44 protein-coding genes, 2 tRNA genes, 2 pseudogenes, 1 riboswitch and 1 other annotated feature (1 of these 50 running past the window's edge) are annotated in these 57,671 nt (G+C 33.2%); of the genes and pseudogenes, 15 read left to right on the top strand and 33 right to left on the bottom strand.

Features of this window, described 5'->3' with window-relative positions; translation table 11 throughout:
* Positions 1-1,133 carry the 3' portion of an amidase domain-containing protein gene (locus NST87_RS00235; RefSeq protein WP_119537747.1) on the top strand. The gene continues 961 nt to the left of window position 1, outside the view, so only the last 1,133 of its 2,094 coding nucleotides appear in the window; its start codon lies off the left edge, out of view; the stop codon is at positions 1,131-1,133.
* Positions 1,134-1,316: 183 nt separating this feature from the next.
* On the opposite strand, the gene NST87_RS00230 is transcribed toward NST87_RS00235, so the two are convergent.
* The 5 genes from NST87_RS00230 to NST87_RS00210 form a co-directional block, all read right to left on the bottom strand.
* Positions 1,317-3,293 (bottom strand): GA module-containing protein, encoded by a 1,977-nt coding sequence (locus tag NST87_RS00230; protein WP_145379972.1) that lies wholly within the window; start codon positions 3,291-3,293, stop codon positions 1,317-1,319.
* Between the two features lie 313 nt (positions 3,294-3,606).
* The gene (locus NST87_RS00225) at positions 3,607-4,041 is read right to left on the bottom strand and encodes a GNAT family N-acetyltransferase (RefSeq protein ID WP_119521840.1); all 435 of its coding nucleotides are present in this window, start codon (positions 4,039-4,041) and stop codon (positions 3,607-3,609) included.
* A 245-nt stretch (positions 4,042-4,286) separates the two neighbouring features.
* Positions 4,287-5,258 carry a hypothetical protein gene (locus tag NST87_RS00220; RefSeq protein ID WP_340721137.1) on the bottom strand — a complete coding sequence of 324 codons (972 nt, stop codon included), beginning with the start codon at positions 5,256-5,258 and terminating at the stop codon, positions 4,287-4,289.
* Between the two features lie 20 nt (positions 5,259-5,278).
* The gene (locus NST87_RS00215) at positions 5,279-5,596 is read right to left on the bottom strand and encodes a hypothetical protein (protein ID WP_340721782.1); all 318 of its coding nucleotides are present in this window, start codon (positions 5,594-5,596) and stop codon (positions 5,279-5,281) included.
* Positions 5,514-5,873: an FRG domain-containing protein gene (locus tag NST87_RS00210; protein WP_227967760.1), complete on the bottom strand. Its 360-nt coding sequence runs from the start codon at positions 5,871-5,873 to the stop codon at positions 5,514-5,516. The genes NST87_RS00215 and NST87_RS00210 overlap by 83 nt, the downstream gene beginning before the upstream one ends.
* 207 nt (positions 5,874-6,080) lie before the next feature.
* Between NST87_RS00210 and NST87_RS00205 the strand changes: the two genes are divergently transcribed.
* The 12 genes and pseudogenes from NST87_RS00205 to NST87_RS00155 all read left to right on the top strand — a co-directional run bounded on the left by NST87_RS00205 (position 6,081) and on the right by NST87_RS00155 (position 20,206).
* On the top strand, positions 6,081-7,640 hold the full coding sequence (locus NST87_RS00205) for a hypothetical protein (protein WP_340721134.1): 1,560 nt from the start codon (positions 6,081-6,083) through the stop codon (positions 7,638-7,640).
* A 154-nt stretch (positions 7,641-7,794) separates the two neighbouring features.
* Complete coding sequence (locus NST87_RS00200) at positions 7,795-8,064, top strand: hypothetical protein (RefSeq protein ID WP_031838353.1); 270 nt, start codon at positions 7,795-7,797, stop codon at positions 8,062-8,064.
* Positions 8,064-9,854, top strand: a complete 1,791-nt coding sequence (gene cch1, locus NST87_RS00195; RefSeq protein WP_107523153.1) for a cassette chromosome replicative helicase — start codon at positions 8,064-8,066, stop codon at positions 9,852-9,854. Before NST87_RS00200 ends, cch1 begins: the two co-directional genes overlap by 1 nt.
* Before the next feature lie 64 nt (positions 9,855-9,918).
* The gene (locus NST87_RS00190) at positions 9,919-10,176 is read left to right on the top strand and encodes a hypothetical protein (RefSeq protein WP_340721133.1); all 258 of its coding nucleotides are present in this window, start codon (positions 9,919-9,921) and stop codon (positions 10,174-10,176) included.
* 176 nt (positions 10,177-10,352) lie between these two features.
* A complete protein-coding gene (ccrA, locus tag NST87_RS00185; RefSeq protein WP_340721132.1) occupies positions 10,353-11,702 on the top strand; it encodes a cassette chromosome recombinase CcrA in 1,350 nt (449 codons plus the stop codon).
* A 19-nt stretch (positions 11,703-11,721) separates the two neighbouring features.
* Positions 11,722-13,350 carry a cassette chromosome recombinase CcrB gene (gene ccrB, locus NST87_RS00180; protein ID WP_340721131.1) on the top strand — a complete coding sequence of 543 codons (1,629 nt, stop codon included), beginning with the start codon at positions 11,722-11,724 and terminating at the stop codon, positions 13,348-13,350.
* 474 nt (positions 13,351-13,824) lie between these two features.
* Positions 13,825-14,163, top strand: coding sequence for an SAUGI family uracil-DNA glycosylase inhibitor (locus tag NST87_RS00175; RefSeq protein WP_340721130.1), 339 nt, complete (start codon positions 13,825-13,827; stop codon positions 14,161-14,163).
* A gap of 95 nt (positions 14,164-14,258) precedes the next feature.
* Entirely contained in the window at positions 14,259-14,570 is a 312-nt protein-coding gene (locus tag NST87_RS00170; protein ID WP_340721128.1) for a DUF960 family protein, read from the top strand.
* 15 nt (positions 14,571-14,585) lie between these two features.
* Positions 14,586-14,666 (top strand): annotated as a pseudogene (locus tag NST87_RS13760) (DUF1643 domain-containing protein); the annotation flags it as partial.
* Positions 14,667-14,776: 110 nt separating this feature from the next.
* On the top strand, positions 14,777-15,160 hold the full coding sequence (locus NST87_RS00165) for a hypothetical protein (protein WP_325980818.1): 384 nt from the start codon (positions 14,777-14,779) through the stop codon (positions 15,158-15,160).
* A 356-nt stretch (positions 15,161-15,516) separates the two neighbouring features.
* Positions 15,517-18,027 carry an Eco57I restriction-modification methylase domain-containing protein gene (locus NST87_RS00160; RefSeq protein WP_340721126.1) on the top strand — a complete coding sequence of 837 codons (2,511 nt, stop codon included), beginning with the start codon at positions 15,517-15,519 and terminating at the stop codon, positions 18,025-18,027.
* A complete protein-coding gene (locus NST87_RS00155; RefSeq protein WP_340721125.1) occupies positions 18,011-20,206 on the top strand; it encodes an Eco57I restriction-modification methylase domain-containing protein in 2,196 nt (731 codons plus the stop codon). The genes NST87_RS00160 and NST87_RS00155 overlap by 17 nt, the downstream gene beginning before the upstream one ends.
* 21 nt (positions 20,207-20,227) lie before the next feature.
* Here the strand turns inward: NST87_RS00155 and NST87_RS00150 are convergent, their stop codons facing one another.
* From NST87_RS00150 to NST87_RS00100, 11 genes are all read right to left on the bottom strand, one after another.
* Positions 20,228-21,448 (bottom strand): phospholipase D family protein, encoded by a 1,221-nt coding sequence (locus NST87_RS00150; protein ID WP_325980813.1) that lies wholly within the window; start codon positions 21,446-21,448, stop codon positions 20,228-20,230.
* Between the two features lie 138 nt (positions 21,449-21,586).
* Positions 21,587-22,066, bottom strand: a complete 480-nt coding sequence (gene rlmH / locus NST87_RS00145) for a 23S rRNA (pseudouridine(1915)-N(3))-methyltransferase RlmH (protein ID WP_019468536.1) — start codon at positions 22,064-22,066, stop codon at positions 21,587-21,589.
* A gap of 737 nt (positions 22,067-22,803) precedes the next feature.
* Positions 22,804-23,604 (bottom strand): MBL fold metallo-hydrolase, encoded by an 801-nt coding sequence (locus tag NST87_RS00140; RefSeq protein ID WP_103211427.1) that lies wholly within the window; start codon positions 23,602-23,604, stop codon positions 22,804-22,806.
* 439 nt (positions 23,605-24,043) lie between these two features.
* Positions 24,044-24,829, bottom strand: coding sequence for a two-component system regulatory protein YycI (locus NST87_RS00135; protein WP_064264390.1), 786 nt, complete (start codon positions 24,827-24,829; stop codon positions 24,044-24,046).
* Entirely contained in the window at positions 24,830-26,170 is a 1,341-nt protein-coding gene (locus NST87_RS00130; protein ID WP_340721123.1) for a YycH family regulatory protein, read from the bottom strand.
* Positions 26,160-27,992 carry a cell wall metabolism sensor histidine kinase WalK gene (gene walK, locus NST87_RS00125; protein ID WP_040030063.1) on the bottom strand — a complete coding sequence of 611 codons (1,833 nt, stop codon included), beginning with the start codon at positions 27,990-27,992 and terminating at the stop codon, positions 26,160-26,162. Before walK ends, NST87_RS00130 begins: the two co-directional genes overlap by 11 nt.
* 13 nt (positions 27,993-28,005) lie before the next feature.
* Positions 28,006-28,707, bottom strand: coding sequence for a response regulator YycF (gene yycF / locus NST87_RS00120; RefSeq protein WP_040030062.1), 702 nt, complete (start codon positions 28,705-28,707; stop codon positions 28,006-28,008).
* Positions 28,708-29,049: 342 nt separating this feature from the next.
* Complete coding sequence (locus NST87_RS00115) at positions 29,050-30,456, bottom strand: DHA2 family efflux MFS transporter permease subunit (protein ID WP_103211426.1); 1,407 nt, start codon at positions 30,454-30,456, stop codon at positions 29,050-29,052.
* 384 nt (positions 30,457-30,840) lie between these two features.
* Complete coding sequence (locus NST87_RS00110) at positions 30,841-31,290, bottom strand: MarR family winged helix-turn-helix transcriptional regulator (protein WP_019468529.1); 450 nt, start codon at positions 31,288-31,290, stop codon at positions 30,841-30,843.
* A 304-nt stretch (positions 31,291-31,594) separates the two neighbouring features.
* Positions 31,595-31,667 (bottom strand) — tRNA-Asp (locus NST87_RS00105).
* A gap of 6 nt (positions 31,668-31,673) precedes the next feature.
* Positions 31,674-31,748, bottom strand: a tRNA-Glu gene (locus NST87_RS00100).
* 300 nt (positions 31,749-32,048) lie between these two features.
* Here NST87_RS00100 and NST87_RS00095 point away from each other — a divergent pair.
* On the top strand, positions 32,049-33,269 hold the full coding sequence (locus tag NST87_RS00095) for a macrolide family glycosyltransferase (protein ID WP_145353455.1): 1,221 nt from the start codon (positions 32,049-32,051) through the stop codon (positions 33,267-33,269).
* Positions 33,270-33,379: 110 nt separating this feature from the next.
* On the opposite strand, the gene NST87_RS00090 is transcribed toward NST87_RS00095, so the two are convergent.
* The 10 genes from NST87_RS00090 to hutH form a co-directional block, all read right to left on the bottom strand.
* The gene (locus NST87_RS00090; RefSeq protein ID WP_064264657.1) at positions 33,380-34,663 is read right to left on the bottom strand and encodes an adenylosuccinate synthase; all 1,284 of its coding nucleotides are present in this window, start codon (positions 34,661-34,663) and stop codon (positions 33,380-33,382) included.
* Between the two features lie 289 nt (positions 34,664-34,952).
* Positions 34,953-36,356, bottom strand: a complete 1,404-nt coding sequence (dnaB, locus tag NST87_RS00085) for a replicative DNA helicase (RefSeq protein ID WP_040030058.1) — start codon at positions 36,354-36,356, stop codon at positions 34,953-34,955.
* A gap of 30 nt (positions 36,357-36,386) precedes the next feature.
* Positions 36,387-36,833 carry a 50S ribosomal protein L9 gene (rplI, locus tag NST87_RS00080; RefSeq protein WP_019468525.1) on the bottom strand — a complete coding sequence of 149 codons (447 nt, stop codon included), beginning with the start codon at positions 36,831-36,833 and terminating at the stop codon, positions 36,387-36,389.
* On the bottom strand, positions 36,830-38,797 hold the full coding sequence (locus tag NST87_RS00075; RefSeq protein ID WP_040030057.1) for a DHH family phosphoesterase: 1,968 nt from the start codon (positions 38,795-38,797) through the stop codon (positions 36,830-36,832). The genes rplI and NST87_RS00075 overlap by 4 nt, the downstream gene beginning before the upstream one ends.
* Positions 38,798-38,811: 14 nt before the next feature.
* On the bottom strand, positions 38,812-39,738 hold the full coding sequence (locus NST87_RS00070; RefSeq protein WP_171027037.1) for a DUF2232 domain-containing protein: 927 nt from the start codon (positions 39,736-39,738) through the stop codon (positions 38,812-38,814).
* Positions 39,739-40,014: 276 nt separating this feature from the next.
* Positions 40,015-40,983 carry a homoserine O-acetyltransferase MetX gene (metX, locus tag NST87_RS00065; RefSeq protein ID WP_340721120.1) on the bottom strand — a complete coding sequence of 323 codons (969 nt, stop codon included), beginning with the start codon at positions 40,981-40,983 and terminating at the stop codon, positions 40,015-40,017.
* A gap of 61 nt (positions 40,984-41,044) precedes the next feature.
* Positions 41,045-41,144: riboswitch (SAM riboswitch) on the bottom strand.
* A gap of 127 nt (positions 41,145-41,271) precedes the next feature.
* Positions 41,272-41,601: an AzlD domain-containing protein gene (locus tag NST87_RS00060; protein WP_019468521.1), complete on the bottom strand. Its 330-nt coding sequence runs from the start codon at positions 41,599-41,601 to the stop codon at positions 41,272-41,274.
* Positions 41,598-42,293: an AzlC family ABC transporter permease gene (locus NST87_RS00055; protein ID WP_019468520.1), complete on the bottom strand. Its 696-nt coding sequence runs from the start codon at positions 42,291-42,293 to the stop codon at positions 41,598-41,600. Before NST87_RS00055 ends, NST87_RS00060 begins: the two co-directional genes overlap by 4 nt.
* Before the next feature lie 443 nt (positions 42,294-42,736).
* Entirely contained in the window at positions 42,737-44,026 is a 1,290-nt protein-coding gene (serS, locus tag NST87_RS00050) for a serine--tRNA ligase (protein WP_040030054.1), read from the bottom strand.
* Positions 44,027-44,092: 66 nt separating this feature from the next.
* Positions 44,093-44,289: a binding site (T-box leader), on the bottom strand.
* Positions 44,290-44,380: 91 nt separating this feature from the next.
* A complete protein-coding gene (hutH, locus tag NST87_RS00045) occupies positions 44,381-45,883 on the bottom strand; it encodes a histidine ammonia-lyase (RefSeq protein ID WP_071562290.1) in 1,503 nt (500 codons plus the stop codon).
* A 376-nt stretch (positions 45,884-46,259) separates the two neighbouring features.
* On the opposite strand from hutH, the gene NST87_RS00040 reads away from it, so the two are divergent.
* Positions 46,260-47,075, top strand: a complete 816-nt coding sequence (locus tag NST87_RS00040) for an NAD(P)H-hydrate dehydratase (RefSeq protein ID WP_406928398.1) — start codon at positions 46,260-46,262, stop codon at positions 47,073-47,075.
* 180 nt (positions 47,076-47,255) lie between these two features.
* Here the strand turns inward: NST87_RS00040 and NST87_RS00035 are convergent.
* The 7 genes and pseudogenes from NST87_RS00035 to dnaA all read right to left on the bottom strand — a co-directional run.
* Positions 47,256-47,610, bottom strand: a pseudogene (locus NST87_RS00035) (transposase); the annotation flags it as partial.
* Between the two features lie 565 nt (positions 47,611-48,175).
* Positions 48,176-50,863, bottom strand: a complete 2,688-nt coding sequence (gyrA, locus tag NST87_RS00030; protein WP_040030052.1) for a DNA gyrase subunit A — start codon at positions 50,861-50,863, stop codon at positions 48,176-48,178.
* 35 nt (positions 50,864-50,898) lie between these two features.
* A complete protein-coding gene (gene gyrB, locus NST87_RS00025) occupies positions 50,899-52,839 on the bottom strand; it encodes a DNA topoisomerase (ATP-hydrolyzing) subunit B (protein ID WP_172459305.1) in 1,941 nt (646 codons plus the stop codon).
* 12 nt (positions 52,840-52,851) lie between these two features.
* The gene (gene recF / locus NST87_RS00020) at positions 52,852-53,967 is read right to left on the bottom strand and encodes a DNA replication/repair protein RecF (RefSeq protein ID WP_040030050.1); all 1,116 of its coding nucleotides are present in this window, start codon (positions 53,965-53,967) and stop codon (positions 52,852-52,854) included.
* Positions 53,964-54,197, bottom strand: a complete 234-nt coding sequence (yaaA, locus tag NST87_RS00015; protein WP_171027031.1) for a S4 domain-containing protein YaaA — start codon at positions 54,195-54,197, stop codon at positions 53,964-53,966. The genes recF and yaaA overlap by 4 nt, the downstream gene beginning before the upstream one ends.
* A 735-nt stretch (positions 54,198-54,932) precedes the next feature.
* The gene (gene dnaN / locus NST87_RS00010; protein ID WP_340721118.1) at positions 54,933-56,063 is read right to left on the bottom strand and encodes a DNA polymerase III subunit beta; all 1,131 of its coding nucleotides are present in this window, start codon (positions 56,061-56,063) and stop codon (positions 54,933-54,935) included.
* A gap of 240 nt (positions 56,064-56,303) precedes the next feature.
* The gene (gene dnaA / locus NST87_RS00005; protein ID WP_040030048.1) at positions 56,304-57,671 is read right to left on the bottom strand and encodes a chromosomal replication initiator protein DnaA; all 1,368 of its coding nucleotides are present in this window, start codon (positions 57,669-57,671) and stop codon (positions 56,304-56,306) included.

Here is a 57,671-nt window from a genome sequence, read left to right as displayed (position 1 = left end):
CAAATGGAAATAGTAAAAGTAAGGAAAATAATTCTGAGAAACAGGCATCTAATACAAATGCTAACCCTCAATTACCTTCTGAATCACAATTAGCTAAAAAAGAAAAGCCAGCTCAATCATTTGAAAACGACATAAACCAATCAAACATCAGATCTACTGCAATTTTCCAACAATTGCCAAATTTATCGGATGATAGTAAAAATTCTAACGATATAACAATTACTGAAAATAAAAACACACGAGGTTTTATTAAATCAATTGCACAAGACGCTCACGACATAGGTCAAGATGAAGATATTTATGCATCTGTTATGATTGCACAAGCCATATTAGAATCTGACTCAGGAACTAGCAATCTTGCTAGTTCACCACATTTCAATTTATTTGGAATAAAAGGAGCTTATGAAGGTCAGTCGGCTACATTTAATACACTTGAAGATAATGGCAGCCATACGTTTCAAATTTCAGCAAACTTCCGTAGCTATCCAAGCAAAAAAGAATCATTGGAAGATTATGCCAATTTAATCAAACACGGCATCGATGGTAATCAGGACATTTATAAACCAACATGGAAAAGTGAAGCTTATAGTTACCGTTCAGCAACAATGCATTTGGCTACCACATACGCGACTGATTCACAATACGCGGACAAATTAAATAGTATTATCAACCACTATGACTTAACACAATTTGATAATAAAAATATGCCTGATTTAGATAAATACAAAGCGAACAACGATGATTATGATTCAGCTTTCAAACCATTTTCAGAAACAACAAATGACTCTCCTTATCCTCATGGGCAATGTACATGGTATGTTTATAATCGCATGGCACAGTTCGAGAAATATGTGAGTGGTGATTTAGGCGACGCACGAAACTGGAATAATCGAGCAGAAAGAAAAGATTATGCTGTTTCTTCAACACCAAAAGCACACACTGCCGTTGTATTTGAGGCAGGTCAACAAGGAGCAGACCAGATCTACGGTCATGTAGCTTTTGTAGAAAAAGTTAACGATGATGGTTCTATCGTTATATCAGAATCAAACATTAAAGGACTTGGTATCGTCTCTTATAGAACAATTGATGCAGATGCTGCAACTGAATTGAGTTACATTACAGGTAATAACTAGTATGTTTAAATATTCCCTTTATTTTATTTATTAAAGTGTTTAATTTAGCTTTTATTCATTCAAAATACAAATGCTCCATTCAAAGTCCCACTTACTAGTGTTCACTTTGAATGGAGCATTTTAAATATACTATATGAATTAACTCATACTAAAATACAGTATGAGTTAATATTTACAATTTTTCTATTTATTTCGTTTGGTGAACCATATTAATCCACCACCTATAATGAAAAGTAGAATCCCTAATGGAATTGTTGATTTTTTTACTACTGTTCCTGTATCAGGTAAAGAAAAATCACCATTATTGTCAAATAAACCACTTAAAAAGCTACCCGAGGAATCACCTAGAGATAAAGCACGACCAGGCGAAGGATTAGATATATCCTTAATTCCATCTAATATACTGTTTCTATTGAATAAATCGTCAAATAGACTTGGTGTACCAAGTAATTTTGAATTTCCACTTAATTTTCGCATCTGTTCAGCTCTGTCTAACAAACTCCCATCAAATTTATTAGATAAACTTGGCGTATATTTTAATGGTTCAAACAAACCATGCATATCATCTTTAAATTTACTTATGTCTTTATCAGCCTTTAATAGATCATTCAACTCATTATTAATTCCCGATTTCATTAGATTTAATAAGTTATGCTTAGAATCTTCTTTTTTGGCAATAACGTCAGCAAGCGCTTTAGCTTTAGCATCATTTAATTTCGTAGCTAGCATTGTTTCTAAAGCTTTACGTTTATCATGAGATTGGTCCAATATATTTTCTAAAATATCATCACTTGTAACATTGTCCCCAAAATGATGTTTGATTAAAGCTACAATTTGTTCGTTACTAGGATTTTTATGCATTATTTCATCAACGATTTTTGATGTATCTATATGATCAAATTTAGTTAATAGAATTGTTTTAATAAGTTCTTGCTTATCAGTTGTTTTATCAAACATAGATTTTAAAATATCATCACTCGTAGTAGTAGATAAGTTATCTAACTCACTAACAACTTGACTCGCGATTTGTTGATCTGTTTTACCTTTTGTATCTATACGTTCTAAAATAGATTGTGCACTCTTTTCATCAAAAGTACCACTAACAATATCTTTTACAGCTTGTTCTTTATTATTTACAGATTGTAAATGATTTAATACAACGTCATTTTGTTTTTTTAGACTTTGTTGCGTTTTTTCTATTTCCTTTTTCAATTTTTCTTTGTTTTCAGCAGATATTGAGTCTCGTTCAGAAAGCTTTGAATCCAATATCTTTAAATTATTTTCTTTATTTTCGACATAATAATCTAAATTATCTTTTACTTTTGAATGGTTTGTCGTAACTTTATCGATGTCTTTTTTAATTTCGTCTGATTGTTGCATTTGATTACTCTTAGTATTAGATGTATCTTTAAATGCTAAACCGTCTTGGTTGTTTTCTTTAACAGCGCCTTCGTCTTTTTCTGAAGCCGTATTTTTATTATCTTCACTATCATTCATATCTGCTATATCTTTACTTTCTTCATTTAGTTTACCCATATCAACTAAATTGGAAAAATTAACACTATCATCAAACAAATGAGCTGTATCTTGCTTTGTATCTCTTTGATTTAAATTAGCATCAAACGTATTATCTTGCAGACCTTCTTGATCGAACAATTCATTACTATCTTGTTCTTCAATATGGTTAGACTTTTCTTTGACAGAAGAGGCTATATTTTTTTGACCATCTAACTCACTTTTTACACTTTCCTTATCTTCAGATACTTCCTTTTTGTCATTTTCAATTAAATGACTCTGCACTTTATTCTGTTCAATGATTTTATTATCAACCTTTTTTGCTTTCTTCAATATTGCTTCAACTTCTTCTGTACTTTTAGCTTTTATAATTTCATTAATAGAAGCATCTTTCTGACTATCTTTAATGTTTTTTAGTTTATCAATTTTCTCTTTACCTTCTTGAATGCGTTTTTCTAGCGTATTTTCACTATTCGAATGTGTCTCAATATTTAAATCAGCCTTATCTTTTGCTTCTACTGATGGTGTTGAAGTCACACTATATCCCATTAAAGAAGTGCTAATAATGAGGGCCACACTAGAAAATTTAAATTGATGATTTAATCTAGTTTTATTATTTAAATTATTATACCTTAACTTTTTCATTAAATTCACCTTTCTTCTAATTATTCATCTTCATTATATAGGTTATATAAATTTATTCAAATAGCAATATTGAAATACTATCTCATTTAAAGTAATAAATATTGTACAACTCAACTTTTAGCTTTATTTATTATAGGGCTCTGCTTATCAGATAATGATGCGGTTTTTCGTATAGCTAGATAAAACGATATATTACTACTATAAATACTTTACGTCTAATATCAACTAGTATCATAAAAGCTTATAATATATACAAAAAGCTCTATCAAGTTGTGGAGCTTGATAGAGTTTATTATTTGTTGCTTTTGTAATTTCAATCACTACTCCATTCCATAAGATACTCATATTCTTGAGTATCTTCTTCAAACTCCTTAGATCTTATTTCAAAATGGTGTTTGGTATAAAAACGGATAGCTCCTTCATTTTTCTCATATACATGTAAATTAAGTACACTATAATCGGTTTTTAATCTTTCTAGTATTAACCTTCCTATTCCTTTATTACGATAATTATCTGTAATAAAAATACCTGCTATATATTGCTCATATAAGCCAGCAAATCCAACGATTTGATTATCAGCATAATACACGTAAATTGTTGAATCTGGTAGCATTTTTTTCACTTTACCTAGGTTGTCAATCCAATAATCATGTTTTATAAAGTCATGCGCATCTAAATTAGAATTAAGCCATATATTTGATATCTTTTCTATTGACTCAGAATCTATATTATCTAATTTTTTTATCATTAAATTACTCCTTTATATTACTATTTTCAAATATAATTAAATTTAATCTACCCACTACATGAACAGAAGGACATATAATACTTTTTAAATCCCATGTAATCATCAAATCCTTATTTTCATTGAGTGAGATGCCTTTGATAAAATAAAAATTAAACGCTCGTGATGAAAAATAATCCATATAGTAGGAAAGAACACAGTATTGAATAAATTCTAAACTACCCTTCTTATTACTTATAATTATTGCACTAATAAGGTAATTTGCTCATATTGACCGAAGTTTTTGTAAACCCTTTCCTAATAAGCATGGATTTTACTTCTTTTATATTTTTATCACTGTTGGGATTAATAATTATTTCCTTTAGTATTTCATAAGTGAATTTACAAGTTGTGAATGGTTTACTATTCATATACAATTCAGGTTTTAATAAATTATCCTCATTGATATTAAAAATAATATATCTAATTTCTTCTTCTTGTCTTAAATGAGGATTTTTAAAAAATAATGAAAAGAAATGAAGCGCTTGTACTATACTCTTTATTATTTCATCCATATCATAAGGATCTTTTTCAAAATTATCATGTGCAACATACCAAGCATGAGCTAATGTAGTAATATATTTAGACTGTACTTCATAATCATATTCCACTTTTAAGGGAAATACATACGCATTACCAACTGTATACTCATCGAGTGTTTTTTTACCTTTTGAGTAATAGCTTGCAAGATGCTCCATTATTTCCTGACTATCAAAACCTAACGCTACATCACCATAATTTGATAATGCTTGCGAATAATCATTTTCACTAAAGGACCATACGTATACATCATCTGGCAAAATAGTATTTAATTTTTCTAATTTGAGGATTATATCATTAGGTGCCCCAAGTAATTTTAATTCTTTTTTCATTAACTCATATACATATTTAATTTCTTTATTATCGTTCATATAATGTATTGATCCGATTAAAAAAGTAGATGATGACAGAATTTTTTCAAATGCTTCATAGGTAGTGTAATGATATAATTTTTTTAATTTATTTGGGTCTGCATAGAATTCATTTGCAATGAGCTCCGGTTTAGCTCGTTGATAAAAATTAGATTTTTCATCATAGTAATCATTTAATAATTGCAAACCATCCTTATTCATTGATTGCACTATTCTCTTTACATCTTCTGACACCTTTGGATCTTTAAGTATTTTTTCTAATTCTTTCATATTATTCTCCCCCATTCCATTTATTCATTAATCGAATTTAACTCATTTGTTATATTATTTAATCCATATGGTTGTGCTTCCATAATCCAATTCACATGGCTTGCTAATCCATCTAAATCAGGAAATAACGATAATTCATTTATTCCATAATATGATAATTCTTCTCTTAATCTTGTTTTATACCGCTTATCAATTATAATTTTAGTTAATTCTTCTTTTTTCCATAAGTTATCTTCAATAGAAGCAGTTGGTTGTTCATGAATTGTGAAAATACCACTTTGTCTTACTACTCTTGTTGCTAACCCATTTGGTTTCACTTTCTTTATTCCCTCTCTCAAACGGATGTACTTCCTTTACATTAATATCTGATTTTTTTAAATAAGCATAAATAACAGCATCACAATCCTCAAAGTCTTTCACAGCAAAATATGCTGCTACTAAAGGGTTGAAACTCCAATCTAACAATCTTGTAGCTAAACCATGATGCTGAGCAATAGTTAACATATCCCAATCGTTATAAGACTCCTTAAGAAATATCATAGCTTGACGTTTCCATGCATAAAAAGTTTCCTCATCATTGTATTTGTCATATGGTGAACGCCCTGCTTTTGGCACCAAATCTCATTTTTCGCTACTATGACCTCTAAATAACCATAAACTATTACCTCTGTATCCATCGAGAACTTCGTGTAATTCTTTAAATGATTTAATTTTTCCTTTCATAAATACCCCAAAAACAGAACGTACGTTCCCTTTATTTATATAACTATCTTAGCTTATATTTAAATAGAAGTAAATGATAATAAAGGAATGACTATATACATGACACTAAAACTAATTTCAAAGTATAACTCTGAATTCATGCAGGATATAATCAATCAAATAAACATATCGTTAGAAGATATTGAAGGTTCATCAACAATTGAAGTCGAATTCGATAATGAAGGCAATTATACACGTTATCAATTTCAAAATAATAAACTTTATATAAAAAATATTTTACCAAATTTAATTTATTTGTTAGGTATTGATGATGGTGTAGATACTTTTATGCGTGGATTCAACGAAGGATTTTATGAAGTCTTAACAAGGTTTATGTATGCCTCAAACTTAGATGATCAATTTGAAGAGTATAAAAATGCAATTTTCACTTATTTGTTCACACCTAAAGGTAAACTAAAGGAACATGTACTATTAAAATTACATAATGATGGATCTATAGCTCTTGACGACACTACTTTTAAAAGAGCTACTGTAAATGCTACTTTTGGTTATAAAAATAATATACCTTTTAGATTTTACGATGAAAATAATCCGAATATCACATCACTGGATAATATGCTAAACACTGCTTTTACAATTAAAAATGGTCTCGAACGTAAAAACTATAATTATTCAAATAACTATTCCTCATCATATTCACATGAAGAATGGGAAAACTTAAATATGATTGCTGATATAAGTACACAAATCAATATAGATTTAAATGACAAAAATAATGAGATATTTCAAAGATATTTCACAAAAGAACAACTTATTTCATCTATAATACAGACACTATTAAATAGGTTCCCTGATATCAACACAGATGAAGAAAAACAGATAACTGCAAATCTAAATTCATTAATTGGTAAATTATCAAAAGACAACATTCGTGGAAGGTTCCCTTTTAGTGATGTACTAACAATTTTGTCTGTTTTTTATTTTAGATATTTGTACATAGACAGTAATACACATGCTAAACACAAAAATGCATCTGGCAACAATAGCTATTTTGCTTTACTATTTAACAAGCAAGAATTAAATATATTAAAAAAGCAAAAAGTTAATTATTCAGAACTCCAAGATTTTGAGGAACAAAAATTAAAATTCAACGCTGATTTTCAACAACTACATAACGACATAGATGAATTAACTGAAAATCACTTACACATTGTCTTCACAGATGACAAATTAGGAAATAAAGATGATGAAGGTGATTTTTCATCTTTTCATATCATCGATAATGAACTTATAAATGCATCAAATTTGTTTATACATAAATTATTTTATATGGATCAGCTACCATTTATGGAAACTTTGCTTAGTACTTTATCAGGTGTTTACACTCATATTTGCGAGAACATGAATTTCTTTCATACAAATGCGCCTATAGAAGTTCTTAATTTGAGTAATCAAATTATAAAAACGACAAAAAAATGGAGTAATACAATAACACCTCTCCATGCTAAAAATGACCTAACTCATAGTAAATCAAATAAGTACGACCTAAACTTATTCATTTATGACTTTAAAATTTCTAGTGAAACTCATCTATCTCTAATTAATTCTATGAATGTAATTGATAATCTAAACTTGAGACAAAAATATTTTAAAAAATAATTACTACAACTCAATCTCTTTAGTACCAATCTTTATTCAACCTAACTGTCTAACCAATCATTCTTGGTTAGACAGTTAGGTTTATTTTTGTGTGATGTAATACACGTAATGAATCTTTATGATTCAGAAAAAATTATAAAGGCGGTAATTACTTATGAAGTATAAACCTATTCGAGTAATACAATTGTATGGAGCATCAAAGAAAGCTGCGAAACAAAAATACAGCGGAGAGACGTTCATCTTTAATGACTTAGTAAATCAGGTTGGCACTTTCAACTGTACTACTAATGAAATTAGAGAAGTAGGTCGCATGTTTGGGGCGTGGGAAAGAAAAGGATGCGACGCTCCTATCAAAAGAATTTCTAACAAATCTCCTATCCTGTATCAAAAAATTCGACTTTTTAATACAGGAGGTAAACGCTAATGGCTAACAACATCTTCGAGCAATATCCATACTGGTTAGATTCAACTGCATGGTATGAACTTATTCGAGCAAAAAACAAAAATGACGAAGATAAGATAATTCGTTTATCTAGTCCAATCATCATAGAAAACAAATTTCTCGACCCTACTACAGGGGTTGAGAAATTGACTATCACGGATGGCAAAAATATTGAACGTATTGAAACGTCAGATATTCTAACGACACAAAAGTTACCTAGACTGGTTATGTTTGGGTTCAGCATCAATGAAAAGTACATTAAATCGCTAGGTAATGCACTACAATTAATGCGTCAATCACTGCCCATTTCTACATTGTATACAGGTGTAGGTGTCTTAAGTACTGATGAAGGTACTGTCATTTCATTAGATGAACCATATCTTTCAAAAGACATCGAGCAGTCTCAGGCTGATGAAATCATTTGTGAAACAAAGTATGACTTACAACCTAAAGGTACATTTGAAGGCTGGTGGCAAATGTATCTTGATGAAGTAAAAGGAAACTTGTTACTGGAGCTTGCTGTGATATTTGGTGTTTCTTCATTAGTGACTGCGTTCTTAAAAACAAAGCATGAAGTCGAATATTTTGGCACGATATTTTCATTTATGGGGAACTCTAGTACGGGTAAATCGACTGCAGCGGCATTAGCAGTTTCAATAGCAGGGAATCCATCTAAAGGTGACCAAACATTATTCAGAGGTTGGAACGGCACCCGTAATGCAATTGAAGGATACTTAAGTAACAACTTTGGTGTTCCTATTGCCTTAGATGAATTATCAGCAGCTACCTTTAAAGATACAAATGGTTTACTTTATTCCCTAGCAGAGGGGCAAGGTCGTCTACGTGCTAATCGAGAAGGAAATGTAAAAAATCCTCACCACTTTGGATCTAGTGTGATTAGTACAGCAGAACACACAATATTCAAAGATGCTAGTGCAAATGATGGTTTGAGAGCAAGATGCATAGAAATTTCTGATGTCTTTACAACAAGCGCTGACAATGCAGACGCCATTAAAAAAGGAACATCAAAAAACTATGGACACGTAATGCCGTTAGTAGCTGAATACCTTCTAAATCGTGAATCTGAAGTAATCAAGTGGTTTTATAAAGAACACGATTGGTTCAAAGCACAGCTTAACAATGAAACAAACAATGTAGGTATACGTATGTTCAAGCGCTATGCCACCATTACGACTTCAGCACGAATATTAGAACGTGTAATCGCAACTCCTATCGATTTGGATGCAGTTAGAGAATATCTAGTTAGTTATCATGTAGATTCCGTAAGTGAGCGCAGTTTGGGAGCCAAGGCGATTGATAGTGTAGTTCAGTTCGTGGCACGCAATCGTAGTAAGTTTGCGGAAAATGAAAAACTCTCCATAATGACTGAAAATTATGGCCTTATTGAGCTGAAAGACGATCACATTCAAGTCAAGATGCTTAAAGATGTTTTTAAACATATGTTAGAAGAAAACCAATACCAAGATGTAAAAAATGTAATAGATAGTTTAAGAGCAGAAGGATATATCCAGATGGATTCCGATCGGATAGCTATCAAACGTAATGTCAAAGATACTCAAGGCAAAACAAAAACGATCTTGTTCTACCATCTTGTATTGCCTAGTGAGTTTGCAGCTGTTCTCGGTTTAAGCTCAAATTCTGAACCATACACACCACCGCAATTTGATAATAATACAACAAATAAGGAATTACTCAACAAATTTGTTAAAGACGGTAGAGAATGGGAAGAAAAGGGCGACTTAGAACTCTAAATATGAATATCGCTACAACGCGCTATGTGCGTTGTAGCTCATTAAATCAATCGGAGGCATAAAAATGAAAACAAACGTCAACTTATTAAATTACACAATTGATTCGGTAGAAGTCGATGATCATCAAAAATCTATTATCGTTAATTATATCGACAGATACTACCATATGCAACAATATGTATTAACTGAAACGGGACAGAAGCTACTAAAATTTTATCACTTGTACCCTGAATTCATAAATGAAAAAGAGATAACTGAACATTTTGTCCCAAGTACACGGTTAGAACGAATAACAATGCAACATGTTATCAATTCAATATAATTTGATATTTGGAGGATGCCCATATGAACGAATTAATCACATTACTTGCTGATTTAGTGATTGAAGAAATTAATCAAGCTGATGACTAATAATAACGCCCAACACCTCACTGGTGTTGGGCGCATCTATAAATTTGTTCATAAATATATATTATCTCTTTGGAAGGAGGAAACAAGATGAAACAAGCAATGGGTTACTTACGTCAAAGTACAACAAAACAACAATCACTCTCAGCTCAGAAACAAGCCATCAAGACATTAGCTGAAAAACACAATATTCAACACATCACATTTTATAGCGATAAACAATCAGGACGTACTGATAAGCGGAATCGTTACCAACAAATTACTGAACTGATTCAACAAGGACAATATGATGTATTATGTTGCTATCGTCTGAATCGACTTCATCGTAATCTAAAAAATGCATTAAAACTCATGAAATTGTGTCAAAAATACCATGTTCATATCTTAAGCGTTCATGATGGCTACTTCGACATGAATAAATCATTCGATCGGCTCAAACTCAATATTTTCATCAGCTTGGCCGAACTAGAATCTGATAATATCAGTGAACAGGTCAAAAATGGACTACGCGAAAAAGCACGCCAAGGTAAACTCATTACAACTCACGCCCCTTTTGGCTATCACTATCACGATGGGACATTTACTATAAATAAGGATGAAGCACCTACTGTAAAAGCCATATTCGACGACTACGTGGAAGGTTACGGATACAAGAAAATTTCTCAACGCTTAGAAAAATCCAATCACCTCATCAACCGAAAACCTTTCCAAGTGCGTTGTATTATCCTAAATCCTAATTACTGTGGCCGAGTGCTAAATCAATATGGACAATACGATAATATGTTCCCCCCTATTGTTTCAGTCAGCTTGTATGAATACGCTCAAAAGGTTAGAAACCAAAGACAAGTTAATCGTAGATCTTCAGACAACCGACTCAAACAAAAAATCAAATGCCCTTGTTGTGGTTCAACCCTTACCAACATGACCATTAGAAAAACCAATCATTCATTACGTTATTATGTCTGTCCTAAAAACATGAATGCATCACGTTTCATATGTGACTTTAAAGGCATAAACGCTGAAAACCTGGAAAAACAGGTCTTAGAATCTTGCCAAAAATTCTTTCGAAACCAACAGCTCTATTCGAAAATCAAACATGCTATTGAGAAACAGCTCAAAAAACAAAGGATGCATGATACTAGTAACACATTAACTCATGAAAAGCTCATTGAAAAATTAGCACAAGGAACAATTGATGTAGAAACATTCAGAGAACAATCTCAATCAATAAACCTACAGAATAAGCCTATACAAGCAATAAGTGATACTCAGTTACAAACATCGCTACAAAAGGTTATACAAAAAAGTTTCACGTTAAACATGCTGTATCCCTATATTGATGAAATTCGCATTACAAAAAACAAATCTCTTGTGGGGATCTATTTCAAAAATGAACCATTGAACATTGTGAACCAAACCTCACAATCATCGATTGCTTAATTAGAAAGGATGAAAAATCATGCAACAACTCAAACAAAAACGTGTCGGTATCTATGTTCGTGTATCAACGGAAATCCAAAGTACTGAAGGCTATAGTATCGACGGACAAATCAATCAGATTAAAGAATACTGTCAATTTCATCATTTTGAAGTCACAGATATTTACGCTGATCGTGGTATCTCAGGAAAATCTATGAACCGCCCTGAGCTCCAACGTATGTTGAAGGATGCGAATGAAGGTCATATCGATTGTGTCATGGTGTACAAAACAAACCGACTTGCACGTAATACATCAGACTTGCTCAAAATTGTCGAGGATTTGCATAAACAGAACGTCGAATTTTTCAGTTTGTCTGAACGTATGGAAGTCAACACTTCTTCGGGTAAACTCATGTTACAAATACTCGCAAGCTTCTCTGAATTCGAACGCAATAACATTGTCGAGAATGTATTCATGGGACAAACCAAACGTGCACAAGAAGGCTACTATCAAGGGAATTTGCCTCTAGGATATGACAAAATACCTGATAATAAACACGAACTGATGATTAATCAACATGAAGCGAATATCGTGAAATATATATTCGAATCTTATGCCAAAGGACATGGTTATCGTAAAATTGCCAATGCCCTCAATCACAAAGGATATGTTACTAAAAAAGGTAATCCTTTTAGCATCAATTCAATAACCTATATCTTAGTCAATCCATTCTACATTGGTAAAATTCAATTTGCGAAGTACAAAGATTGGAATGAAAAGCGTCGTAAAGGACTGAATGATAAACCTATTATAGCTGATGGTAAACACCCTCCTATTATTAGTCAAGAATTATGGGATAAAATCCAATCACGCAAAAAACAGGTCAGTCAAAAACCTCAAGTTCATGGAAAAGGAACCAATCTATTAACAGGTATCGTTCATTGTCCGCAATGCGGAGCCCCTATGGCGGCAAGTAATACCACTAATACACTCAAAGATGGAACTAAGAAACGTATTCGCTATTATTCTTGTAGTAACTTCCGAAACAAAGGCTCAAAAGTATGTTCTGCTAATAGCGTTAGAGCCGATGTCATTGAGAAATACGTTATGGATCAAATACTCGAAATAGTCAAAAGTGATAAAGTTATCAAACAAGTTGTCGAACGTGTTAATCAAGAAAATCAAGTCGATGTAGCTGCGCTCAATCATGATATTGCTTATAAACAACAACAATTTGATGAAATTAACACTAAACTTAAAAATCTAGTTCAAACCATCGAAGACAATCCAGACTTAACATCTGCACTCAAACCAACCATTCATCAATATGAAACACAACTCAATGACATTACAAATCAAATGAATCAGCTCAAGCACCAACAAAATCAAGAGAAACCATCTTATGATACGAAACAAATCGCTGCCCTATTACAACGAATATTTCAAAATATAGAATCCATGGATAAATCGCAACTCAAGGCATTATACCTTACGGTCATTGATTGTATTGATATTCGTAAAGATGGGAGTCATAAAAAGCAATTCTTTGTCACACTCAAGCTCAATAATGAGATTATTAAACAACTTTTCAATAATACCTCTCTCGACGAAGTGCTCCTCAGCACTTCGTCTTTATTTTTGCCTCAAACGCTCTTTCTTCAAATCTAATATCTATGTACTGTCCTTTCGTCATTCAATAACACCTATCTAATAAACATCTTCAGCAACCTAAGCAGTCATAACTCAATGTGAAGCTTATATTGATATGACGAAAGAACATCCCAAAACAAAATATAAGTGGGATAGTAACGGGATTGGCTAACTTCATGTAGGAGAAGGATTACGCAAGCGTAATCCCAAAATCCCATTATTATTTATAAATAAATAATATAAAAAGAAAAAAGTAAATCATAACCTCACCTATTAATCCAAATGATATATAAATATATAGCTATATTTCCCGAGAAATGAGCGGGATAACGGGATTTCCTTGTCATATCAACAATTGTGACGACTTTCTATTGGGATCTTTTCTGTATTTCAGTGGGATTTCTAGGCGAAACAAATGGTATTTCAAACTTATATTATCAAAATGATGTATCACATGACTACATCAACCAAATACATGAGGAGGTCATAAACATGACATTAGAAGAACAACTCAAGCACTATATAACTAACTTATTCAATCTGCCAAAGGAAGAAAAATGGGAGTGTGAATCTATCGAGGAAATCGCTGATGATATCCTTCCTGACAAATATGTAAGGCTTGGGCCACTTAGTAATAAAATACTTCAAACCTATACCTACTACTCTGACACACTTCACGAAAGTAATATCTACCCTTTCATTCTCTACTATCAGAAACAGCTCATAGCCATTGGTTATATTGATGAAAACCACGATATGGATTTCTTATATCTACACAACACGGTCATACCCCTTTTAGATCAACGATACTTACTAACAGGAGGACAATAATATGCATAAATATATCAAACTAACACAATTAGCAATCACTATCCTAAGCGAAATCATTACATGGATGAAAGAATCAGAACGAAAGGAGATCTCTTATGAATAGATATATCACTCGTGGTATTGCCAATAGCTTACCTATCACCTTACAAAAACAATTATGGCAACTCGTAGCACGACGAGAACAAACACAATCAAAAGGCAAGGAATCATTGGATTATTTTCATATATTCCAATTCAATATGCACAATAACCAACTATATATCAAACACAAACAAGAACGACCAGCGTATGTGAAAACTCAAAAGGCAAATATCAATCAACCTATCAATATCAATAAGGTCTACATTATCCGTGAAGATGATGTAGGCCTTTCTTATTATGTCATGTTACTACCAGAAGAATACTAGAGGAGTGAATATTACATGAAAACAATAAAAAATACATTAGAAACTGAAGCCATATTCAGTGATGACCAACAACATCGTTATCTACTTAAGAAAACGAAACACCTGAAGGATTAAAAATTGGACCTCTGTCAGTTTCTAATAATGATATAGCTTCAAACGACGATAGCACTGCCAGTCAACAAACAGTAGATGAAGAAGATATTCGCATGACCGACAAACCTAATCCCAATGCAGAGTTACAAGATGTAGATCGTTATGAGTACTTGTTGAAAGAATATTTACAACGTTTAACTTTTCACTATAATATGGTTGAATATGAAGATGTCTACTACTATCTAAGAAGAGGAAGTGCTGCTTATGATAAAATAGCAGCCAATAAAGCTTCAGGCAACTTCACAGGACACAAAACAGAAAACGTAGAATTAGTAGAAATGACAGACTTAGGTGATGGCACTGTAAAGCTAAACGCAAATCGTGTTTACTCACATGACAATTCAGATGGTCGAAGAATTGCTAATGTGGATTACATTGTTAATACTGAGACCAATGAAGTACTTGACTATGAACAAGTTTCAGATAATGCTTATTAAGTTGAAAACGTTACTGAAAAAAGTAACGTTTTATTTTTTATTATAATACTTTTATCGCTTCTAAGAAATTTCAACTAGTTTATACTTTAAATTGGTAAATATATTACCCTCTTCAGATTCAGGTTAGACCTATTAAGGTTAATCTGATTTTTCATTTTTTAAATATAGATTATCTGAAAATCCTAGAACGTTGAAAAATAATAGATTCCATTAATTTTGGTATTAAAAGTTCCTTGAATTATCTAATATTTTATGAAACATTTAATAAATGGTATAATTTATAAGCTATACGTAGATAACAGAAGACGGAAGAATTAACTTTATCAAAGTAGAAATTACTAAAAGGAAGAATATATATGGCTAGTCACTATAATGAGAAAAAATTACTGAAACGTGCTATAAGAGTTGCAATAAAATCTTTAGATGACTCTATAGATGCTCAGAGTCAAAGAAAAATAATTATATTTTCGATAACTAATATCATGTTTAAACAATATATCCAAGCTAAAGATCACGAAGCTTTAAAAAAGTATCTTCTTAATATTTTCCACGACGATGAACAAACAACGACTGAGATATTTTTAGAAACTGAAAAACTCATGTTCGATAGTATTACTGGTATGCTCTCAGAATTAAACTTAATGGCATGGTCATATCAGTTTTTAAATCAATTTTATAATCATACTCATAAAGACACACAATTTTTCACAGAAAATTATATGATAGATCATATTCTCAGTGAAATCCATATAAAGAGTAATGACAAAATTTCCGATATTTGCTGTGGAGGGGGTAATTTTTTATCATATGTATTGTACGACAAGCTCAATACATATGATAAGTTAGATTTAAATGTAATAAATAACCTCACTAGAAATTTATATGGTTATGATATCGATTCTGAAATCGCTCAAGTTGCACACTTAAACATTCTCATCACAATCGCTCAAATTTATAAAGAAAAAGGAGAAGAAATCCCTTTTAATACACTTCTAAATGTACAAACATCTATATACACCTCCATCGCACCTGATGTATTGGGCTCTCTTTGTAATGAGACAAAAATTTATAATGTCAATTCTGAAAATAATAATTTTCATACTTTAATTGAAGTATTTAGAGATTCAGATATTATATTAACAAATCCACCGTTTAAAACAGTCAAAGGAATGGCCGGTGGACTAAAAGAGTTTCTGAATAGATTTTATCCTGATTCTAATAATGATCTATGTGCAGCTTTCTTAATAAAATGCTCGGAGTTTTTAACAAAGCACGGGACAATAGGAATTGTATCGCAAAATTCTTGGATGTTCTTGAATTCGTTTAAAAATTTTAGAGATACTTTAAATTCTAGTTATACATTCCAATCAATTTTAGACTTAGGTTCATCTGCATTCTCTGATATTTCAGGAGAAAAAAGTAGTGTTGCTTTACTTACAATCTCAAAAGAGAATTCGAATAGCAACATCGTAAAGTATAAAAACTTACAAAATTTAAATTATGAGGAAAAAAGAGCTATTATACAAGGCAAGAAGAAATCTAAGTCTTTCTGGAAAGAACTAGATTTCGAAGATCTTTCTTCTAATGATAATCAATATTTTAATTTTAATAATGTCGGAAATTTTCGAGATTTCTTTTATACTTCGAAGAAATATGGAGAATTTGCAACCCCTATGCAAGGGACTTCTACCGGGGACAATAAAAAATTTGTTGGTAAGTTCTGGGAGCATTTCGGCGATGACTCGTGGGTTCTTGTAAGCAAAGGGGGAGGGTATTCTAGATGGATCGGATTAAATAAATTTGTTGTCAATTGGGGGACCAATGGTGAATTGATAAAATCTATCAAAGGTTCCGCACTTCGAAATACTAAACATTTTGGTGAAACGGATCTGGTATTTACTGATACTGGGACTAATGGGCTAAGTGTACGATTAAAAATTGAAAACCAAATTTTTATCGCCTCTGGTCCGGGAATTCGTATACACTTAGGCAACCCCTATAACCACTTAGCATTTTTAAACTCAAGATTGGCTTCATTCTATATTAAGAGTTTGACTCCAAAACTCACTATTGCTGCTGGTTATATTAAAATGTTACCTGTTGTAGATGAAATTTTACAATCTGAATCCATTAGAAAATTAGGGCAAAATTGTGTCCAGCTTAAAACTTCACTCCTTTCTTACAGACCGAACAACTTTGAATACAGTCAGAATAATTTTAAAGAAAATAGAGTTTCACTTAAAGAAAACGCTCGTTTACTTTTATTAGCTGATATAAATAATTCTTTAGATTTGATGAAGTGCGAATCAGAAATCGATAATTTCATACTTAATAAATTGGACTTAGATTTTTCTGAGAAAAAGATTCTAGATGACGAAACAGGAGTACAACCATTTGGATTTTCTCATAATGCTTCATTTAGCATAAATGAAATTGATAATTTATTTATTTCAATTATTGATGACTCATGCAGCTTGAAAAAATTTAAATTAGGTAGAACCCGTTATGGTATTGATACCCCATTAGAATATTTATCTAGGTATTATAAAGTTAAGCCAACTACAATGGCTTTATATCTTAAAGAAAATATAAGGTATTTTACTAAGATCAATGAAAAGTATCAAAATTTAATTCTTCATAATGCCATTTTAAATTATTTTAATTACGATACATCTACTGGTGTAGATTTAAAATGTGTGGATATTTCTACGCTAGTTGAGGATGTATCTTTTCTAATTGAAATTAACAAAGATTATTATATTGAATGGCTAGAAAATAAATTTAATATTATTCATAAGTCTATATTTGAAGGGAGCTCATTAATCAGTGTCACAGGAGGAAAGATATCAAGTGAAAAATTACATTAAAGCAATAGATAAATTCCAAAATATTATAAATTACTATAATAATAAGAATAAGATTTATAATTATACAGCAGTAAAATTATTAGAAAAAAGGATTAAAGAAGTCTATTTTATTTATTTAATCTCAGACTATGAGAGCATTAAGCATTTGATTTTACTCGATAATGAGCAAGAACAAATTTTAAACGATTTATATATATCTCAATGCTCTGAACTTAAAAAAATTAAACGTTATGTGAGTGAAAACTTAATTGATTTAAGTTTACTGTATCAAATGCTTTCATCTATCGAGTTCACAATATCACAAAATAATGCAATAAATTTTAGTAAAAGTAAAATTATTAGAGATAAATATGGAGCTTATTATACACCCAAGAATGTAGTTGAAAATATTATAGAAAAATTAAAAAATGAATATATTTCCAATCAAGCTCATATCTATAATTTAAAAATTATAGATATGAGCTGTGGTTCCGGAATATTTCTTACAGAATATATCAAAATGATATTAATTACCTTTGAACCTGATGTTGAAGAGATAGAAATGATGATGTCCAACATATATGGAGTTGATGTGGATAAAATCGCCCTATATATAACAGGTCATGAAATTTTTCAATTAACCAATGTTAAAGCAAAAAACTTAATATTAGCAAATCCTTTAATTTCCAATAGTAATTATAATAAGAATATGGCACATGAACTTTCTTTGAATGATCGTCTATACAATAAGGAAATGGGTATTTTCAAAGAATTTTTTGATTTAAAATTTGATATAATTCTAGGAAATCCACCATGGGAAAAAGTCAGATTTGAAGAGAAAAAGTTCTTCTCTACTATTTCTGCTGAAATATCCAAAAATCAACAAAAAAATATTCGTTTAAAAGCAATAGATGATTTAGAAAATAATAATCCTAAATTATATAACCATTACCTTAAACATAAAAGCGATTACTTAGAATTCAAAAAAAATATTCATTCACATCCTGTTTTGAGTAGTTCTTTAAAAGGAGAATTGAATACTTACTCTATGTTTACTGAATTAGCTTTCCGGCAATTGAAGACCACAGGTTTAGCAGTAATTATAGTCAAGTCCTCACTAATAAAGGTAAGGTCAAATTCAGAATTAGTAGGTGAATTATTTAACAATAAATTGTTAAAAAGTATCGATATTTTTTCAAATAAAAATAAAATTTTCGAAATCGACTCACGAGAAGAATTTTGTATAGTATCGTTGTCATCTAATAATGAATATGCAATGCTAAGATCTGGTTTAACTGATATTAAAGATTATAAAACGAGTGAAAATTACATTCCTATTACCTATAACGATTTGTTGAAAATTAATCCAGAGACTGCTTTAATTCCTAATATAAAAAGTACAGGAGATTTATTGTATCTAAAAGAAATTTATAATAAATTTCCACTTTTTAAAGATGTATTTCATGATGTTAAATTTGGTCGTATCGTTCATTTTACTAATCACTCTGATCATATCGTAAATACGTATGAGAAAGGATATATCCCTATATATGAAGGTAAATTCATTAATCAATATAATAGTAGATTTGCGACTTTTTTAAATATGAATGCTGAAGATAAATATAGTGGAAAAGCTAGTGCAAAAAAAATAACTGATAATACAGTGCCTGTATCAAGATATTTTATTGAAGAAAATTTTTGGAATAGAATATCCAAAAGTTACAAAGAGAATGAAATGATTGCATGGCGCAGCCTCACATCAGTAACTAATAAAAGAACAATGATTGCAACTTTGTTACCGTTCTTACCGGCTAGTCAATCCATTCAATTTTTACAATCGAGTAACAAAGAAAACTTATTTATTATTTTGGCTTTATTTAACTCTTATATCTTTGATTATTTAATACGGTTAAAGATGCCAGGTATTGATTTAACCCAGAGTGTGATAAGAAATATTCCTGTACCGAGTCTAGATTCTTTTGATACATTAAGTAAAAATGGTAATGGTACGATTAAAAGTCAGATTATAGATCTAGTAAGAAATAATCTGTTCCATGAAGACAGATTAGAAAATTATTTTAGAAAAAATAATTTAAAACATATTGACAAAATAGATATAGAATATCAAATTGATTTATTAATTACTGAAGCATATGATTTTACAGAACAAGATTTAAATTATATTAAAAGCAAGTTTTAAACCACACTTCGTCCGCCAGAACTATTCTACTTCTGGCGGAAATGAGTGTAATAGACCAAATGCTTTAGACTTCTCTGATGCTCTTGAACCATTTCGAGCCCAAAAAGTACTTGAGTCTTTAATTAATTTTAAATTATCAGAGCTTAATACTGATAACTGATAATAATCGCTATTAATTTTCTCGAAAATCAATATGCTATTTATAAAATCAGTTCTTCCATATGTCGATAAAACATCTTTACTATCACGTTCATTTTCACCTTTTAGCTGGATTCTCCAAGTACCATTAGCTTTTTCCCCCGTTGGATATAATATAGTAGATGGGTAATAATCATTACCTTTAAAGTTTATTTTAATATTTTTTTCAACATAAATATCTTCAGGCTTAATATCAAAGAATAAAATACCACCCATACAATTATCTTTATTACCAGGAATTTCGTAAATAGTATTTTTTGTTGACCCTTCCACCAATTTTCCTATTTTAGATAAATCTAAAATATTTCTCGATCCCCCTGTAGAGCTCTTCATCTCATACCAGAATATCTCCTTATCATCATTTACCTTTTTAATAACATTAGAATTTTCGGAACCAATTTCTAACTGTGGATTTTTCTTTGAGGAGTATGAAGCTTTTTCTGTGCCAAACATTTTTTCTTTATTCTGATTTTTCGATTTGTTTTTGCCTAATATTTGTTTGAATATTTCTGTTTCTGATAGTAAATAACCATTAACAAATAATTTCTCAATATCTTCCTTGGTATTAATTTTGAAAGAACAACCATAACTCTCATCCATATAACGCTTTTTAAGATTTATAACACTTTCATAAGTACTATTGTCTTTACCATTTATTATTATGCTAGATTCGAAATTATTCCATAACCCGCCTAATGTTAAATTATTTGAACCCACGGCGCACCAATATTGATTTTTTGAATGAAGTGAATATATTTTTGAATGGAATGTATTATTATTTTCCGAGTGAACTACTATTAAATTAGTAGTAACGTCTAATAAATTTAATAATGCTTCTTTAGAAGTTCCATATAAATCAACACCCACAAATACATTTATTATTCTCTTTTTATTTTTAAACTCTTCTAGAGAGTCTTTTAATTTTAAAACACCACTATTCTTTGCAAATGCGGTGAATATATTCAACTCAGTATAATCACTAGCTATTTCTTTCTTAAGAAGCTCTCCAAGTGATCCATCATATGGTTGATTCAATAATTTCATTTATTCCATCTCCCTTTAAGTAATTTATATACTATGGATAAAATATTCTCAAGTTTAATAAAAATATATGAGAGTATAAACCGCATAAACGATGATACCCTTCTGATTATCATATCCTAAATTTAACTAAAAATCGCATCATTTGTGATAAGCTTCACCGCGCATGATTTTAAACGCACGGTAGACTTGCTCGATTAAGACGACGCGCATCATCTGGTGTGGAAATGTCATTTTACTGAATGATAAGGCGTAGTCGCTTCTGTTTAAGACGTCTTGATGCAAGCCATTGGAACCACCTATAATAAATGTGAAGTCGCTTTGGCCACGTGTCATGCGGCTTTCTAATTCTTTAGCAAGTCCTTCAGAAGTCAGCATATTGCCTTTTATTTCTAAAGTAACGACTGTGGATTGTGGTTTTACTTTTGCTAGTAAGCGTTGGCCTTCTTTTTCTTTCACTTGTTCAACTTCTTTGTCACTCATATTTTCGGGTGCTTTTTCATCTGGTACTTCAATAATTTCAATTTTGGAATACGCACCTAAACGTTTTTCGTATTCAGCTATGGCTTGTTTCCAGTATTTTTCTTTTAATTTGCCAACTGCAAGTATAGTAATTTTCATAATATGCCTCCTGTAAAAGCTTAAAAATCAATAGTTATTAGACTTATCCACAAGTTATGCACTTATTCACACAATTCCCTCTTATTATAACAGGAATGTATACGATATTTTAAAATAATTTACGTTTTTTTCACAAGTAAGAGTGGATAACCTGTTTATTTGTGGATAACTCTGTGTATAATGTGGGTATTTCTCTGTTAATTGTGCACATCTCTGGATAACTTTGGATAAATACGTGGATAAGTTGCCGATTGTCTTACATACTTATTCACAAAATTTACGTTTATTTTACAAAATCTCATGTTCGTTCAAGCTATAAGGTAAGTTATCCACTGTTTATAAATTATCAGATAAATGCATATATGTAACTACTTTAATTAGCTCGTCATTTTATAAAATTGATAGTTAAACAAACCTCTAATTTATTAAAATGATTTCGTCGTGTCATCACAGCACGATGACTAGGGTTCAAGTGATACTGAACTAAGCTTCATGCATAAGTCTCCGATAACTCAATAATATGAAAACTGGTGCTTTAACTAGATTAACGTTTAGCCATCGTGTTAAAAATTACTCAATTTCACTTCTTATGCCAACTACAATTTGCATCATCTTCAGCAAATCCATCAAGATCCTCTATCTTTTCAAATAAGCTGTTTCAACTATAGCTTACAGTAATCTTGGGTTAGTGCACAAAAAAGCCCTAACCGCTTCAATGAAGGGCAAGGGCTTCTTTATTATAATGTATATATTGGTGTAGCTTGAGCTTTGTCTGTGTCGCAGAGGAGTACTTCTTTTTCTGTATCGATGTCGTGTTCGTTTAGGACTTGGCCAACGCTCATACGTGCAAGGTCTTTCATGTTGTTGTCTTGTGATAAGTGGGATAGGTAGATGCGTTTCGTGCTGCCTGTAATGACGTCTGTCATGGCAAGCCCTGCATCTTCATTAGATACGTGTCCCATATCACTGAGGATACGTTGTTTTGTCTTCCATGGATAGCCACACATACGAAGCATGTCAACGTCGTGATTACTTTCGAATACGAAAGCATCACTGCCTTGAATCATGCCTTTCATGCGATCTGAAACGTAGCCTGTGTCTGTGAGTATCGTGAATTTTTTATAATTATTATGGAAGATATAAAACTGTGGATCTATGGCATCGTGAGACACGTTGAATGATTCAATATCAAAGCCTGCAATAGACTTAGTCTCGTATGGATTAAAAATGAATTTCTGATCCATTGGGATTTTACTATCTTTCTTTTCGATTGCCGACCATGTTTTTTCGTTTGCGTATATTGGCAATCCGTATTTACGTGCTAAGACACCAAGGCCTTTGATATGGTCGGAATGTTCATGTGTTACTAAAATGCCGTTTAAATGCTTAATTTGTTTGTCGATCTGACCAAACAGTTCTTCCATTTTCTTACCTGTCAGGCCTGCATCGACAAGAATACTACCTTTATCACTTTCTACATAAGTGGCGTTACCTGTACTACCACTCGCTAATACACTCATTCGTATCAAGCGATTCACCCTTTCTAATCGATAAACACTCGTTGCTTATAATTTGTTTAGGCAGTCTACGGTTTATGTGACCTCAACATGCCCTCTGTCTAATGATTAAAGTTTTTATATCTGCTGAAACTGTTTTTTAAATTATGTACTTTTGAACTATCCTATGTGGTACATATTTATGTTTACATGCGTTCATCTTAAATCAACGCAGTTGGTTTATAACTTTGATTTAACAATAATCTATTTTAACATACTTTGAAGCTTAAATTGAATTTATTGTTTAATGTGGTGTCTTGTTTTTTTAAATACTGTGTCTCAAAGTACATAATAAAAGAGCGGTATCAAAATCAATGTTAATACTTTTGATTTCGTATATCCGCTCTCTTATATTTATGATAAATCTTTCAATACTCACTAAACGGTATGCTTGTGTGAAGTCATAAATGCTATGTTCGCACTATTCTTCAACAATTTTGGGACTGTCTGAAATGGCTTCGACGTAATATGTCTTGGATTCATCTTTATGTTTTACTTTGATTTCCCAATTGGCTTCTAGTACTTGCACGTTAGGTTCTTTAACGACGGTATAATAGCCGAGTCGGACGTTGGTCACTTCATCGTTTCGTTTAAGGTAACGATGATTATAATAAAGTGCTTCTATCGCGCTTTTCGCAGTGTTTACTTGTTTCTTATCGTTGTTAGCACCTTCTGATGGCTCTATGGATTTCATAGCTGTTTGTCTGTAGCTTGATGCTTTACCATCGTCATTGATATTAAATTTGAGTTGTGCTTTACTATTATTCATGATTGGAAAGTCGTTATAAGTCTGTTCAAAAGTAACATTTTTATCGTCAATTTTACTCATTTCGTAATTTTGACCTTTAAAGATTTTATCTTTAACATACGATTTTAAATCTGTGTATTGATCGTTACCTACATCAATTGGATCGTTGATTTCACCTTTGATTTTTTGACCGTCTTCTTCGCTTGTAATACTTGAACGTGCTTTTGCATAAGATGAAAAATCATTAGATCTTGCAGTGAGTAGTTGCATTTCTATATTTTTAACGCTTGGCAAATTTTCAGGAATTTCTATTTTTTCTTGTTTGAAATTCACTGCATTTTCGTCGGCACTATCGTTAATATGAGATTTGTTGACTTTATCAATATAGATGATGATAAGGCTGATGTTCACTAGAATAAATACAAAAATAAATAATGTTTTCGTGTGTTTCCAGTTCATTTATTCTAGCCCCCCATCTTTGTATGCACGCCACTTGTCATCGTACTCTACATACCAACATGGCTTAAATTCACTATTGCGCTGGATTTCTATATCTCCGTTGTCCTGTTTATCTTCCATGCGGTAACCAATGGTCATGTTTGTTATCTTTTCGAAATCTACTTCAGGGTTATTGGCGAGTTCCGAACGGACAGTTTCAGCGCCTGGTAGGTTGACTTCTTTTTCGCCACTATCAATAGTTACATTTGCTTTTAATAACGTACGCGCATAGCTATAAATACCTTTATTGCCCCAAGAAACTTTCAATGTATTTAAATCGTCGTCGTTAAACGTTGGTCGTCCATTCAAGAACAGTTGATAAGTCAGATCGCCACGTTTATCGTCTGTATGGAATAATCTGAAATCATCTGTAAAACCACCGTGATTATTGATGTATGCATAGGTGCTTGGAATGCTTTCTTGCATGTTCGTTGAACGGTTTTCATCTTCTAATAGATTTGTGTAGCGATATTTTTCGGTTTCATCGTTGTAGTTGGCCACACCTGTATTATTGTTGTAAGTGACTGCACCGCTTCTTGAACTACGCACTACCACTGAATCGTTAAATAGTATTGAATTCATGGTATCTACACTAATGTGATTATAGATTGTATGGTAGGATTTTTGTCCTTTTGGTGACTTCGGCGCAAAGATATGTGTCGCTTTATCTATCGTATCTTTATTGGTAATAATTTCTGTGTATGGTTGCATATGCTTATGCTGGTTTTCCAATGCTTGTGTGAATTTATCTGTCTTCACCGTTGTGGTCATGCGTACAACATTATGTCTATCTTTACTAATCGCATAAAGTTTAATTTTGCCGTCTTGATTGTTATCTATTAACAAACGATCAAATTTAAAGTTGTTGGGTACTTTGGCATTGATGTTTAATACTTGGCCTAAATATGTAGCAAGAGGCATATCATAGGTGAAGTCCAATACTAAAAATTCATCGCTCAAGTCTGGAATAATTAAATTATGATTGCTGTGCATTTGTTCAGCGTGTAATACACGATGATTTTTTAAGGGTTTAATGATTTCTTCGACATTGCTGCGTGTTGCTTCCATACCTTCTGTACTTTCACCTTTAGAGTGAATGACTTGGTATGGTGTGATCACTTGAGGCATTCCTTGTTTCAAAGGTTTACCGATTGTATTTGATTTCGCTTCTTTTTTACTATTGTCTTGTTTATCTACATTAGCCAAATCAGGTGAAAAGTTCCATGTCATATACGTCAAAATCGCACTCATGAGTACTAAAAGAAATAGGATAATAGATTTAATTAGTTCTTTACTCTGCATCCCAATCACCATCTTCTAGTACTTCACATGGAAGTGTAATAAAGATTGACGTGCCTTGTCCTTCTACACTATTTGCCCAGATGCGACCGTTATGTGCTTCGACAATTTCTTTAGAAATGGCTAGTCCTAATCCTGTACCACCCATTTTTCGCGTCCGTGCTTTATCTACGCGGTAGAAACGATCAAAGATTTTATCTACTTTATTGATAGGAATACCAATGCCGTTATCTTTGACGCGGATGGTCATACGATTATACAGTGAGTTTTGTTTCACGTGAAACTCAACACGTTTATCACCGCGTGAATACTTCATTGCGTTGGTAATGACATTGTCAAACACTTGTGTCATCTTATCTGGATCAATTTCTGTAAAGATTGTTTGTTTTGGAATCTCACGTACAAATGTTGTATCCTTCGCTGACATTTCATGGCGATTAATAATTTTATTGATAAACATATTAAAGTCGACAATTTCTTTGGTAATCTGATCTGATTCGTTATCCATTTTTGATAATTGTAGTAAATCGTTTACGAGTCGAATCATACGTTCTGTTTCTTCACGTGTCACGGATAAGAATTGTGGCGCTAACGCATCATCTTTCCATGCACCGCTTTCTAATGCCTCGATATAACTATTCATGGATGTTAACGGCGTACGTAATTCATGTGAAACATTCGCCACGAATTCGCGACGTTCTTGTTCAACTTGTTGTTGTTCTGTTACATCATGAAGTACGGCAATATAACCTGTAACGAAGCCTGTCTCTTGTACGATTGTACTAAAGTTTACACGAGCGATTATACCTTCACTTTCATTGATATCTAATAAGAAACTATCATTATTTTCTTGAATTTCATCTAATGAAAAATCTTCTTCTAATTTAAGCATATTTAACATGTAATGACCGATAATTTCTTCTTTCATCATGCCTAGCATCGTTAATGCCATATCGTTGACAATACGCACACGGCCACGACGATCGGTTGCGATAATACCATCACTCATATGCGTAATGACAGAGTCTAGACGTCGTTTTTCACTTTCTGTATTTGCTTGTGCTTCTTGTACACGTTTGGATAAATTATTAAAGGCTAGTGCAAGTTCACCAATTTCATCATTACCGTAAATTTTAACACGTTGCGTATAGTTACCTTTAGACATCTCAACGGTTTGGTTACGCATATCGGTAATTGGCTTTGTGATTGTGCGCGCAATAAAGAAACCTAGTATCACTGTAATTAATAGCGAGATGCCTGTCCCAACAATAAAGATTTGGTTGATGTTGCTTAATTGGTTATATACATCGTTGATATCTGCTTCTATATAAACATTGCCAATTGTGCCATCATCTGATGTCTTCACTGGTAAATTGTAGACCCACACACGTTGTTTTCCATTACCATAGTCTTTTAATACTGTATGGCTATTAATTTCTCCTAGAGATAGCGCTTTTTGTATGGAGCTGTCATTAGCTTTTTGATTTATTAGACTACGCGTAGACTGCTTTGAGGTAGCCATGATAATTTGATCTTTATCAATAAAACGAATTTCTTCTATTTCTTGTCTATTGGCATACTCATTCAATAAATTTTGGACTTCTTTTTGTGCATTGACTGAGTTGTCTTCGTCATAGACTTTTTCTATATTAATTTCTATTTGTTTCGCGTATTGCGAGATATTATTTTTGAATGTTTGTGTTAATTCTTTTTCTAGACTATTGGTAAAGTATAAACCGATAATCTGCATACCGATTACGATTAACAATACATAGACAATAACAAGTTTCGTGTGTAGAGATTGAAAATGTTTAAGCCACTTCATTTAATATTGTCCCCTAATCGTGTTGTTGGAGGAAGTATCCAACACCACGGCGCGTCACTATATATTCTGGATGTGATGGATCGTCTTCAATTTTTTCACGTAAGCGACGAATCGTTACGTCTACTGTACGTACATCACCAAAATAGTCATAGCCCCAAACAGTTTGTAATAAATGTTCACGTGTCATAACTTGACCCATGTGTTTAGATAAATAATGGAACAGTTCGAATTCACGGTGTGTTAATTCAATATCTGTACCACGTTTTTTAATAGAATATGCATCTGGATAGATAACAATATCTTTAATTGTAATTTCATTAGATGCATCGTTCACTTCTTGTGCTGGTTGTGAATAATGACGACGTAAGTTTGCTTTGACACGCGCAATTAATTCACGCGTGCTAAATGGTTTCGTCACGTAGTCATCGGCGCCAAGTTCAAGACCCAATACTTTATCGATTTCTGAGTCTTTTGCGGTTAACATAATTATTGGCATTTCATATTTTTTGCGTACTTCACGGCATACTTCCATGCCATCGCGACCAGGTAACATAATGTCTAATAAGACAATGTCTGGTTCTTCATCATATATTAAATTTACTGCGTCATTACCATCATATGCACAGAATACTTCATAACCCTCTTTTTTCAAGTTGAACTCTAAAATATCAGCAATTGGTTTTTCGTCATCTACTACCACAACTTTTCTAGCCATATTTATAAACCTCATTTCTAAATTGTAGTACGTTTACATATTTTTCTACGCATTTCTCTATAATATAATTTACCATTTATAGCGTGCTAATTCTATTTTTCTAAACAAAAAAATAAATTGGTATATTGTAAAATTATAACATTTTTTACTATTAATAGGTTAATTATAGATATATTAAGCCTACACAACATGATATCACTGTGCGACTATATTGCCCATAGTCTATAAAAAAGTGATACATATCTCAGCAAGGGTCATGTTATTTTGACTAAGGTATTTGAGATAACTTAGTCATAATTTGAACATGATGTCGCTTAAACTGGATATGCATCACTGATAATATTAAATATTTTTAGATTTTTTAACGAAGAGCGATAATATAAATCCGATAACTGTCAATATTACAATAAAGAAACAGGCATATTGGATACCATAAGACAGTACAACTTCTTGTTCTGCATTTGGATGGCTTGCGCCAAAGGTACGCATTGCCGTGGTATAAATCGTAATGGCAATTGCAGTACCAGCTGAACCTGCTACTTGTATTAACGTTGTAATTGTTGCTGAACCATCAGCATAAAGGTGGTGTGGCAATTGATTTAAGGCATTTGTCTGTGCTGGCATCATGACCATCGATATGCCAAAGAAAAGTACCATGAATGCCAAAATAATAGCCCAAACAGGTGTAGAAACTGAAATCATTAATGAAAATATTAACGCTGCAATAAACATCAGTAAAAATCCGAAAATGCCAAAGTATCTAGCACCAAAACGATCAAATAAGGAACCAACAATCGGGGATAAGATTAAATTGATTGCATTACCTGGTAATAAAATTAAACCAGCAATAATCGAATTAAATAATAAAGCACCTTTTAAATATAGCGGCAATAATATACCCATAGATAGGATGCATAATATCGTAACGAAAACCATTGCAGCCCCTATGACAAACATTGGATATTTAAATACGTTTAAATTAAGCATCGGCGAATCAATCTTGAATTGTCGTACGATAAAGATAGCCAGTGCAACAATTCCGATCAATAACGGCAACCATACAATAGTACTTGTAAATGGTGCTTCAGCTAATGTGCTTAATGCAAAGATTAATCCCGCAAATCCTATTGTAGATAATGCAATAGAAATCATATCAATTTTAGGTTTGGTAATTTCTCCAACATTTTCTACTTTTGAAATTGCCATAAATAATACGATAATGTATAAAATCGCACTAATCCAAAAAATATAATGCCAGCTAGAAGCTGAAATAATGACACCTGACAGCGTTGGTCCAAGCGCAGGTCCAGCGGTAATCACTAGACCCATAATGCCCATCACGGCACCGCGTTTTTCTATTGGGAATATAAGCATCAACACTGTCACCATGATTGGTAGTAAAATACCTGTGCCAAGTGCTTGTACAATACGTCCTAATAATAAGAAACTAAAATTAGGCGCGAGCGCACCAATAATAACGCCTATTAATGATAATACAATTCCTGTAATAATAAGTGGTTTCGTATTAAACCACTTGATTAAATAAGAAGAAGCAGGTACTAAACAAGCCATAACGAGTAAATATCCCGTCGTCAGCCATTGCACCACTGCAGCTGAAACTTGGAAATCAGCCATAATATCTGTGAGTGCCATGTTTAACGCTGTTTCACTAAATAATCCCATAAATCCACCAATCATAAGTACAAGTGCGTACATGCTTGGGTTCTTTACTTTTACTTGCGTTGTCATTTTAAATACTCCTTTTTAATGGTTCCATGAAGTATAAGTATTATTAAGAGACCTAACATTGATATGTAATGCTGTCGTACGTGATAAACTTCGTACCATTTACTTAAAATTAATCTCTTCGATCCATAACTTATCTCGATATACCATTCAAATTTGTTTTATATCATTGAGCATTTACAATATGAATTTTAAATGATAAACACATCTTTTCATTGATATGTATACGTTATTTGTTACTTCAAAGTAATGTCCTCGAACGATCAACTTCATTACTGTATCAAAATTTCCCTTTTATTGTCAACTAGGTTTACAATATTTAGTACAAAATTAAAAGTATTGTAACCATTGCTTTTAAAATGGCACAATACTTCATGCTTGGATATTTTATTGTAAGTCTTCTAGTTGCCAGTCTTGATGTAAAATCGTTTTAAATAGCTGTAATTGCTCAGTTCCAATGACTTTTGCAATGTGTTTTTCAATGGATTGTTTATAAGTCATATACTGTTCAATGCATTCGATGCCGCTATCTGTTAATGACACACATTTCTCTTTTTTATTATGAACTAAGTTTTCAACTTTGACTAATTCTTTTTCTTCTAATTGTTTAATCGCTTTATGAATGGCTTGCCTTGTTAAATTAACCGATTGTGTTACTTCAACAAACGTAAGTTTACTTACGTATAATTTTGCCATGATATACCATTCTGAACTGGAGTTGTGTATCCCGTTCTTGTCATTTGCTTTGTTTTCAACAATATTCCTCAATGCACCGTGTCGTTCGCTCAGGGCATCTAGCATATCTAATTTTTTCAATTCTGGATCTACAGTCATCATTGTTTCACCTCTTGTCTCACTCAATACATTTAGTTTAACCTTTTTTATTTTAATTGTATAAAAAAGTGTTATTGCAAAGCAGCATCGCATTTACAATGATACTTTTATGAACTGTGCTAACCTGCACTAGCATGAAGCATTTAAAATTCTACGTATTTAAATTGAGCATCCGCTCGTTTCACAAACGAAGACACACGCTTTTATGTTTATACATAAATAACTACTACCTTCAATTGAATGAAGTTTAAAATATATATCGTAGAAAATTGTACAAAAAAATGCCCATCCTATTGGATGGGCAATACGGTCTCGACGGGAATCGAACCCGCGATCTCCTGCGTGACAGGCAGGCGTGTTAACCGCTACACTACGAGACCTAAAAATGGTGACTCCTACGGGACTCGAACCCGTGTTACCGCCGTGAAAGGGCGGTGTCTTAACCGCTTGACCAAGGAGCCTCTCTTAAGCACAAGATAAATTATATCAACTCTCATTATGGTTGACAAGCTATTTTTTAAATTAATTTAGTATAATTTTCTATCATTAATGTATAAAGTAACAAAATAATACTCGAAGCTGTCAAAACAGTATTTTATTTGCTTATTAACTTACTTTTGAGAGACATTGATGTACACTTACTTCTATAATTATGTTCTTTTTAATTTTTATTTCAAAATGTAAATAATAAATATAAAATCTTTTGTGTTTTAAATTCATTTTGCTAAAATTATAATTAGTTTAAATAAGGAGGCGCAATATTGGCAAAAATATTATTTGTTAATCCAGGTTCTGCTGGACATGTAAACCCAACAATTGCAGTTGTTAAAGCATTAGTTGATCGCGGCGAAGAAGTTGTTTATTACGCTAGCGATATATATAAAGATAAATTGAAAGATACTGGTGCTGAAATTAGAACGCTACCTACAGAAGCGATTATGACAGCATTCACTGATCATGAAAATCATCATTTGTTCAATGTTATCAATGGCTTATTAAAAACTGTAGATATCATTGTGCCACAAATTTTAAGAGAAACTGAAAATGAGCATTTTGATTATATGATTCATGATTCTATGTTTAGTTGTGGCTATATATTAGCGCAAAAATTGAATTTACCATCGATTTCATCTGTATCTTCATTTGCTCATACAAAGACATCTTTTGAAACATTTATTAATCATTTAACTTCTACTGTGAGCAAAGAAGAAATTCAACACGCTGATGAAACCTTTAATAATTTAAAAGCCCATGTTGAATCAACATATGATGTAACCATTCCTTCTCGTTTTGAAGTTATGAATAACCCGGGAAATATTAATATCACTTATGTAATGAAAGGTTTCCAAGTTGGTTATGACGCCTTTGATCCTGAATATTACAAGTTTGTTGGTCCTTCCATACTGGAACCTAAAGATTCTGGCTTTATGGACAACATTGATACCACACGACCAGTCGTCTATATTTCTCTTGGAACGGTATTTAATCAAAATATTGAATTTTTCAATCTCTGCTTTGAAGCATTTGCAAATATCGACGCTTCATTTGTTGTATCCATTGGTCATGATAATCAACTTGAAGATTTTAATGCGATACCATCTAATTTTACGGTTGCACATGTTGTTCCACAAACAGAATTATTGCAACATACGTCACTATTTTTAACACACGCGGGTATGAATAGTACGAATGAAGCGATGTTGATGGAAGTACCTATGTTAGCTTTTCCTCAAAGTGCAGATCAACCCGTTGTGGCTCGCCAAATCGAAAAACTACTTGTTGGTCGTCAGTTACAACTAGAAAATATAACATCCCGAGAGTTAAAACAAATTGTCTTAGACATGCTAGATGATATACCGAACTATCAACGTAATATCAGAAAAGTTAAATCTATACAATCTAGTAATAAAACAGGTTATCAGTTAGCAGTCGATCACATTCTAAATTTTCGTGATCAATATGTAACACATTCAAATATATAAATAAAAAACACCTTGTAAAGATGGCCATATTAGGCTACATCAACAAGGTGTTTTTTCATTTCAACATTTTACTTTTTAAATTTATAAATCAGTTTTTATAGGTAAACGGCTTACCATAATGATTTTAATAAGTTTGTTTGATTACGATCTGGTCCTACAGAGAAGATTGAAATTTGAACGTCACATAATTCAGAGATACGTTCTAAATATCTACGTGCATTGTCTGGCAGCTCATCTAATGAGCGACAACCTGTAACATCTTCTGTCCAACCAGGTAATGTTTCAAAGATTGGCTTACAACGTTGTAAGTCTTTTAAATTCGCTGGATATTCAGTAATTTCTTTACCGTCCAATTCATACGCCGTACAAATCTTCACTTCTTTAAGGCCTGTTAAGACATCGATAGAGTTGATTGATAAATCAGTAATACCACTCGCACGACGAGAGTGACGTAATACAACTGAATCGAACCAACCTACACGACGTGGACGTCCAGTAGTTGTACCGTACTCACGGCCAACTTCACGGATGTGGTGTCCATCATCATCAAATAGTTCTGTTGGGAATGGGCCATCACCGACACGTGATGTATAAGCTTTACATACGCCAATGACTTTAGATACGTATGTTGGACCAACACCACCACCGACAGTGACATTACCTGCAACTGGGTTACTTGACGTAACGAATGGGTATGTACCGTGGTCGATATCTAACATAACGCCTTGAGCACCTTCAAATAATACTTTTTCTTCTGCTACAAATGCATCGTCCAATACTTTTGCAGTATCCGTAACGAACTCTGCTAAACGTTGGCCTGCTGCGTAATAAGTTTCAAAGATTTCTTCAAATGAAGGACATGCTTTATCAAACATACCTTTGAAATATGCTGATTTGTATTCAATATTTTCTTTTAATAATTTTTCAAACGTTTCTTTATCTAATAAATCTGCAACACGAATACCAATACGTTGTGCTTTATCTACATAAGCTGGACCGATACCTTTTTTCGTAGTACCGATTTTATTATCTCCACGACGTTCTTCTTCATATTCATCTTGTTTAATATGATAAGGTAAAATAACTTGCGCACGGTTTGAAATACGTAAATTATCTGTTGAAATACCTCTTTCATTTAAAGCGTCTAATTCTTTTAATAGTGCTACTGGATCGACAACGACACCGTTACCAATGACTGCTAATTTTTCTTTATAGAAAATACCAGATGGTACTAAGTGCAATTTATATGTTTCGCCACCAAATTTAATTGTGTGGCCTGCATTGTTACCGCCTGAAAAACGTGCAATAACATCTGCTTGTTCTGCTAAAAAGTCTGTGATTTTACCTTTACCTTCGTCTCCCCATTGTGTCCCAACAACTACGATTGATGACATATGAGCACCTCCAAGTTTTTCTCAATTAACCATTAAGTATTCTACCAATACCACACTAATAATGCAAACAAAAATCGAACATTGGTTTTTTACATTTTCTCGAATTTCATTAAATGTTTAAAAATGCAATTACACATCTTAAACATAGTGTCATCAAGGTTTTCAAAGCGATATCCATTTAATTACAACACATACTTCATTAAAAAAGAAAGAACCAAATGCAAAAAAACCGTACGATAAATAAACATATTTACAAATCGTACGGAAAAAATAAATTTTATTCTTTTTTTTAACCCATGTCTGCATGTGCATAATCGATATCAGTAAATTTATTATACTGCTTCATAAAGTGTAATTTAACAGTACCTGTTGGACCATTACGTTGCTTCGCTATTATAATTTCAATCTCACCATTATCATCATTTGTTTTTGGTTCAAAGTTCGTATCTCCATCATCATCGTCTTCATCTTCGCCACGATTATAGTAATCATCACGATATAAGAATGCGACGATATCAGCATCTTGCTCGATTGATCCTGATTCACGAATGTCACTCATCATTGGTCGTTTGTCTTGACGTTGCTCTACGCCACGTGACAACTGACTTAGTGCAATGACTGGACATTCCATTTCTCTGGCAATCGCTTTTAATGTACGAGAAATCTCTGATACTTCTTGTTGTCGGTTATCTGAGAATCTTGAACCACTACCTGAGATTAATTGCAGATAATCAATCACTACCATGTCTAAACCGTGTTCTTGTTTTAAACGACGGCATTTTGAGCGAATATCTGTAATTCGAATACCTGGTGTATCATCAATAAATATCTTTGTTCTAGATAATTTACCTACTGCAATTGTAAAGCGATTCCAGTCTTCTTCTGTCATCATACCCGTTCTTAAACGGTTCGAATCTACGTTACCAGAACTACAAATCATACGTGTTGCTAGTTGATCCGCACCCATTTCTAGCGAGAATATACCGACTGAGAAATGGTCTTCATGCGTAGCAACTTTTTGTGCAATATTAAGTGCGAAGGCAGTCTTACCTACTGATGGTCTGGCAGCCAGAATGATTAGATCATTACGGTTAAAGCCCGCGGTCATCTGATCTAGATCTCGATAACCAGTTGGGATACCAGGTGTTTGACCACTATTTTGATCAAGTAATTCTGCATTCTCATACACTTCTCCAAGTACATCTCTAATATCTTTAAATCCATCGCTTTCACGTGTAGATGACAATTCTAATATTCGACGTTCTGCATCGTTCAATATTGTATCTAATTCTAATTCATCATTATAACCATCGTTAGCAATGCTATCGGCAGTTTGTATCAACTTACGTTTTGTCGCATGCTTAAATACGATATCTGTATAATATTGAATATTTCGAGTTGTCGGTACATTACTAGATAATTCTGCTAGATATTGTGGGCCACCCGCTTCATTCAGTCGTCCTTCATACGACAGTTGATCCATAATTGTAACCACGTCAATATCTTTATTATCTTCGTTGAGGTTCATCATGGCTCTAAAGATGTGTTGATGTGCGCCTCTATAAAAGGACTCAGGAAGTAAGACTTCCTGAGTTCTGTTTATCAATTCCGGATCTATGATAATGGCACCTAAGACAGATTGTTCAGCCTCATTACTGTGGGGCATTTGATTTTGTTCATACATTCCATCCATTATGATTACACCTCATATCTCAATCCGTTTTTATTGTTCAACTGTGTGTACACGAATTGTACCTTCTACTTCTTTATCTAATTTAACTGGTACATTTGTGTAACCCAATGCATGTATACCGTTTGGTAAATCCATTTTACGCTTGTCTATTTTAATATCATGTTGTTGTTGTAATGCTTGCGCGATTTGTTTTGTACTAACTGAACCGAATAATTTTCCAGCATCACCTGTTTTAGCAGATACTTCAACTTCAATATGACTTAATGTTTCTTTTAATTTTTTAGCATCTTCAATTTCTTGTTGGCGTTCCGCTTCTGCAGCTTCATTTTTCTTTTCAAGCTGTTTTAAATTACCTGGAGTAGCTTCTACTGCATAATTTTTCTTCAATAAGAAATTGTTTGCATAGCCTACAGGTACATCTTTAACTTCGCCTTTTTTACCTTTACCTTTAACATCTTGTGTGAATATTACTTTCATGAATTTTCACTCCTACTCATTTGTTCTGTTATAGCTTGTTGTAATTGTTCTATTGCTTCATCAACAGTGACATCTTTTAATTGTGTAGCTGCATTAGTTAAATGACCACCGCCACCAAGTGCTTCCATTGTCAATTGAACGTTAACTGCACCGAGTGATCGAGCAGACATACCGACTAGATTATCTTCTCTTCTAGCAACTACATACGAAGCTTCTACACCATCTAAACTTAACAGTTCATCAGCTGCTTGTGCAACTGTTACAGGATGATAGATTTTTTCGTTCGAACCATGTGCAATTGCGACACCGTTCTCTTGAAGTTTCACTGTTTGGATTAATTCAGTACGATTAATGTACGTATCTAAATCATCTTTCAAGAAATGTTGCGTTAATATTGTATCTGCACCATGTGCACGTAAATAACTTGCCGCATCAAATGTTCTTGAACCTGTACGTAATGTGAAATTACGTGTATCTACAATAATACCTGCAAAAATAATTGTCGACTCTAAACGTGTTAATCGTTGTTCTGTTGGTTGGTATTCTAGCAATTCAGTCACTAGCTCTGCAGTTGAACTTGCATATGGTTCCATATAAACAAGTAATGGGCTAGAGATAAAGCTTTCACCACGTCTATGATGATCGATCACAACTTTACGATTTGCCTTGTTTAATATGTTTTCGTCGATAACCATTTCAGGTTTATGCGTATCTACAACTACTAAAGTTGTCTTAGACGTCATGACATCCCATGCTTCATCAGATGTGATAAAACGCTCTTTTAGTTCAGGGTTTTCATCGACTGCATTCATCACACGACGCAGCGTCGGATCAATATCTGAATCATTTAACACAATATAAGCATCTAAGTTGTTCATCATAGCAAACCTTGAGACACCAATGGCTGCGCCTATAGCATCTAAGTCTGGACGCGTATGTCCCATAATGATGACTTTGTCGCCTTCCATTAAAATATCTTTTAATGCATGAGAGATAACACGTGCTCTTACACGTGTACGTTTTTCCATGGGGTCAGTCTTACCGCCATAGAAACGCACATTTCCGTTCATATGCTTAATTGCAACTTGGTCACCACCACGGCCTAGTGCTAAATCAAGTCCAGATTGAGATAATTCACCTAAATCGATTAAGTTCTCTGAACCTTCACCTACACCAATACTTAATGTCAATTGCGCACGGTAACCCACACTTTTTTCGCGTAATTGACTCAGTATACTAAAATTAGATGCTTCAACTTCATTTAGAATGCGTTGGTTTAAATAAGCAACAAATTGATCTGAACTATAACGTTTGAAATAAATGTCATATTCTGTTGCCCATCTACTTATGACGCGCGTAACCATAGAGTTAATTTCTGAACGTTGTGTATCATTCATATTTTGCGTAATTTCATCATAGTTATCTAAAAATAGTGTTGCAATAATTGGTTTAGATGCTTCATATAACTCTTGTGTATGTATTTCTTCAGTAATGTCGAAGAAATACAATACATGTTCTTTTTCTGAATATCTTACACGATAGTGATATTCATTTTCTTGAATTTCCACTTCTTGTGTTTTTTCTAACTGTTTTAATATATTAGGATATACTTCATTGACTGGATCAGAAATGACATTTCGATCTAGACGATCCGACATAAATTGGTTCATCCACTCTATGTTTTCATTTTCATCTAAGATAATCATCCCAATAGGTAACCTTTTAATAGCAGTATTACTGCTTGCTGAGATTTTTCCACTCAGATTATCTACATAGTTATCCAATTTTTGTAAAGCTTGTCTTACCATCAGTACTGTCCCTACGATTATGATGAGTAATACAACAGTAGCTATACCTGCAATCAATTGGTTAAAAATAAACCAAACGACGACAAGCGCTATCGCTGTAAGCACCATAATAATAAATGGTAAAATCAACGCTTTTTTAGTGGATTGACGGTTCATTTTTCCACCTCAAATCATTTTTTAATGATACGTTTTAAATTGATACATAAATCTACAAATCCCAGGAGACTCACAATATGTGTTAATGGCATTAAAATTGTCCCTATCACCATTAATAACACAGTAAGTGCTGGCGGCATTGATTTCGCTTTTCCGAAAAAGTGAATCACACTTAACCCCTGAATGTACATACATAATGATAACACAATTTCAAAGTTTAAGACGATGGTTTGAAACGCACTTGGTTGCGTTGAAAACATAACACAAATTAATACAATAACATACATCCATAAGACAGAACGCTTCATTTGCCAAGCATATAATGGTTTAAATATGGGTGTAGCGATTTTGAATTTACGCAAGATTGGAAAAGTGATAATTAAATTGATTAATATAAGTAGAAATACACCAACAATCATATAACTTGGTAGTTGCACTGCTGATTGGCGGAAAGTCTCTTCAAACATTTGTTTATAATCCGCGTTGACTGAAGCGCTAGAAATTATGTTATACATCTGTTCTTTAATCGGTTTGATTAATGATGTAGCACTTGGTATTTTTTTAAATGCTTGTAACACCATAAATGCAATTAATGCAATGATACTAATAAACGTTGTTGTTATATAAAGTATACGTTCTTTTGATGTACGTTCTTTTAATAATTGACCCACTACAACACTCACTACGAACAAGAGGATCATGATACTTAACACGAATATATTACCTAATAACGTAGTTAGCACAACTGTAATGACTGCCGTTAAGCCAAAAGATTCTACAGATTTATGCCATAAAATAATACCTGGAATTGTTGCAAATAAACTCAACACGAGTCCAAGTAGCGGTAATATATGTAAAGCTAAAGCTACTATAATTAACGTGATTACACTAAGTATAGTGGCTTTAGTATGTATTTTAGAAAACAAATTCGCCACTCCTATACAATTTTTGTCTATGTTTATTATTTTAACCTCTTTAAAACTTTTATACAATTATTGACAATTCTTTTTGTCAGAAGTTCAATATCAGCGACAAAATCTGAAAATGAGCGCCTTTTTAAATTACATCTCCTCGTTAATATCAACTTCAAATTTCACATTTTACTCACCATAAAAATAAGACGTCATAGGAACACAGTTATTTCCACTTTCATTTAAGTATAAAATAACTATCCCAGACGTCTTATAATACAAAACGAACTAAAATGTAGCATATCGTCATTTTCTTTTGAACTTGGAAACTTTTAAAAAGTGATACAAATTGGGTGCCCAATCGTTAAAGTTCAGTAAGAAACCATCATGTCCTACATTATCTGGCACAAACCAATGCTTATGATATTTAAATCGCGTACCTGTAGCATATACTAAATCGTCTGGATATAATAAATCATCCGTAAAGCCCATAGTCATAACTTTAGTATCTAGACGTCCAAACACTTCATCTACATCAGTACGATCTCTATCTATATCGTGGCTATCTAAGACGTCTAGCAGGGTTAAATAACTCAATGGATCAAAGTGCTTTTTGAACTTATTTCCCTGATGCTTCTGGTAGTTTACAACTTGGTCTGGTGTAAATCGTCTATCGTAACTTTTAGAAGAACGATACGTTAAGAAACCAAGTTGTCTTGCGATACTCATACCTTCACCATGATCTAATCGAATCGCCTGTCTCGCAATTTCATTAAATGCACGACTATATGAGGATGTCTTATCTGTTGCAGCTAAAATGACTGCTTTATCTACTTCAAATTTATGATTATACAATAATTCCAGCGCTTGCATACCTCCTAAAGACCCACCGATTAAAATACTAATTCGATCAAACCCTAATGTTTGAATACCTAATTCTATTGCATTGACAATATCACGCAATGTTAAATGCGTGGGGAAGTCAGCATCTGTAAGTGGCGAACTCGAGCCATATGGACTACCTATCACGTTGAATGTTAAAAATTGATAATCATGTATTGGCATGTACCCTCCATCTATAATCTCTCGCCACCAACCAGGATTGTCATCCGTCCCGTATGTCAAATGATTACCTGTCAGCGCATGGCATACAAGTACAAGTGGCTGCCCTTCATATCCAACATGTTCATAACGTAATTTTAAATTTAAGATCGTTTCACCTGATTCAGTTGTAAATGGCCCCAATTCTAATGTATCAACCGTATAATTTGTCATCATTTACCTCCTACTTAGTAAAAAAACTTCCTACCTATTTATAATAAGTAAGAAGTTACAATACTTATTATTCGAGCGAATCGTTGGTATTAGCACCGTGCTTCTAAAGTCGGTTGCTGAAGCTTCATTGGGCCAAGTCCCTCTGCTTCTCGAAATAAGATTTAATTTTAATTGTAAAAAGCTGTGTATAAATCAAACATCTATTTTAACAAGTATTCCTTTAAAATTATCAAAATTTTCTAATTATTGCTATTCTAACGGATAATGTGAACCACTTCAATAATATATTTAAAATATCCATCTTAAAACTGCCATTATTAAAATACCACTGACAATCGTAATCGTTAAACTCCGTGTAATAATGGCAATGATTATTGTTGGAAGCATCGTCACTAAAAACGGTAAATTAATACTATACACCATTGAACCTTCATGTTGTTCTAAGACGCCGTCTACAATCAATGCCGTAAATAATGTAATAGGAATGAAGGAAAGCCACTTTACAACTGTCTCAGATAGTTTAATTTTTGTAATTAATATAAACGGTATAATTCGTGTTAACCAAGTGACCACACCACATAAAACAATGATTAATAGCATATGTAAGGTCGTTGTCATTTATCGATCACCACCCCTAACCCCGCAGTAATTGTCGAAGCTAAGATAATTGCTACATATGAAGGCATAAAGAAACTTAAAATAAGCATTAATATGATCACACAAACAATTAATACTAAATATGTTTTAAATTGTGATTGCTTAATAGCATCAAATTGGGAAACAGCTAAGAATATAAACATTGCAGTAATAGCAAAATCTAACCCAAACGCATCTGGGTTTGTTATGTATTTACCAAAAACAGCACCAACAACACTTGCAAATGTCCAAAATAAATAAGCTGTGATATTTAATCCATGCAGCCATCGATCATTGATTTTTTCACCTTTTAGATGTGGTGTAATAGCGACACCAAATGTTTCATCTGTAATCAAAGAAGACATACCTATACGATTCCAAAACCCATATCCTTTATAACTTGGCGCTAAGGTCATACTTAATAAAAACATCCTAGAATTTACAATAAATGTCGTTAATACAATTGCAGAAATTGGAGTTCCAGCAATGACTAACGCACAAATAATGAATTGTGCCGCGCCAGCATAGACAAGTAAGCATAATAAAATGATTTCAATCAAATTGAAACCTGAAGCAACTGCAACAATACCAAATGAAAGACCAACACCAGCATAACCTAACAAAGTCGGTACACATTCTTTTACACCTTGCTTAAAAGTTAAATGTGTTGCCATCATGCCACCTCCCACACATTTTTTAAAAATAATAGAATTAGTTTAATACAAACTGAAAGAGACATTCAACGTTTTTAGACTTACGCATGTGTAACCTAAGACTTACGTTCGTCTAAAAATACTGTTATTCCAATGTTTTTAATTTCGGAATATTGTGTTTTTTATTTTAGACTTCCCTCTACTTTTTTGAATAAAATAAGGTATTTTTTCAAATTAAATAACCTGCAAAACAAGATATTTAACACCTCCCCTACCCTCTCTTTACTTTAAAAATATTTAAGATGTTTAGAAGATCAGAAGGATCATTATTCATATAAAATGAGAGGTTGAGACATCTATTTGTCCCAACCTCTATTTTTATTTCATCATTTTATGGTATCTATTTTGAAAGTTCAACGCTTAAGCTAGCTCAAATGCCACTGATGATATTCATTCAAACGAATCTATTTTTCTTTAACTGGGTGAATCACTGTTTTACCGCCCATATATGGTACTAATGCATCTGGAATAGTAACTGAACCATCTTCGTTTTGATAGTTTTCTACGATTGCAGCAAATGTACGACCTACTGCTAAACCACTACCATTCAATGTGTGCACTAATTCTGGTTTTGCTGTTTTATCACGTTTAAAACGAATGTTAGAACGGCGTGCTTGGAAATCTGTAATATTTGAGCAAGAGCTAATTTCTTTGTACTCATTATAGCTTGGTAACCAAACTTCTAAGTCATACGTTTTGCTTGAGCCAAAGCCTATGTCACCTGTACATAAAATAACTCTACGATACGGTAAGCCTAACTCTTCTAAAATTGCTTCTGCATGTTCTGTCATTTCTTCTAATGCTTGCCAAGAGTCTTCCGGTTTTTCAAAACGAACCATCTCTACTTTATCGAATTGGTGTAAACGGATTAATCCTCTTGTATCTCTACCAGCTGAACCCGCTTCACTACGATAACACGCTGATTGCGCTGTGAATTTAGCAGGTAAGACATCCGGACCAATAATTTCATTACGATAATAATTCGTTAATGGTACTTCTGCCGTTGGTATAGTATATAATCCTTCTTTTTCAATTTTGAATAAATCTTCTTCAAATTTTGGTAATTGTCCAGTACCATACATTGAATCAGCATTTACTAATTGTGGTACCATCATTTCTGTATAACCATGTTGCGTCGTATGTTTCGTGACCATATAGTTCATTAATGCTCTTTCTAACTGTGCGCCTTCGCCAGTTAAGAACACAAATCTTGCACCAGAAACTTTTGCACCGCGTTCAAAGTTAGCCATTTGTAATGACTCTACTAAATCCCAGTGTGCTTTTTCATCAAAATCAAATTTCCTTGGTGTACCCCAACGTTTTAATTCTACATTCTCTTCATCAGAATCACCCTCAGGCACATCATCATGAATTATATTTGGAATACGAGATAATAAGTCTTCTAGTTCTTTATCCACATTATTTAAATCATTGTCTAGAAGTTTGATGTCGTCACCTAATTTTCTCATTTCTGCGATAACATCATCTGCATTTTCTTTATTGCGTTTTTTCTCAGCAATTTCACCGCTCACTTTATTACGTTCAGCTTTCATTTCTTCAGCTTTACGAATTAACTCACGGCGTTTGTCATCAAGTGATAATACATCATCTACTACTTTTGTATCCATACCACGTTTTGCAACTTTGTCTTTTAAAAATTCTGGGTCCTTACGAAATAGTTTAATGTCTAACATGTCACTTTCCATCCTTTCAATTTCTATTTTTTTAAGAATAGAACACAAAAAAGACCACATCCCTGTACAAGGGACGTGGTCTTTACGCGTTGCCACCCTATTTAACAGCTAAAAGAGACTGCACTTTCACCAAAATAACGGTTAAACCCGATTGTTCTCATATAATAGGTAGATTCACATTGACTCTGGTTACTTGTTCTCACTAACCACAAGCTCTCTGAAACCAAAAGTACAATACTACTTAGCCTACGAACAATAGCTTTATTAACTTGATTTTAATATAGCAAATAACCTATCACTTTTCAAGGCCAAGGATATGCAATCGCTAAATGTTCATTAAAAATTCACTCAACCTTAATTAGCATAAGCGTGATCTAATAAATACTGTGAAACAGCTTCTATGTCTTTATGAAATTGGCGGTCTTCAGTGATAGATGGTACAACTTTTCGTAAAGATTGATATTTTTCATAGGTTTTAGGTGATAATTTTTCAACATCTTTATATTCTACTGCTTGAAGTGCGATGATTGCTTCTATTGCTAACACACGTCGTGCATTTTCAATCATTTGGTAACCATGGCGTGAAGCAATCGTCCCCATAGACACGTGGTCTTCTTGATTAGCTGATGATGGAATAGAATCTACACTAGCTGGGTGTGCGAGTGTCTTATTTTCCGAAACAAGACTTGCAGCTACATATTGCATGATCATTGCACCACTCTGTAAACCTGGTTGAGGGCTTAAAAACGCAGGTAAACCATTGTTCAATTGTGGGTTTACTAATCTCTCTAAACGTCTTTCTGAAACATTGGCTAATTCACTTACGCCTAACTTTAAGAAGTCTAACGCGAATGCAATCGGTTGACCATGGAAATTACCTCCAGAAATAACTAATGTCTCATCGTCTTCATCAAATATTAATGGATTATCGTTCGCCGCATTCATTTCAAATTCAAGCTTTTCTTTTACATAATTAAAAACTTGGAAACTCGCGCCATGTATTTGTGGAATACAACGTAATGTATAAGCATCTTGTACGCGAATTTCTCCCTGTGTCGTTGTTAATTTAGAACCTTCAAGCCAGTCTAACATGCGTGAAGCAACATCTATCTGTTCTGGAAAATTTCGGACGCGATGCACTTTTTCATGATATGCATCCGTAATACCATTTAATGCTTGATGTGTAAGTGCAGCAATCCACTCGGCTTGGTAACCAATATCTTCCGCTTCTATATAATTAATTACACCTTGTGCAGTCATAGCTTGCGTGCCATTAATTAAAGCAAGACCTTCTTTAGCCTGTAAGCTCAAAGGTTCACGATTTAATAAATTTAAGACATGCCGGCTGTCTACTTCTTCACCTTTATAATAGACGCTACCTTCTCCAATCAGTGCTAAAGCTAAATGTGAAAGTGGTGCTAAATCACCTGAAGCACCAAGAGACCCTTGTTGTGGAATAACTGGAATAATTCTATTGTTAATAAAATAAATGATTTGATTTACTAAATCGATTGTCACACCAGAATGACCTTTTAGCAACGTGTTTAGACGTAAAACCATCATCACTAAGGCGACATCCTGTGAAAAAGGTTTTCCAATACCACATGCATGCGAACGAATTAAATTTACTTGTAATTGATTGTATTCTCCCTCATCAATACGCACATCACTAAATAAACCAAATCCAGTCGTTATACCATAAATTGTTTCTTTATCATCTATAATCTTTTCTACTGTTACCCGGCTCTGTTTTACACGTTCATATGCATCCTCTGTTACTTTTACATCATCACTTTGGTATAAAAAATCTTTAATTGCATTAATTGTTAAATTTTCACCATTAAGCTGTAATGTCATTTCCCCATCTCCTTACTTCTGATGATTTTCAATTAATTAGAGTATACGCTTCCATATTTTTAAGAACAATAGGTTCTTCCATATCCGTAACATGGTATTAAATTAGTATTTTAATAAGATAAAGAAGGCAAATTTATTATTTCTAAAAATAAACAAATTCTTAATGCTTTTACCTATTGACTAAAGTGCAAAGCAGGTATAATATTTTCTATTGTATTTAAAAAGTAGATTAATAAAAAAGCTACAGAGAAAACCTTTCATAAAGCTTATAAATACACAATTCTTATCAAAAAGTACAAACTTACGAATCAACAAAATAATGATCAAATATACAAATTAAAAGTTGAAATAACTAATATGATTAAAGGGGGTTTCAATGTTGGAAACAATTTCATCAGTAAGCATTCCAAAACGTAAAGATGAAACGCATAAAGGTGATTATGGCAAAATTCTTTTAATTGGAGGTAATGCGAATCTAGGTGGGGCAATCATGCTTGCTGCACGCGCTTGTGTCTATAGTGGCAGTGGTTTAATTACGGTAGCTACACATCCAACAAACCATGCTGCGCTACATTCACGTTGTCCTGAAGCAATGGTGATTGATATCAATGATACTAAAATGCTCACTAAAATGATTGAAAATACAGATTGTATCTTAATTGGTCCTGGGTTAGGGTGTGATTTCAAAGGAAATAATGCTATCACGTTCTTATTACAAAACATTCAACCACACCAAACACTTATAGTGGATGGAGATGCTATTACTATATTTAGTAAATTAAAGCCAGATATTCCAACTTGCAATGTTATTTTCACACCACACCAAAAAGAGTGGGAACGTTTAAGTGGCATTGCAATAGAAGAACAAACCTATGAACGTAATCGCGAAGTTGCTGATAGAATTGGAGCAACGATTGTATTAAAAATGCATGGCACTGAAATCTATTTCAAAGATGGAGATTACAAACTACCAATTGGTACACCTGCGATGGCTACAGGCGGTATGGGTGATACACTTGCCGGTATGATTACAAGTTTTGTAGGTCAATTCGACGACACGAAAGAAGCGGTTACGAGTGCTACTTATACACACAGTTATATCGGTGAAGAGCTATCAAAGAAAATGTATGTCGTACCACCTTCCCATTTAATTAGCGAAATTCCATATGCCATGAAAGCATTGGAAAGCTAAATAAATACCTAAGATATAAATATGTTAAATCAAAATAAAATGAGCCTGGAACATAAAGTTCTTGGACAAGTGAAAAAGGCAATTTCTATTGAATAATATAGAAATTGCCTTTTTAATATTGTTTTGATTATAGTTGTCTCGTGGAGCTACTACTTTTCTTATATTAAGTGCGTTAATACAAAGAACTAAAGATGCTAATAGGGCATCTACTTTAGGATTTACTCTAAAACGATTTATTGTTTTATAAGAAGGTGTTTGATTTTGTGATAGACACATGCATTCAGATACGATCATTTAGCAGTTTTTCTATTTTACAACCAAAACATATGAATTGTGTGTAGAGATATAGAATAATTATTAACATCATTTTGGGATGAAATGATGTAGCACCACGATGATGTTTAAATTCATCGAATGTATTTTCAAGGGTTGTTTCAACGTTTTTCTTCACATATCGTGACATATCATTTGTGGGATACTAAACTGAAGTTTCCATTGGTAGTGTATGTTGAGTCACGTAATAATTTTTATACATATGTGACTCTTTAATTTACATAGTGCTTATTAAATTATACGTAAAGGCCTTATTTTTTTGAACAACAAAATATAAATTGTAGCGATTTTGCATCGTGTGGACGCCCGGGGAAATGATATGAGCGAGAGACTACAGGCTCGAACCATATCCCCAGGCAAGCATGCACGATCAAAAATCGTAAGTTTTTATATAAAATGGACTCATCCATCATGTGTTTTCATATTAAGTTATATATTTTGGTTAATTAAAAATATGACTTGCTATTAGCTTTATAAGTTAAATAATACGAAGCTGTTTCTATTGTATTAAACCACATTTCCTATAGCGATTTTGCATCGTGCTGACGCCCGGGGAAATGATATGAGTGAGAGACTACAGGCTCGAACCATATCCCCAGGCAAGCATGCACGATCAAAATCGTAAGTTTTTAAATATAAAGAGGACCAATCCATATTAAGGATTGACCCTCTAATTTTGAGAATGGGGATTTATGTCCCAAACTCACTTGTATATTTAAATTTTTCAATTTTTAATGTAACTATTGGTTTACTTCTAAAAATTGAGATTATTCGTCATCTTCGTTTTCAGTATCTTCATTATCACTATTATCGATGTCTTCATTGATACGGTCCATAAAGTCTTTTCTCACTTCTTGACGACCATCTTCATCTGTATCTTCTTCAACTTCGGTATGAACGACGCCTTCTGATAGGTCATCAGTTACGACAGATTCTGATTGTTGACTGTCACTTGAAGTATCTTCAATTTGCTCATTCTCTGTTTCTTGAAGTTCAATTTCTTCAGCTTCTTTTTCTTCTTCATCTACTTTAGCAACTGTAGAAACAAATTGATCGTCGTTTAATTTAATCAATCTTACACCTTGGGCTGCACGTCCATTTTGTGAAATATCTTCAACGCCGATACGGATAATTACACCAGCATTTGTAACAATCATCAAGTCTTCTTTACCTTCGACGGATGTGATACATACAACTTGACCATTACGTTCTGTAATCGTAGCAGTCTTAATACCTTTACCACCACGGTTAGATAAACGATATTCACTAACTGGCGTACGTTTACCGTAGCCATTTTCAGTCACAACTAGAATTTCATCATCTGTTTCTGCTTTAGTAACATCTAATCCAACGACGCTGTCGCCTTCTCTTAATGTAATACCTTTAACACCAGCAGCTGTACGACCTAAAGGACGTAATGCTGATTCGTTAAAGCGGATTAAAGAACCATGAGCAGTACCAATTAATACATCATCTTCACCATCTGTTAATCTCACTGCAATCAATTCATCATCTTCTTTGAAACCAATCGCAATCTTACCGTTTTTATTAATGTGTGAGAAATTACGTAATGCTGAACGTTTAACGATACCTTTTAACGTTGCAAATACTAAGTAGTCTTCTTCACTTTCTAAATCTTTAACGGCAATCATTGTGCTAATCGTTTCATCATTATCCAGTTCAATCGCATTGACTACTGGGATACCTTTAGACTGACGGGAGAGTTCTGGCACTTCATAACCTTTAAGTTTATACACTCTACCTTTATTCGTGAAGAACAAGACATGATCGTGCGTACTCAAGGTAACAAGTTGACTTACAAAATCTTCTTCTAATGTTTGCATACCTTGTACACCACGACCACCGCGATGTTGAGCTCTATATGTTGAAACAGGTAGGCGTTTAATATAGTTATTGTGACTTAATGTAATGACGATTTGTTCTTCTGGGATTAGGTCTTCGTCTTCAATGTTGTCGAGACCACCCAATTGAATTTCTGTTTTACGTTCGTCACCATAGCGTTCACGAACATCAATTAACTCATCACGAACAAGTTGTAATAGTTTTTCTTCGTCTGCAAGAATCGCCTTTAGTTCTTCTATATATGCAATTAATTCATTATATTCAGATTCAATTTTATCTCTTTCTAAACCTGTTAAACGTCTTAATCGCATATCAAGGATGGCTTGCGCTTGTCGTTCAGTAAGTTTAAATTGTTCTTGCAAGCTTACCATTGCAACTTTATCTGTATCAGATTCACGGATCACACGTATAATTTCATCAATGTGGTCTAAAGCAATTCTTAAGCCTTCTAAAATATGTGCACGGTCTTGTGCCTTCTTCAAGTTGTATTCTGTTCTTCTTCTTACAACTATCTTTTGATGTTCAAGATATTCAACCAATGCTTCTTTAAGGTTAATCAATCTCGGTCTGCCATCAACTAAAGCAATCATGTTAACACCAAATGACGTTTGTAATGGTGTCTGTTTATACAAGTTATTTAATACAACACTGGCATTGGCATCTTTACGTATGTCAATCACAACACGCACGCCAGTACGTAAACTTGTTTCGTCACGTAAATCTGTAATGCCATCGATTTTTTTATCACGTGCCAATTCAGCAATTTTTTCAATCATGCGGGCTTTATTTACTTGATATGGAACCTCTGTTACAACGATACGTTGACGACCGCCACCACGTTCTTCAATTTCAGCTCTTGCTCTCATTTGAACAGAACCACGTCCAGTTTCAAATGCACGGCGTATACCACTTTTACCAAGAATAATACCTGCTGTAGGGAAGTCTGGCCCTTGGACATCTTCCATTAATTCTGCAATCGTAATATCTGGATTATAGCTTAAACTTAAAACGCCATTAATTACTTCAGTCAAGTTATGTGGCGGTATATTAGTAGCCATACCTACTGCGATACCTGATGCACCATTTACAAGTAAATTTGGAAATCTTGAAGGTAAGACTGCCGGCTCTCTTTCGTTACCGTCATAGTTATCAACAAAATCAATCGTATCTTTGTTAATATCCCTCAACATTTCGAGTGTGATTTTAGACATACGCGCTTCTGTATAACGCATCGCCGCTGCACCATCACCATCCATAGAACCAAAGTTACCTTGGCCATCAATTAAAGGATATCGATAGCTGAAGTCCTGTGCCATTCTAACCATAGCTTCGTAAATTGAGGAGTCACCGTGAGGGTGATATTTACCCATAACATCCCCAACAATACGCGCAGATTTCTTATATGATTTATCAGGTGTCATACCTTGTTCGTGTAAGCCGTAAAGTATGCGTCGATGTACTGGTTTTAAACCATCTCTAACATCTGGTAGCGCACGTGAAACGATAACGCTCATCGCATAATCTAGGAACGATTCACGCATCTCATTCGTTATATTTCGTTCATTTATTCTTGATTCAGGTAATTCAGCCATCAAGATATCCTCCTTCAAAAATTCAGTTCATTGTCTTAGAAATCTAAGTTTGCATAAACTGCATTATCTTCAATAAACTGTCTACGGTTCTCAACAACATCGCCCATTAACATTTCAAAAACTTGGTCTGCTTCAATCGCATCATCTAATGATACTTGTAACATAGCTCTGTTTTCTGGATTCATAGTTGTTTCCCATAATTGATCAGCATTCATTTCACCAAGACCTTTGTAACGTGCAATAGACCATTTTGGACTTGGATCCAATTGAGCTTTAAGTTTTTCTAATTCACGTTCGTTAAACACATAGTATTTCTGTTTACCTTGTGTCAATTTGAATAATGGTGGCTGTGCAATATAAACATATCCAGCTTCAATTAACGGTCTCATAAAGCGATAAAAGAATGTTAATAATAAAGTTCTAATATGTGCACCATCAACATCGGCATCTGTCATAAGGATAATCTTGTGATAGCGTGCCTTACTTAAATCAAACTCTCCACCAATACCAGTACCAAAAGCAGTAATCATAGAACGTATTTCATTATTATTTAAAATTCTATCTAAACGTGCTTTTTCAACGTTCAATATCTTACCACGTAACGGTAAAATGGCTTGCGTTTCTGAGTCACGACCAGATTTTGTAGACCCTCCGGCAGAGTCCCCTTCGACGATGAAAATTTCACTTCGAGAAGGGTCTTTACTAGAACAATCTGCAAGTTTCCCTGGTAAACTTGAAATTTCTAACGCAGATTTACGACGTGTCACTTCACGCGCTTTTTTAGCTGCAAGACGTGCTTGTGATGCCATAATCCCTTTTTCTACGATTGTTCGACCTACTTGTGGATTTTCGTATAAAAAGCGTTCAAACAACTCGGAGAATATACGATCAACAACTTGACGTACTTCGGAGTTACCTAATTTAGTTTTAGTTTGCCCTTCGAATTGTGGATCACCATGTTTGATTGAAACAACAGCCGTTAAACCTTCACGTGTATCTTCACCTGAAAGTCTTTCTTTATCTTCTTTCATGATTTTACTGTTAAGACCGTAGCTATTTAACACACGAGAAAGCGCTCGTTTAAAGCCTTCTTCATGAGTACCACCTTCATAAGTGTGAATATTATTCGCATATGTTAAAAGATTTGTAGCATAGCCTTTATTGTATTGAAGCGCTATTTCAACTTCAATATCATCTTTTGATTGATGTACATAAATCGGTTCTTCATGAATAGGTTCTTTATTTTCATTTAACATTTCAACGTAAGATTTTATACCACCTTCGTAGTGATAAGTATCTTCACGAACCTCTTCTTCTCTTTCATCTTTTAATGTAATTGAGATACCTTTATTTAAAAACGCCAGTTCTCTGATACGTTGTTGCAATACTTCATAATTATATGTTGTTGTTTCAGTGAATATCTCTGGATCAGCTTTAAAACGAATCGCAGTACCTGTAGAACCAGTGCTTTCATCGGTTTTCCCAATGATTTTCAAATCAAACTGAGGTATGCCTTTTTTATATGCTTGATGATATATATTTTCATCCTTGTATACATACACTTCCAAATCTTCTGATAAAGCATTTACAACAGAAGAACCTACACCATGTAGACCACCGGAAACTTTATAACCGCCACCGCCGAATTTACCACCAGCGTGTAGCACAGTTAAAATAACCTCAACGGCAGGTCGTCCCATTTTCTCTTGTATACCAACAGGAATACCACGACCATTGTCTGTTACTTTTATCCAATTATCTTCTTCAATAATAACGTCGATTTGGTCAGCATAACCTGCGAGTGCTTCGTCAATACTGTTATCAACAATTTCCCAAACTAAGTGATGTAGTCCTCTTTCTGAAGTTGAGCCTATATACATACCTGGTCTCTTACGAACCGCTTCTAGACCTTCTAATACCTGAATCTGACCAGCACCATAATCTTCCGTGTTGTTCACATCTGACAATGCTTCCACCTTCACTTTCCGTTACTTTATAATTTCGCCATTATTAATGCGATAAAGTTTAGCGTTTTTCATAATTTCATGATCAATGCCATCAACTGATGTTGTCGTCACAAATGTCTGCACTTTATGTTGAATTGTACTCAATAAATGAGACTGACGTGAATCATCCAATTCACTTAACACATCATCTAGTAATAGGATGGGATACTCACCTACCTCAATATTCATCAGTTCGATTTCTGCAAGTTTGATTGATAAAGCCGTCGTTCTTTGCTGTCCTTGCGAACCGTAAGTTTGAGCATCCATACCATTTACGTTGAAACCTAAATCATCTCTGTGAGGGCCAAATAAACAGACGCCTCTATCTTTTTCACGATCTTTATTATCGTCTAGTAAAGTTAAGACTTCCTCTAAGCGTTCCGTCTCACTTTTTTCTTCAGCATCTAATTTGATACTAGGAAGGTACTTTAATGACAGTGTTTCATTCTCGTCTGTAATACCAGAATGAATAGGTTTGGCTAATGATTCAAGTTCTTTAATAAAATGTTCACGTCTTAATGTAACTTTGAGTGCATATGTTGCAAATTGTTGATTTAAGACATCAAGCATAGTGCTGTCAGTCTTTTGACCATATTGCAATTGCTTCAAATAATTATTCTTTTGTTTTAAAATTCTTTGATATTGAGACAAATCATTTAAATATACAGCTGAAATTTGTCCAAGTTCCATATCTATAAATCTACGTCTTATTTGAGGTGCGCCTTTGACAATATTCAAATCTTCAGGTGCAAACAAGACAACGTTTAAGTGACCGATATATTGTGTCAGTCTACTTTGTTCTAAGTGATTGACTTTAACCTGCTTACCCTTTTTAGTTATAAACATCGTTAAAGGCATTTCTCCATATCTATAACTGAGTTCACCCTCTATTTTAGCATAGTCTCGATCAAAACGTATGAGTTCTTTATCATTTGATGTTCTGTGGCTTTTGGCTAATGCTAGTGTATAAATAGATTCCAATAAATTAGTCTTCCCTTGCGCATTCTCGCCAATCAATATATTGACTTCAGAGTGACAATTTAGGGTAATTGACTCATAGTTACGATAATTGTCTAGCTGGAGTGTCTTTAGTTTCATTCTTCACCTTGATGTATAATCAAAAATGAACCGACTTCTGGTATAACGATGTTATCTTGATGGTTTAATTTTTTACCACGACGCATTTCGCGCTCACCATTGATCATTACTTCAAAATCTTGCAAGAACCATTTCGCTTGACCACCAGATTCAATAATACCTTCTGTCTTTAGAAATTGCCCTAAAGTAATGTCTCCATCAACAATTACTTCTTCAACCAAATCAATCACTCCATTCCTTTTAAACTCATCTATATATTATACCTTTTTTCGAGAAAAATTTCATGCAAAATGCAGATAGAAAGCGTTTTCTTATGTATAATTTTTACTATTATTGAAATTTATTTACGAAGGTACTTTTAACAATGTAACACTCATATATTATAACAAACTTTTATTCCTAATATTCTATTTCTTTAAAAAAGATTCTAACTAAAAAATTAATTATTAATGTTTTTAACTAAGCAATACTTCATAAGGATTTTTTATATGAGTTCAACGGCAATGTTATGATTTTGAATTTTAACGACTTTCTCAGCTTATTTATTCGCTTTAGGTATCATAAGTCTGAAAAAGATTAAATTGCTTATATTTAAGCTCTAAATAGCATGTAAGTAACGGTAAATGTTTATGATTAATATGTCTTTATCAATATACACGTTTTATCTTATGAAATTACTTCGAAATAAAAAGAATGAAGCAATCATTTATATGTGACATAAAGTTGAGACATAATAGTCTCGCCTCAATCTCATTTCACATTGGCAGTAGATGACTAAACTGAAAATGCGTTATAAATCAAGCTTCTGTCAATTCTAGTCATTCTTGCCAGGTGAGACGATGAAATCTATTTAATAAAATTAGATTTCTATCCACACCCCTAAGTTATGCTTACTAGGTTTTAAATATCCACAATAAAAAACCCGAGACATAAATCTGTCTCAGGCTCTCTGTTGAACAAAAAATTTAATATGTTCTAATTGGTAAAATTAATTGTGTAACTGAATCATCATCTTTTGGTTTTAAAATAAATGGTTTCATCGTACCAAAGAATTCGACTTCAACTTCATCGTTATCGATTGCTTTAAGTGCATCCATCATATATTTAGAGTTAAATGAAATTTTTAAATTGCCACCATCAACGTTATCTGCTTTCACTTCTTCTTTCACAGTACCAATTTCTGGTGATGTAGAAGATAATTCGACTAATTCATTACCTGTACTTAATTTAATAACATTGTTTCCACCTTCACGTGCTAATAGAGATGCACGATCAATAGCATGATAGAATTCTCCGTTATCTATGCCTATTTTAATTTCATAGTTTTCTGGGAATAAACGTGAAGTATCTGGATAGTGACCTTCTAAGAGACGTGAAATAAAGTTTACATTTCCAACTTTGAATAATACTTGATTTGAGGCAAAGAAAATATCGATATCTTCTTCACTATCAGACATAATTTTATTTAATTCTGCTAAAGCTTTACCTGGAATAATGACATTTTTATTTTCAGATTCATCTTCTAAAGTCACTTTTCGCACAGCCAAGCGGTGTGAGTCAGTTGCTGTGCATATTAATTCATCATCTTGTATAAGCCAATTAACACCAGTAAGTACTGGGCGTGTTTCTGAGGTGGACACTGCGAAATTCGTTTGTGCTATCACGTTTTTAAGCACTTTTACAGATAGTTGAATCGCATCATCACGAGAAACTTGTGGTAATAAAGGATATTGATCTGGATCTAAACCACTTAAATTAAATTCTGAATGTCCAGAAGTTATTAAAGTTTGGAATTGTTCATTTGTTGATAATTTAACTTCTTTTCCTGGTAGTTTTTTAATAATATCTACAAAGAAACGACCAGGGAGTACAACTGAACCAGTTTCTGTAATTTCAATAATGTCTTCTCCATCTACTTGTTTAGGAATCGTAATTTCTATTGAGATTTCTGAATCTGAACCAGTAAGTATGACTTCATTGTTTTTAACTTCAATTTTTATACCCGTTAGTATAGGTAATGTAGTTCTTGGTGAGATTGCTTTTAATGTGTCATTTAATTGATTTATAAAATAATCTCTTCTAATTGTAAATTCCATTTTTAAACTCCTTCCAGTCGTTTATATAATAATTATATAGGTTTTAAACCCGTAGTAATAGTAGTAGGGCTTGTGGATTAGGGGATAACTCAAATTAATACAATCATGTCATTGTTCGACGACTGTGGATAACTTGTGCACAGTGTGTATTACTTTTGCACATTGTCCACAAAATTAAAAAATAAGTTATTTTGTTATACCTCTAAATTGATTGAATAATCTGTTATAGTACAGATCGTTTTATGGGTTTCTAATTTCTTTTTCAAGATTTTCAACTTCTTGTTTAAATGTCGGATCATTATTGATATCTTTTACTATTTTTTCATGTGCGTGAATAACAGTAGTATGATCACGTCCACCGAACTCTTCTCCGATTTTAGGTAGCGAAAAGTCAGTTAATTCACGTGATAAATACATAGCAATTTGACGTGGATAAGCAATCGATTTTGTACGTTTCTTGGCACTAAAATCTTCTATTCTTACACTATAGTATTCTCCAACAACTTTTTGGATATCTTGTATAGTAATTTTTTTAGATTTAGGTGCTTGGATGATATCTTTCAGTGCAGCTGCCGTTAATTCGGTTGTGATAGGTTGTCCTTGTAACTTTGAAAAGGCTAATACACGATTAAGCGCACCTTCAAGTTCACGTATATTTGATTGTATTTGATTAGCGATATACGTTAAGGCTTCAGTGGGAATATTTATATTTTCTTCACCAATTTTTTTCTGCAAAATCGCCATTCTCGTTTCGTAGTCTGGTGGTGTAATATCTACTATCAATCCCCATTCAAAGCGAGAACGTAGTCGATCTTCTAATTTAGCAATTTCTTTAGGAGGTCTATCACTAGAAATAACAATTTGCTTGTTCGCTTGATGTAAATCATTAAATGTGTGGAAGAATTCTTCTTGAGTTTGTTCTTTGTTTTGAATGAATTGTATATCATCTATTAAGAGCACATCGATATTACGATATTTTTCTCTAAAACGTTCTGTTTTATTGTCTCGGATAGATTTAATGAATTCATTGGTAAATTTTTCACTAGATGTATAGATTACTTTGGCATCTGGATTATTATCTAAGACATAATGCCCAATAGCATGCATTAGATGGGTTTTACCTAATCCTACACCACCATATATAAATAGTGGATTATATGCTTGGGCCGGTGCTTCGGCTACAGCTAAACTTGCAGCGTGTGGGAATCTGTTTCCGGGACCAATGACAAATGTTTCAAATGTATTGTTGATATTGAATTGTTCATCACCAACTTTTGCTACATCAACAGTATCAAGGTCTACTTCTTTTTCATTAGCGCTTTGCTTAACATCTTGTTTTTTTTCAGATTTTAAACTTTCTAATTCATCTTCAGAGTAAAATACTGGCATGATTTCGTGACCAATAGCTTCATATAATGCAGATTGTACAATTTCAACATAATGTGTTTTTAACCAATTAGCTACAAAAGGATCGTCGATGACTACAATAGCTTCATCATTTTGTAACGAATAAAGTTTTGTATCTTTCAAAAAAGTTTGATAGCTAGGATAGCTGACTTTTTCTTGAGCTAAGGTTAAAACTTTTTCCCAAATTTCTTGTTCTGACAT

It is taken from the genome of Staphylococcus sp. FSL W8-0271 (assembly GCF_038006605.1).
Classification (GTDB): domain Bacteria; phylum Bacillota; class Bacilli; order Staphylococcales; family Staphylococcaceae; genus Staphylococcus; species Staphylococcus cohnii.
The sequence above is the reverse complement of the archived record's forward strand: the minus strand, read 5'-3'. Positions and strand labels throughout refer to the sequence as shown.

Excerpts from the sequence above, each read along its gene's own strand:
- NST87_RS00150 (WP_325980813.1), bottom strand. The coding sequence starts at position 21,448 with ATGAAATTATTGAATCAACCATATGATGGATCACTTGGAGAGCTTCTT.
- NST87_RS00130 (WP_340721123.1), bottom strand. The coding sequence starts at position 26,170 with ATGCAGAGTAAAGAACTAATTAAATCTATTATCCTATTTCTTTTAGTA.
- serS (WP_040030054.1), bottom strand. The coding sequence starts at position 44,026 with ATGTTAGACATTAAACTATTTCGTAAGGACCCAGAATTTTTAAAAGAC.
- gyrA (WP_040030052.1), bottom strand. The coding sequence starts at position 50,863 with ATGGCTGAATTACCTGAATCAAGAATAAATGAACGAAATATAACGAAT.
- NST87_RS00110 (WP_019468529.1), bottom strand. The coding sequence starts at position 31,290 with ATGATGACTGTAGATCCAGAATTGAAAAAATTAGATATGCTAGATGCC.
- NST87_RS00090 (WP_064264657.1), bottom strand. The coding sequence starts at position 34,663 with ATGTCATCAATCGTAGTTGTTGGGACACAATGGGGAGACGAAGGTAAA.
- NST87_RS00075 (WP_040030057.1), bottom strand. The coding sequence starts at position 38,797 with ATGAACCGTCAATCCACTAAAAAAGCGTTGATTTTACCATTTATTATT.
- rlmH (WP_019468536.1), bottom strand. The coding sequence starts at position 22,066 with ATGAAAATTACTATACTTGCAGTTGGCAAATTAAAAGAAAAATACTGG.
- NST87_RS00205 (WP_340721134.1), top strand. The coding sequence starts at position 6,081 with ATGACACTAAAACTAATTTCAAAGTATAACTCTGAATTCATGCAGGAT.
- dnaA (WP_040030048.1), bottom strand. The coding sequence starts at position 57,671 with ATGTCAGAACAAGAAATTTGGGAAAAAGTTTTAACCTTAGCTCAAGAA.
- NST87_RS00115 (WP_103211426.1), bottom strand. The coding sequence starts at position 30,456 with ATGACAACGCAAGTAAAAGTAAAGAACCCAAGCATGTACGCACTTGTA.
- walK (WP_040030063.1), bottom strand. The coding sequence starts at position 27,992 with ATGAAGTGGCTTAAACATTTTCAATCTCTACACACGAAACTTGTTATT.
- rplI (WP_019468525.1), bottom strand. The coding sequence starts at position 36,833 with ATGAAAGTAATATTCACACAAGATGTTAAAGGTAAAGGTAAAAAAGGC.
- yycF (WP_040030062.1), bottom strand. The coding sequence starts at position 28,707 with ATGGCTAGAAAAGTTGTGGTAGTAGATGACGAAAAACCAATTGCTGAT.
- dnaB (WP_040030058.1), bottom strand. The coding sequence starts at position 36,356 with ATGGATGGAATGTATGAACAAAATCAAATGCCCCACAGTAATGAGGCT.
- NST87_RS00040 (WP_406928398.1), top strand. The coding sequence starts at position 46,260 with ATGTTGGAAACAATTTCATCAGTAAGCATTCCAAAACGTAAAGATGAA.
- ccrA (WP_340721132.1), top strand. The coding sequence starts at position 10,353 with ATGAAACAAGCAATGGGTTACTTACGTCAAAGTACAACAAAACAACAA.
- hutH (WP_071562290.1), bottom strand. The coding sequence starts at position 45,883 with ATGACATTACAGCTTAATGGTGAAAATTTAACAATTAATGCAATTAAA.
- NST87_RS00165 (WP_325980818.1), top strand. The coding sequence starts at position 14,777 with ATGACCGACAAACCTAATCCCAATGCAGAGTTACAAGATGTAGATCGT.
- metX (WP_340721120.1), bottom strand. The coding sequence starts at position 40,983 with ATGACAAATTATACGGTTGATACATTAGAATTGGGGCCATTTACAACT.
- NST87_RS00230 (WP_145379972.1), bottom strand. The coding sequence starts at position 3,293 with ATGAAAAAGTTAAGGTATAATAATTTAAATAATAAAACTAGATTAAAT.
- NST87_RS00200 (WP_031838353.1), top strand. The coding sequence starts at position 7,795 with ATGAAGTATAAACCTATTCGAGTAATACAATTGTATGGAGCATCAAAG.
- NST87_RS00225 (WP_119521840.1), bottom strand. The coding sequence starts at position 4,041 with ATGATAAAAAAATTAGATAATATAGATTCTGAGTCAATAGAAAAGATA.
- recF (WP_040030050.1), bottom strand. The coding sequence starts at position 53,967 with ATGAAACTAAAGACACTCCAGCTAGACAATTATCGTAACTATGAGTCA.
- dnaN (WP_340721118.1), bottom strand. The coding sequence starts at position 56,063 with ATGGAATTTACAATTAGAAGAGATTATTTTATAAATCAATTAAATGAC.
- NST87_RS00170 (WP_340721128.1), top strand. The coding sequence starts at position 14,259 with ATGAATAGATATATCACTCGTGGTATTGCCAATAGCTTACCTATCACC.
- NST87_RS00055 (WP_019468520.1), bottom strand. The coding sequence starts at position 42,293 with ATGGCAACACATTTAACTTTTAAGCAAGGTGTAAAAGAATGTGTACCG.
- NST87_RS00160 (WP_340721126.1), top strand. The coding sequence starts at position 15,517 with ATGGCTAGTCACTATAATGAGAAAAAATTACTGAAACGTGCTATAAGA.
- NST87_RS00220 (WP_340721137.1), bottom strand. The coding sequence starts at position 5,258 with ATGAAAGAATTAGAAAAAATACTTAAAGATCCAAAGGTGTCAGAAGAT.
- NST87_RS00060 (WP_019468521.1), bottom strand. The coding sequence starts at position 41,601 with ATGACAACGACCTTACATATGCTATTAATCATTGTTTTATGTGGTGTG.
- ccrB (WP_340721131.1), top strand. The coding sequence starts at position 11,722 with ATGCAACAACTCAAACAAAAACGTGTCGGTATCTATGTTCGTGTATCA.
- NST87_RS00135 (WP_064264390.1), bottom strand. The coding sequence starts at position 24,829 with ATGAACTGGAAACACACGAAAACATTATTTATTTTTGTATTTATTCTA.
- NST87_RS00190 (WP_340721133.1), top strand. The coding sequence starts at position 9,919 with ATGAAAACAAACGTCAACTTATTAAATTACACAATTGATTCGGTAGAA.
- cch1 (WP_107523153.1), top strand. The coding sequence starts at position 8,064 with ATGGCTAACAACATCTTCGAGCAATATCCATACTGGTTAGATTCAACT.
- NST87_RS00175 (WP_340721130.1), top strand. The coding sequence starts at position 13,825 with ATGACATTAGAAGAACAACTCAAGCACTATATAACTAACTTATTCAAT.